The organism is Citrobacter sp. Cpo037 (assembly GCF_030332945.1).
In the GTDB taxonomy this organism is placed as follows: Bacteria; Pseudomonadota; Gammaproteobacteria; order Enterobacterales; family Enterobacteriaceae; genus Citrobacter; species Citrobacter portucalensis.
This window is the reverse complement of sequence record NZ_JAOWGW010000080.1, coordinates 99,042-155,386: the sequence shown is the minus strand read 5'-3', so window position 1 is coordinate 155,386 and position 56,345 is coordinate 99,042. Positions and strand designations below refer to the sequence as shown.

At 51.7% G+C, this 56,345-nt stretch carries 57 protein-coding genes, 2 tRNA genes and 1 pseudogene (2 of these 60 cut by a window edge); 37 read left to right on the top strand and 23 right to left on the bottom strand.

Going from position 1 to position 56,345, the window contains the following annotated elements:
- From ydiJ to OGX94_RS21765, 3 genes are all read left to right on the top strand, one after another.
- Window positions 1-24: the end of a D-2-hydroxyglutarate dehydrogenase YdiJ gene (gene ydiJ / locus OGX94_RS21775; protein ID WP_257661674.1), read on the top strand. Its footprint begins 3,033 nt before the window's first position; only the last 24 of its 3,057 coding nucleotides appear in the window; its start codon lies beyond the left edge, outside the window; its stop codon occupies window positions 22-24.
- A complete protein-coding gene (gene menI, locus OGX94_RS21770) occupies window positions 21-431 on the top strand; it encodes a 1,4-dihydroxy-2-naphthoyl-CoA hydrolase (protein ID WP_003832637.1) in 411 nt (136 codons plus the stop codon). Before ydiJ ends, menI begins: the two co-directional genes overlap by 4 nt.
- 77 nt (window positions 432-508) lie before the next feature.
- Window positions 509-697, top strand: a complete 189-nt coding sequence (locus OGX94_RS21765) for a YdiH family protein (protein ID WP_003030540.1) — start codon at window positions 509-511, stop codon at window positions 695-697.
- A 67-nt stretch (window positions 698-764) separates the two neighbouring features.
- On the opposite strand, the gene OGX94_RS21760 is transcribed toward OGX94_RS21765, so the two are convergent.
- Window positions 765-1,616, bottom strand: coding sequence for a Vmh family MBL fold metallo-hydrolase (locus tag OGX94_RS21760; protein WP_126956232.1), 852 nt, complete (start codon window positions 1,614-1,616; stop codon window positions 765-767).
- 122 nt (window positions 1,617-1,738) lie between these two features.
- Between OGX94_RS21760 and OGX94_RS21755 the strand changes: the two genes are divergently transcribed.
- The 8 genes from OGX94_RS21755 to ldtE all read left to right on the top strand — a co-directional run bounded on the left by OGX94_RS21755 (window position 1,739) and on the right by ldtE (window position 9,750).
- Window positions 1,739-2,614, top strand: coding sequence for a LysR family transcriptional regulator (locus OGX94_RS21755; RefSeq protein ID WP_126318289.1), 876 nt, complete (start codon window positions 1,739-1,741; stop codon window positions 2,612-2,614).
- Window positions 2,615-3,102: 488 nt separating this feature from the next.
- Window positions 3,103-3,471 (top strand): Fe-S cluster assembly scaffold SufA, encoded by a 369-nt coding sequence (gene sufA, locus OGX94_RS21750; protein WP_003832645.1) that lies wholly within the window; start codon window positions 3,103-3,105, stop codon window positions 3,469-3,471.
- An 8-nt stretch (window positions 3,472-3,479) separates the two neighbouring features.
- Window positions 3,480-4,967 carry a Fe-S cluster assembly protein SufB gene (gene sufB / locus OGX94_RS21745; protein ID WP_003832647.1) on the top strand — a complete coding sequence of 496 codons (1,488 nt, stop codon included), beginning with the start codon at window positions 3,480-3,482 and terminating at the stop codon, window positions 4,965-4,967.
- Between the two features lie 16 nt (window positions 4,968-4,983).
- On the top strand, window positions 4,984-5,730 hold the full coding sequence (sufC, locus tag OGX94_RS21740; RefSeq protein ID WP_003832649.1) for a Fe-S cluster assembly ATPase SufC: 747 nt from the start codon (window positions 4,984-4,986) through the stop codon (window positions 5,728-5,730).
- Window positions 5,705-6,976, top strand: coding sequence for a Fe-S cluster assembly protein SufD (gene sufD / locus OGX94_RS21735; protein WP_003832650.1), 1,272 nt, complete (start codon window positions 5,705-5,707; stop codon window positions 6,974-6,976). Before sufC ends, sufD begins: the two co-directional genes overlap by 26 nt.
- Window positions 6,973-8,193: a cysteine desulfurase SufS gene (gene sufS, locus OGX94_RS21730; protein ID WP_008784609.1), complete on the top strand. Its 1,221-nt coding sequence runs from the start codon at window positions 6,973-6,975 to the stop codon at window positions 8,191-8,193. The genes sufD and sufS overlap by 4 nt, the downstream gene beginning before the upstream one ends.
- Before the next feature lie 12 nt (window positions 8,194-8,205).
- On the top strand, window positions 8,206-8,622 hold the full coding sequence (gene sufE, locus OGX94_RS21725) for a cysteine desulfuration protein SufE (protein ID WP_003832654.1): 417 nt from the start codon (window positions 8,206-8,208) through the stop codon (window positions 8,620-8,622).
- A 123-nt stretch (window positions 8,623-8,745) separates the two neighbouring features.
- Window positions 8,746-9,750: a L,D-transpeptidase LdtE gene (gene ldtE, locus OGX94_RS21720; RefSeq protein ID WP_003832656.1), complete on the top strand. Its 1,005-nt coding sequence runs from the start codon at window positions 8,746-8,748 to the stop codon at window positions 9,748-9,750.
- Between the two features lie 68 nt (window positions 9,751-9,818).
- Here ldtE and lpp read toward each other — a convergent pair whose 3' ends face one another.
- The 3 genes from lpp to ynhH form a co-directional block, all read right to left on the bottom strand.
- The gene (gene lpp, locus OGX94_RS21715; protein WP_003029373.1) at window positions 9,819-10,055 is read right to left on the bottom strand and encodes a murein lipoprotein Lpp; all 237 of its coding nucleotides are present in this window, start codon (window positions 10,053-10,055) and stop codon (window positions 9,819-9,821) included.
- A 309-nt stretch (window positions 10,056-10,364) separates the two neighbouring features.
- Window positions 10,365-11,777, bottom strand: coding sequence for a pyruvate kinase PykF (pykF, locus tag OGX94_RS21710; protein WP_003029366.1), 1,413 nt, complete (start codon window positions 11,775-11,777; stop codon window positions 10,365-10,367).
- 7 nt (window positions 11,778-11,784) lie between these two features.
- Entirely contained in the window at window positions 11,785-11,979 is a 195-nt protein-coding gene (gene ynhH / locus OGX94_RS21705; RefSeq protein ID WP_242637968.1) for a protein YnhH, read from the bottom strand.
- Between the two features lie 375 nt (window positions 11,980-12,354).
- Here ynhH and OGX94_RS21700 point away from each other — a divergent pair, with 375 nt between their 5' ends.
- From OGX94_RS21700 to OGX94_RS21690, 3 genes are read left to right on the top strand one after another with little or no spacing between them, the layout of a single operon-like run.
- Complete coding sequence (locus tag OGX94_RS21700; protein WP_257661675.1) at window positions 12,355-13,377, top strand: methionine ABC transporter ATP-binding protein; 1,023 nt, start codon at window positions 12,355-12,357, stop codon at window positions 13,375-13,377.
- Window positions 13,370-14,038, top strand: a complete 669-nt coding sequence (locus tag OGX94_RS21695) for a methionine ABC transporter permease (protein WP_048214308.1) — start codon at window positions 13,370-13,372, stop codon at window positions 14,036-14,038. The genes OGX94_RS21700 and OGX94_RS21695 overlap by 8 nt, the downstream gene beginning before the upstream one ends.
- Window positions 14,039-14,059: 21 nt before the next feature.
- Window positions 14,060-14,872 (top strand): MetQ/NlpA family ABC transporter substrate-binding protein, encoded by an 813-nt coding sequence (locus tag OGX94_RS21690; RefSeq protein WP_003029358.1) that lies wholly within the window; start codon window positions 14,060-14,062, stop codon window positions 14,870-14,872.
- Between the two features lie 94 nt (window positions 14,873-14,966).
- On the opposite strand, the gene ttrA is transcribed toward OGX94_RS21690, so the two are convergent.
- Genes ttrA through ttrB form a run of 3 tightly spaced genes read right to left on the bottom strand, consistent with a single transcriptional unit; the run spans window position 14,967 to window position 19,782 of the window.
- On the bottom strand, window positions 14,967-18,032 hold the full coding sequence (gene ttrA / locus OGX94_RS21685) for a tetrathionate reductase subunit TtrA (protein ID WP_286569940.1): 3,066 nt from the start codon (window positions 18,030-18,032) through the stop codon (window positions 14,967-14,969).
- A complete protein-coding gene (gene ttrC, locus OGX94_RS21680; RefSeq protein ID WP_063941518.1) occupies window positions 18,025-19,047 on the bottom strand; it encodes a tetrathionate reductase subunit TtrC in 1,023 nt (340 codons plus the stop codon). The genes ttrA and ttrC overlap by 8 nt, the downstream gene beginning before the upstream one ends.
- Window positions 19,048-19,782 carry a tetrathionate reductase subunit TtrB gene (ttrB, locus tag OGX94_RS21675; protein WP_226804182.1) on the bottom strand — a complete coding sequence of 245 codons (735 nt, stop codon included), beginning with the start codon at window positions 19,780-19,782 and terminating at the stop codon, window positions 19,048-19,050.
- Window positions 19,783-19,961: 179 nt separating this feature from the next.
- Here ttrB and ttrS point away from each other — a divergent pair, with 179 nt between their 5' ends.
- The 9 genes from ttrS (at window position 19,962) to ydhT (ending at window position 28,951) form a co-directional block, all read left to right on the top strand.
- Entirely contained in the window at window positions 19,962-21,743 is a 1,782-nt protein-coding gene (gene ttrS / locus OGX94_RS21670; RefSeq protein ID WP_286569938.1) for a tetrathionate respiration histidine kinase TtrS, read from the top strand.
- Complete coding sequence (ttrR, locus tag OGX94_RS21665; RefSeq protein WP_003832672.1) at window positions 21,718-22,302, top strand: tetrathionate respiration response regulator TtrR; 585 nt, start codon at window positions 21,718-21,720, stop codon at window positions 22,300-22,302. Before ttrS ends, ttrR begins: the two co-directional genes overlap by 26 nt.
- 92 nt (window positions 22,303-22,394) lie before the next feature.
- Window positions 22,395-22,604, top strand: a complete 210-nt coding sequence (fumD, locus tag OGX94_RS21660; protein WP_003029345.1) for a fumarate hydratase FumD — start codon at window positions 22,395-22,397, stop codon at window positions 22,602-22,604.
- Window positions 22,605-23,094: 490 nt separating this feature from the next.
- Window positions 23,095-23,721: a ferredoxin-like protein gene (locus tag OGX94_RS21655; protein WP_003029338.1), complete on the top strand. Its 627-nt coding sequence runs from the start codon at window positions 23,095-23,097 to the stop codon at window positions 23,719-23,721.
- Between the two features lie 120 nt (window positions 23,722-23,841).
- The gene (locus OGX94_RS21650) at window positions 23,842-25,944 is read left to right on the top strand and encodes an aldehyde ferredoxin oxidoreductase (protein WP_286569980.1); all 2,103 of its coding nucleotides are present in this window, start codon (window positions 23,842-23,844) and stop codon (window positions 25,942-25,944) included.
- A gap of 10 nt (window positions 25,945-25,954) precedes the next feature.
- Window positions 25,955-26,620 carry a YdhW family putative oxidoreductase system protein gene (locus OGX94_RS21645; RefSeq protein WP_149335765.1) on the top strand — a complete coding sequence of 222 codons (666 nt, stop codon included), beginning with the start codon at window positions 25,955-25,957 and terminating at the stop codon, window positions 26,618-26,620.
- 64 nt (window positions 26,621-26,684) lie between these two features.
- Complete coding sequence (locus OGX94_RS21640; protein ID WP_063941522.1) at window positions 26,685-27,353, top strand: 4Fe-4S dicluster domain-containing protein; 669 nt, start codon at window positions 26,685-26,687, stop codon at window positions 27,351-27,353.
- Window positions 27,350-28,135: a thiosulfate reductase cytochrome B subunit gene (phsC, locus tag OGX94_RS21635; RefSeq protein WP_257661678.1), complete on the top strand. Its 786-nt coding sequence runs from the start codon at window positions 27,350-27,352 to the stop codon at window positions 28,133-28,135. The genes OGX94_RS21640 and phsC overlap by 4 nt, the downstream gene beginning before the upstream one ends.
- 3 nt (window positions 28,136-28,138) lie before the next feature.
- A complete protein-coding gene (ydhT, locus tag OGX94_RS21630) occupies window positions 28,139-28,951 on the top strand; it encodes a protein YdhT (RefSeq protein ID WP_003832684.1) in 813 nt (270 codons plus the stop codon).
- A gap of 9 nt (window positions 28,952-28,960) precedes the next feature.
- On the opposite strand, the gene OGX94_RS21625 is transcribed toward ydhT, so the two are convergent.
- The 4 genes from OGX94_RS21625 to OGX94_RS21610 are packed head-to-tail and all read right to left on the bottom strand — an operon-like array spanning window position 28,961 to window position 32,066.
- Window positions 28,961-29,638 carry an amino acid ABC transporter permease gene (locus tag OGX94_RS21625; RefSeq protein WP_257661679.1) on the bottom strand — a complete coding sequence of 226 codons (678 nt, stop codon included), beginning with the start codon at window positions 29,636-29,638 and terminating at the stop codon, window positions 28,961-28,963.
- Window positions 29,628-30,413 carry an amino acid ABC transporter permease gene (locus OGX94_RS21620; RefSeq protein ID WP_193133954.1) on the bottom strand — a complete coding sequence of 262 codons (786 nt, stop codon included), beginning with the start codon at window positions 30,411-30,413 and terminating at the stop codon, window positions 29,628-29,630. The genes OGX94_RS21625 and OGX94_RS21620 overlap by 11 nt, the downstream gene beginning before the upstream one ends.
- Complete coding sequence (locus OGX94_RS21615; RefSeq protein ID WP_003832690.1) at window positions 30,413-31,231, bottom strand: amino acid ABC transporter ATP-binding protein; 819 nt, start codon at window positions 31,229-31,231, stop codon at window positions 30,413-30,415. Before OGX94_RS21615 ends, OGX94_RS21620 begins: the two co-directional genes overlap by 1 nt.
- Before the next feature lies 1 nt (window position 31,232).
- Window positions 31,233-32,066, bottom strand: coding sequence for an ABC transporter substrate-binding protein (locus OGX94_RS21610; protein WP_063941523.1), 834 nt, complete (start codon window positions 32,064-32,066; stop codon window positions 31,233-31,235).
- A gap of 305 nt (window positions 32,067-32,371) precedes the next feature.
- Between OGX94_RS21610 and OGX94_RS21605 the strand changes: the two genes are divergently transcribed.
- Window positions 32,372-33,265, top strand: coding sequence for a LysR family transcriptional regulator (locus OGX94_RS21605; protein WP_286569935.1), 894 nt, complete (start codon window positions 32,372-32,374; stop codon window positions 33,263-33,265).
- A 51-nt stretch (window positions 33,266-33,316) separates the two neighbouring features.
- Here OGX94_RS21605 and OGX94_RS21600 read toward each other — a convergent pair whose 3' ends face one another.
- On the bottom strand, window positions 33,317-33,457 hold the full coding sequence (locus OGX94_RS21600; protein WP_003832695.1) for a hypothetical protein: 141 nt from the start codon (window positions 33,455-33,457) through the stop codon (window positions 33,317-33,319).
- A gap of 332 nt (window positions 33,458-33,789) precedes the next feature.
- Here OGX94_RS21600 and OGX94_RS21595 point away from each other — a divergent pair, with 332 nt between their 5' ends.
- A complete protein-coding gene (locus tag OGX94_RS21595; protein ID WP_003832697.1) occupies window positions 33,790-35,271 on the top strand; it encodes an APC family permease in 1,482 nt (493 codons plus the stop codon).
- A gap of 21 nt (window positions 35,272-35,292) precedes the next feature.
- On the opposite strand, the gene OGX94_RS21590 is transcribed toward OGX94_RS21595, so the two are convergent.
- Window positions 35,293-35,991, bottom strand: coding sequence for a cache domain-containing protein (locus OGX94_RS21590; RefSeq protein WP_003832700.1), 699 nt, complete (start codon window positions 35,989-35,991; stop codon window positions 35,293-35,295).
- Window positions 35,992-36,015: 24 nt separating this feature from the next.
- A complete protein-coding gene (locus OGX94_RS21585) occupies window positions 36,016-36,741 on the bottom strand; it encodes a FadR/GntR family transcriptional regulator (RefSeq protein WP_003832701.1) in 726 nt (241 codons plus the stop codon).
- Between the two features lie 315 nt (window positions 36,742-37,056).
- On the opposite strand from OGX94_RS21585, the gene OGX94_RS21580 reads away from it, so the two are divergent.
- The 4 genes from OGX94_RS21580 to OGX94_RS21565 all read left to right on the top strand — a co-directional run bounded on the left by OGX94_RS21580 (window position 37,057) and on the right by OGX94_RS21565 (window position 42,162).
- On the top strand, window positions 37,057-38,484 hold the full coding sequence (locus OGX94_RS21580) for a gamma-aminobutyraldehyde dehydrogenase (RefSeq protein ID WP_149335762.1): 1,428 nt from the start codon (window positions 37,057-37,059) through the stop codon (window positions 38,482-38,484).
- A gap of 11 nt (window positions 38,485-38,495) precedes the next feature.
- A complete protein-coding gene (locus OGX94_RS21575) occupies window positions 38,496-38,969 on the top strand; it encodes an ester cyclase (protein WP_126956257.1) in 474 nt (157 codons plus the stop codon).
- A gap of 88 nt (window positions 38,970-39,057) precedes the next feature.
- Window positions 39,058-40,950 (top strand): NAD(P)-binding protein, encoded by a 1,893-nt coding sequence (locus OGX94_RS21570; protein ID WP_063941525.1) that lies wholly within the window; start codon window positions 39,058-39,060, stop codon window positions 40,948-40,950.
- Between the two features lie 3 nt (window positions 40,951-40,953).
- Window positions 40,954-42,162 carry a c-type cytochrome gene (locus OGX94_RS21565; RefSeq protein ID WP_257661680.1) on the top strand — a complete coding sequence of 403 codons (1,209 nt, stop codon included), beginning with the start codon at window positions 40,954-40,956 and terminating at the stop codon, window positions 42,160-42,162.
- A 43-nt stretch (window positions 42,163-42,205) separates the two neighbouring features.
- Here OGX94_RS21565 and pdxR read toward each other — a convergent pair whose 3' ends face one another.
- Window positions 42,206-43,681: a MocR-like pyridoxine biosynthesis transcription factor PdxR gene (gene pdxR / locus OGX94_RS21560; RefSeq protein WP_149335759.1), complete on the bottom strand. Its 1,476-nt coding sequence runs from the start codon at window positions 43,679-43,681 to the stop codon at window positions 42,206-42,208.
- A 106-nt stretch (window positions 43,682-43,787) separates the two neighbouring features.
- Between pdxR and puuE the strand changes: the two genes are divergently transcribed.
- From puuE to OGX94_RS21530, 6 genes are all read left to right on the top strand, one after another.
- Window positions 43,788-45,050, top strand: a complete 1,263-nt coding sequence (gene puuE, locus OGX94_RS21555; protein ID WP_003832711.1) for a 4-aminobutyrate transaminase — start codon at window positions 43,788-43,790, stop codon at window positions 45,048-45,050.
- 213 nt (window positions 45,051-45,263) lie between these two features.
- On the top strand, window positions 45,264-47,396 hold the full coding sequence (locus tag OGX94_RS21550) for a TonB-dependent receptor (protein WP_149335758.1): 2,133 nt from the start codon (window positions 45,264-45,266) through the stop codon (window positions 47,394-47,396).
- A 9-nt stretch (window positions 47,397-47,405) separates the two neighbouring features.
- Window positions 47,406-48,416 (top strand): ABC transporter substrate-binding protein, encoded by a 1,011-nt coding sequence (locus OGX94_RS21545; protein ID WP_149335757.1) that lies wholly within the window; start codon window positions 47,406-47,408, stop codon window positions 48,414-48,416.
- Window positions 48,417-48,573: 157 nt separating this feature from the next.
- Complete coding sequence (locus tag OGX94_RS21540; protein WP_257661681.1) at window positions 48,574-49,629, top strand: ABC transporter substrate-binding protein; 1,056 nt, start codon at window positions 48,574-48,576, stop codon at window positions 49,627-49,629.
- Window positions 49,616-50,620 carry a FecCD family ABC transporter permease gene (locus tag OGX94_RS21535; protein ID WP_149335756.1) on the top strand — a complete coding sequence of 335 codons (1,005 nt, stop codon included), beginning with the start codon at window positions 49,616-49,618 and terminating at the stop codon, window positions 50,618-50,620. Before OGX94_RS21540 ends, OGX94_RS21535 begins: the two co-directional genes overlap by 14 nt.
- Window positions 50,617-51,369, top strand: coding sequence for an ABC transporter ATP-binding protein (locus OGX94_RS21530; RefSeq protein ID WP_257661683.1), 753 nt, complete (start codon window positions 50,617-50,619; stop codon window positions 51,367-51,369). The genes OGX94_RS21535 and OGX94_RS21530 overlap by 4 nt, the downstream gene beginning before the upstream one ends.
- Here OGX94_RS21530 and OGX94_RS21525 read toward each other — a convergent pair.
- The 4 genes from OGX94_RS21525 to OGX94_RS21510 all read right to left on the bottom strand — a co-directional run bounded on the left by OGX94_RS21525 (window position 51,356) and on the right by OGX94_RS21510 (window position 53,104).
- Complete coding sequence (locus OGX94_RS21525; protein WP_257661684.1) at window positions 51,356-52,078, bottom strand: substrate-binding domain-containing protein; 723 nt, start codon at window positions 52,076-52,078, stop codon at window positions 51,356-51,358. The two genes, OGX94_RS21530 and OGX94_RS21525, sit on opposite strands and share 14 nt — an antisense overlap.
- Before the next feature lie 186 nt (window positions 52,079-52,264).
- A tRNA-Val gene (locus OGX94_RS21520) sits at window positions 52,265-52,341 on the bottom strand.
- Between the two features lie 4 nt (window positions 52,342-52,345).
- Window positions 52,346-52,422: transfer RNA gene (locus OGX94_RS21515), tRNA-Val, on the bottom strand.
- A 199-nt stretch (window positions 52,423-52,621) separates the two neighbouring features.
- Complete coding sequence (locus tag OGX94_RS21510) at window positions 52,622-53,104, bottom strand: glutathione peroxidase (RefSeq protein ID WP_257661685.1); 483 nt, start codon at window positions 53,102-53,104, stop codon at window positions 52,622-52,624.
- A 125-nt stretch (window positions 53,105-53,229) separates the two neighbouring features.
- Here OGX94_RS21510 and OGX94_RS21505 point away from each other — a divergent pair.
- Window positions 53,230-53,375, top strand: a pseudogene (locus OGX94_RS21505) (MarR family transcriptional regulator); the annotation flags it as partial.
- On the opposite strand, the gene OGX94_RS21500 reads toward OGX94_RS21505, so the two are convergent.
- The 3 genes from OGX94_RS21500 to OGX94_RS21490 form a co-directional block, all read right to left on the bottom strand.
- Window positions 53,373-53,927 carry a GNAT family N-acetyltransferase gene (locus tag OGX94_RS21500; protein ID WP_148362030.1) on the bottom strand — a complete coding sequence of 185 codons (555 nt, stop codon included), beginning with the start codon at window positions 53,925-53,927 and terminating at the stop codon, window positions 53,373-53,375. The pseudogene OGX94_RS21505 and the gene OGX94_RS21500 overlap by 3 nt on opposite strands.
- Before the next feature lie 33 nt (window positions 53,928-53,960).
- Window positions 53,961-54,293, bottom strand: a complete 333-nt coding sequence (locus OGX94_RS21495) for an EmrE family multidrug efflux SMR transporter (protein WP_126318254.1) — start codon at window positions 54,291-54,293, stop codon at window positions 53,961-53,963.
- 161 nt (window positions 54,294-54,454) lie between these two features.
- The gene (locus OGX94_RS21490; RefSeq protein ID WP_257661686.1) at window positions 54,455-54,931 is read right to left on the bottom strand and encodes a GNAT family N-acetyltransferase; all 477 of its coding nucleotides are present in this window, start codon (window positions 54,929-54,931) and stop codon (window positions 54,455-54,457) included.
- Between the two features lie 202 nt (window positions 54,932-55,133).
- On the opposite strand from OGX94_RS21490, the gene OGX94_RS21485 reads away from it, so the two are divergent.
- A complete protein-coding gene (locus OGX94_RS21485) occupies window positions 55,134-55,769 on the top strand; it encodes a GNAT family N-acetyltransferase (RefSeq protein WP_257661687.1) in 636 nt (211 codons plus the stop codon).
- A 387-nt stretch (window positions 55,770-56,156) separates the two neighbouring features.
- On the opposite strand, the gene OGX94_RS21480 is transcribed toward OGX94_RS21485, so the two are convergent.
- Window positions 56,157-56,345 carry the end of a LysR family transcriptional regulator gene (locus OGX94_RS21480; protein ID WP_257661688.1) on the bottom strand. 726 nt of this gene lie beyond the right edge of the window, so the window shows 189 of its 915 coding nt (coding positions 727-915); the start codon falls outside the window, past its right edge; the stop codon is at window positions 56,157-56,159.

Here is a 56,345-nt window from a genome sequence, read left to right as displayed (position 1 = left end):
GCACTGCTGGAGATTATAGGATGATCTGGAAACGTGAAGTCACACTCGAGGCGCTTAATGCCATGGGTCAAGGAAATATGGTTGGGTTGCTCGATATTCGTTTTGTGCACATTGGCGACGATACGCTGGAAGCGACGATGCCGGTGGACCATCGCACCAAACAACCCTTTGGTTTGTTGCACGGCGGCGCATCCGTGGTGCTGGCGGAAAGTATTGGTTCGGTAGCGGGATACCTTTGTACTCAGGGTGAGCAGAAAGTGGTGGGCCTGGAGATCAACGCCAACCATATCCGTTCTGCACGGGAAGGGCACGTCAGGGGCGTATGTCGCGCGTTACATACTGGTTCTCGTCACCAGGTGTGGCAAATAGAAATATTCGATGAGCAGGGACGATTGTGCTGCACGTCGCGTCTGACGACCGCAATTTTGTGATGCATATTGCTTTTGGTCATTATCTGCACAGGGAATGGTGTTATACTGTGCAGGTTTTGAACACAAGCGAGGATGATATGTCTACCCAATTAGACCCGGCCCAACTGGCAATAGAGTTTTTACGTCGTGATAAAACCGATCTTTCACCGGCTCAGTACCTGAAAAGGCTGAAACAGCTTGAGCTGGAGTTTGCAGATCTGTTAGCACTCTCTTCAACTGAACTGAAAGAAGAGATCTATTTTGCCTGGCGCATGGGCGTTCATTGATTCCGGTATGCTTATCGTAACGAAACCCCGACATGCGTTCGGGGTTATTTTTTGCCTTAAATCTTCATTACCACTTCATCTCGCCACTGTTAACCTTCGCACTTAGTTCCAGCGAGCTTACGTCCGCCAGATCTGGCCATGCTGCCGTCATGGTTTTAATCACATAGTCCGATCCTTTCTTCGCCCCTAGCGCCTGCTCAAACGACTGCAAATAGTCCTGAGTGAAGCGGATCGCTTTATCGCCGGTTGGGCGTTCACCAATGTAATGACCCGGGACCACCTGAGTGGGCTGTAAGCTCTGCATTTCGCTCAGCACGCTACGCCATGCACTACGTTGTTGTTCAGACTGTGTATCCGCCGTCCAGACGTGAATACCTGAAGCCACGCCTGTGCCGCCAATAATGGCTCGATTCGCCGGGATCCAGATATACGCTGCATATTCGTTGGAGTGACGCAGTTCCAGCGTTTCGCCATCAACCGTGAACTGTGTTTGCGTAGTCGCCTGCGGAACGGTGAGCGATGTTGGCGCGCCGTCCTTCATTTGTGGGCCCCAGAATTGCAGCTTGGCCTCTTTGGTGGCGCGGATATGGTCTACCACCTGCGGCGTTGCCAGGACTTTTACCTGTGGGAAGGCTTTGACGATGGGTTGCAGACCAAAATAGAAATCCGGATCGCCGGAAGTGATCACGATAGCCTTCAGCGTTTTACCGCTGGCGCGAATCATCTGAACCAACTGTTCGCCATCTTTGGTGCTGAACTGGGCGTCAAACAAAATCGCCTCTTTTGGGCCAGACACCAGCGTCGAAGAAACCGGGAAAATAGCCTTATCCTGTGGATTATAGACGTCCAGCTGTAGCGGCGCGGCGAAAGCTGAAGACGCAAACAGAGGTAACAGCAGAGCCAGAGTTTTAATTTTCATACCAGGTAACCTTGTGCAGGAAATTGTCTTTTGATAGTTCCCGTATTTTAAGGCAATTCGGATCTGTTAGAATTCCCTCATTAGGACATGCTGAGTTTCATAAAACGATCGGATGGGATGCAATGGACAGAGTGATGGCGGCAACGGTATTCAACCATATCTGTGATTTGGGCAGTCTGAGCGCTGCCGCGCGTGCGCTGGGGCTTTCCCGTCCGATGGTCAGTCGTTACCTCGACGAGATGGAAAAATGGGCAGGTGCAAGGCTTATCCATCGCTCATCGCGTCGCTTGACGATCACGCCAGCGGGTGAAGAGGCATTACTGAAGACGCGTTCTCTGGCGCAACTTTCGCTGGACATAGGTGCCGCCAGTGGAGCGCAAATTCCCTCCGGCACGCTACGTGTGGCCTGCGCCCATTTTACTGCCATGCATATTCTTGCTCCGGTTCTGCCGTCGTTTATGGAGCAATATCCGCAATTACGTATTGAGGTGGAGATCAATAATCAACCGGTAAGCCTTGTGGGGGAACGCATCGATGTGGCGATCCGCATAACGGAAAATCCCGAGCCAGGAACCATCGCCCGTCGGTTGGGCGACTGTAAATCGGTACTTTGCGCGTCCGCAGATTATTTGCATCAACATGGCACGCCTGAGACAATCGACGATCTCACACGGCACAATTGCCTTTACTACAGCGGTTTTGCCGGACAATCCTGGCACTTTGTGGATGCTCAGGGGCAGTCTGTCTCCGTTGCAATCAAAGGGAATTTGAGTGCAGGGATCTCTTCGCTGCTCTGCGAGTCGGCGGTGTCAGGAATGGGGATCGCGTTGGTGCCAGAGCTGGAGGCGCAGGAAGGGCTGGCGCAGGGAAAGCTAATTCGATTACTGCCAGAACTTCAACCTAAATGCCTGCCGATTTATGGTTTATACCTTTCACGTGAACATCAACCCGCAGGGCTACGCCTGCTGCTGGACACGCTCAGTGAGGCACAGTGTTAAATATGTGATTGAACGCGTTTATAAAAGAGTCAAACCGCAATTAGTGTTAAAAAAAACTAATCAGTGTATGAGATTCTTCTTATCGCCCCTTCAAGAGCTAAGCCAATATGAGTGCCGGAGATAAGCGCCGGATGGGGCCGGAACCCTTAAGCCTGCCAACAAGCAGACTTAAGGGTTTTTTGTTGCTTGTTTATTATTTGAATTGTTTTTCCCTACCTTCATCCCCACCTATCCCTTAAATAGACATTTTCTATACATCTTTTGTCATTTGACCTGACTGAACGATTGGATTTCCATAATCCATTATTAATCAATGCATTGAACAAAATAATCCATCCCTGTAAACCCTCGCTGCAGGGTCTATGCTTAGTAAAAGTAGCCAAAAAGGGCGATTAACCCGAATGCCCCTGCTGTTGAGGGGTTGAAGTGATAATCATTATCACTAACATGATGTTATAGCTTTAAAGCTAGTGACTCGAGGTAACCCTATGGAATTGCATTCAGGAACATTTAACCCGGACGATTTTGCCTGGCGTGGACTGACGTTAACGCCAGCGGCTGCGGCGCATATCCGTGAGCTGGTGGCAAAGCAACCTGACATGTTGGGCGTACGGTTAGGCGTGAAGCAAACAGGGTGCGCGGGATTCGGCTACGTGCTGGATACCGTCCGCCAACCTGAAAAAGACGATCTGCTGTTTGAAACGGAGGGCGCCAGACTTTATGTGCCGTTGCAGGCGATGCCGTTCATTGACGGCACAGAAGTCGATTTCGTTCGCGAAGGATTAAACCAGTTATTTAAATTTCATAACCCGAAAGCCCAGAACGAATGCGGCTGTGGCGAAAGTTTTGGGGTATAGGCGGTACTATGTCTCGTAATACTGAAGCAACTGACGATGTCAACACCTGGGCTGGCGGGCACCTTAATTACAAAGAGGGCTTCTTCACCCAACTGCAAACCGATGAGCTGGCAAAAGGGATCAATGAAGATGTCGTGCGCGCGATTTCGGCAAAACGAAATGAACCCGACTGGATGCTGGAATTTCGCCTGAATGCCTTTAAAGCGTGGCTGACCATGGAAGAACCACACTGGCTTAAAGCGCATTACGACAAACTGAATTATCAGGAGTACAGCTATTACTCCGCACCTTCCTGCGGTAACTGCGATGAAACCTGTGCTTCTGAACCGGGAGCGGTACAGCAAACGGGCGCGAATGCATTTTTAAGCAAAGAGGTTGAGGACGCATTCGAACAGCTTGGCGTGCCGGTACGTGAAGGCAAAGAAGTGGCGGTTGATGCTATTTTCGACTCGGTATCGGTAGCGACCACCTATCGCGACAAACTGGCGGAGCAGGGCATTATTTTCTGTTCGTTCGGTGAGGCCATTCACGATCATCCTGAGCTGGTAAAACAGTACCTGGGCACGGTTGTCCCCGGCAATGACAATTTCTTTGCCGCGCTGAATGCGGCGGTGGCATCTGACGGCACGTTTATTTATGTACCGAAAGGCGTGCGTTGCCCAATGGAGCTGTCGACCTATTTCCGTATCAATGCGGAAAAAACCGGGCAGTTTGAACGCACCATTCTGGTTGCGGATGAGGGCAGCTACGTCAGCTATATCGAAGGTTGTTCAGCCCCGGTGCGCGACAGTTACCAACTACACGCGGCGGTGGTGGAAGTCATCATCCACAAAGATGCCGAAGTGAAATACTCCACGGTGCAAAACTGGTTTCCCGGCGATGGCAATACGGGCGGTATTTTGAATTTCGTCACCAAGCGCGCACTCTGCGAAGGCGAAAACAGCAAAATGTCGTGGACGCAGTCGGAGACCGGCTCGGCCATTACCTGGAAATACCCAAGCTGCATTTTGCGTGGCGACAACTCGATCGGCGAATTCTACTCAGTCGCGCTGACCAGTGGACATCAGCAGGCCGATACCGGCACCAAAATGATCCACATTGGCAAAAACACCAAATCGACCATTATCTCGAAAGGGATCTCCGCCGGACACAGTCAGAACAGTTATCGCGGCTTAGTGAAAATCATGCCGACCGCTACTAACGCCCGCAACTTTACCCAATGCGACTCGATGTTGATCGGTGCGGATTGCGGGGCACACACCTTCCCGTATGTGGAGTGTCGTAACAATAGCGCCCAGCTTGAACATGAAGCCACCACGTCGCGTATTGGTGAAGACCAGTTGTTTTACTGCCTGCAGCGCGGCATCAGTGAAGAGGATGCCATTTCTATGATCGTGAATGGTTTCTGTAAAGACGTGTTCTCTGAACTGCCGCTGGAGTTTGCCGTGGAAGCGCAAAAACTTCTCGCCATAAGTCTTGAGCACAGCGTCGGTTAAATTTTAAGGAAAGCACATGTTAAGCATCAAAGATTTACAGGTCAGTGTGGAAGATAAGGCGATCCTGCGTGGGTTGAGCCTTGAGGTTCGCCCCGGAGAAGTCCACGCCATTATGGGACCAAACGGTTCAGGGAAAAGTACGCTTTCTGCAACTCTCGCTGGACGGGAAGACTACGACGTCACTGGCGGAACGGTAGAGTTCAATGGCAAAGATTTACTGGAACTGTCGCCGGAAGACCGGGCCGGTGAAGGGATCTTCATGGCATTCCAGTATCCGGTGGAAATCCCTGGCGTCAGTAACCAGTTTTTCCTGCAAACGGCGCTGAATGCGGTGCGAAGTTACCGTGGCGAAGAGTCGCTGGACAGGTTCGACTTCCAGGACCTGATGGAAGAGAAAATTGCGCTGCTGAAGATGCCGGAAGATTTGCTCACGCGCTCGGTAAACGTCGGTTTCTCCGGCGGTGAGAAAAAACGTAATGACATTCTGCAAATGGCCGTACTGGAGCCTCAGTTGTGCATTCTTGATGAGTCAGATTCCGGCCTGGATATTGATGCGCTGAAAATCGTTGCGGATGGCGTGAACTCGCTGCGTGACGGGAAACGCTCATTCATTATCGTCACTCACTATCAGCGCATCCTGGACTATATCAAACCCGATTTTGTTCACGTTCTCTACCAGGGGCGAATTGTGAAGTCCGGCGATTTTACGCTGGTCAAACAACTGGAGGAGCAAGGTTATGGCTGGCTTAGCGAACAGCAGTAACGTGCTGCAACAGTGGCACCATCTGTTTGAGACGCAAGGGGAGACACGCTCACACCATGCGCAGCAGCACTTGCAACAGATGCTGCGTCTGGGGCTGCCAACGCGTAAACATGAGGACTGGAAATACACGCCGCTGGAGGGATTAACCAACAGCCAGTTTGTCAGTCATGTCGCTGAGATAACGTCAGCCCAATGTGCAGCGTTGTCGCCGACAATTGATGCTGTACGACTGGTGTTTGTTGACGGGCAATTCTTTCCAACGCTCAGCGACAGCACAGACGGTAGCGGTTTTGACATTACCATTGACGATGCGCGCCAGGCGCTGCCAGCGGCTATCCAACCGGAAGTGTTTTTGCACCTTACCGAAAGCCTGTCCCGTAGCGTAACGCACATTCAGGTGAAGCGTAACCAGCGCCCCGCGAAACCGCTGCTGCTGCTGCATATAACCCAGGGGCTGGCGGGCGACGAGGTGAATACGGCGCACTATCGCCACCATCTGGAGCTAGCGGAAGGCGCAGAAGCCACCGTCATTGAACACTATGCCAGCCTCAGCGAGCGTCGCCATTTCACTGGCGCACGCTTAACGATGAACGTCGCGGCAAACGCCCATTTGCGCCATATCAAACTGGCGTTCGAAAATCCCCTCAGCCACCACTTCGCGCATAATGACATTCAATTGGGCGCGGATGCTACTGCCGTTAGCCACAGTTTCTTGCTTGGTGATGCGGTATTGCGCCATAACACCAGTACGCAGCTTAACGGCGAAAACACCACGCTTCGGCTGAACAGTCTGGCGATGCCGGTGAAAAATGAAGTCTGTGATACACGGACCTGGCTTGAGCACAATAAAGGGTATTGCAACAGTCGCCAGCTGCATAAAACGATTGTCAGCGATAAGGGGCGGGCGGTATTCAATGGTCTGATCAACGTCGCCCAGCACGCTATCAAAACCGACGGTCAGATGACCAACAATAATCTGTTGCTCGGAAAGCTGGCGGAGGTGGATACCAAGCCACAGCTCGAAATCTACGCCGACGACGTGAAATGCAGCCACGGGGCGACGGTAGGACGGATCGACGACGAGCAGATGTTCTATCTGCGTTCACGCGGAATCGGTCAGCAGGATGCTCAACACATGATTCTCTATGCGTTTGCCGCTGAGCTGACGGAAGCCCTGGGCGATGAAACGCTGAAACAACAGGTACTGGCGCGGATCGCCCAACGCTTGCCGGGAGGCGCAGCATGACATTTCCCATTGAAAAAGTACGGGCAGACTTTCCGGTCCTGACGCGTGAAGTGAACGGTTTACCGTTGGCGTATCTGGACAGCGCTGCCAGCGCGCAAAAACCCAATCAGGTGATTGATGCCGAGGCCGAGTTTTATCGTCACGGCTATGCGGCGGTCCACCGCGGTATTCATACGCTGAGCGCCCAGGCCACGGAAAAAATGGAAAATGTGCGCAAGCTTGCCTCGTTGTTTATTAACGCCCGCTCAGCGGAAGAGCTGGTGTTTGTTCGTGGTACGACGGAAGGCATCAATCTGGTGGCGAACAGCTGGGGCAGCAGCAATGTGCGAGCGGGCGATAACATTATCATCAGCGAAATGGAGCACCACGCCAATATTGTGCCCTGGCAGATGCTGTGTGCCCGCGTAGGGGCAGAGCTGCGTGTTATTCCGCTCAATGCCGATGGTACGTTGCAGCTGGAGACGCTGCCGACGCTGTTTGACGATCGTACGCAACTGCTGGCGATTACCCACGTTTCTAACGTGTTGGGTACCGAGAACCCGTTATCGGAAATGATTGAGCTAGCGCATCAATACGGCGCAAAAGTGTTGGTGGATGGCGCGCAGGCGGTGATGCATCATCAGGTGGATGTCCAGGCACTGGATTGCGATTTTTATGTTTTCTCCGGGCATAAACTTTATGGACCAACCGGTATTGGCGTTCTGTATGCCAGAGAGTCGCTGTTGCAGGAGATGCCACCCTGGGAAGGCGGTGGTTCAATGATTGCGACGGTGAGTTTGAGTCAGGGAACAACGTGGGCCAAAGCCCCCTGGCGTTTTGAAGCCGGAACGCCAAACACCGGAGGTATTATCGGACTCGGCGCGGCTATTGAGTATGTTTCAGCACTGGGGCTTACTGAAATCAGCGAATATGAACAGTTCATGATGCGCTATGCATTGGAGCAGCTGGCAGATGTACCTGATTTGACGCTCTACGGGCCGGATAACCGCCTGGGTGTGATTGCATTTAACCTTGGTAAACATCACGCCTTTGACGTCGGCAGTTTTCTTGATAACTATGGAATAGCCGTGCGGACGGGACATCACTGCGCTATGCCGCTGATGGCCTACTATAACGTTCCTGCTATGTGCCGGGCGTCGATTGCAATGTACAACACCCATGAAGAAGTGGATCGCCTGGTAACGGGCCTCAAGCGTATTCATCATTTACTGGGCTAACAGGGAGGCGTTATGGCTGCGCTACCGGATAAAGAAAAGTTGTTGCGTAATTTTCTGCGTTGCGCTAATTGGGAAGAGAAATACCTGTACATTATTGAGCTGGGTCAGCGTTTGCCGGAATTAAACGACGACCTACGCTGCCCGGAAAATAGCATCCAGGGATGTCAAAGTCAGGTATGGATTGTTATGAACCAGAATGGCGAAGGGATTATTGAATTACAGGGCGACAGTGATGCGGCAATTGTTAAAGGACTTATTGCCGTGGTATTCATTTTGTATGATCGCATGACGGCCCAGGATATTGTGAATTTTGATGTGCGTCCGTGGTTTGAAAAAATGGCGCTCGCACAGCACCTCACACCGTCTCGTTCACAAGGGCTGGAGGCGATGATTCGGGCTATTCGCGCCAAAGCCGCAACTCTTAGCTAAACTGATAAAACACGTTAACTTTCAGACCGACTTGAAAGCGTTCGTGTAAGGCAACGCAGTGACTCGTAAGCCGGATTGGGCGCTCGCCGCGGTCCGGCAAGAACGCCAGGGGGGTGAGTGAGTATGAAACGCGCGTCTGTTATTACGTTAATGCTAATCGGCGCTTACAGCGCTATTCAGGCCGCATGGGCGGTCGATTATCCTTTGCCCCAGGCGAATAGCCGCCTTGTTGGGCAAAACCAAACCTACACCGTGCAGGAAGGCGATAAAAACCTACAGGCGATAGCCCGTAAGTTTGATACCGCTGCCATGCTGATCCTTGAAGCCAACAATACTATTGCCCCCGTACCTAAACCCGGAACCCTGATTACTATTCCCTCACAATTACTGCTGCCGGATGCACCACGCGAAGGCATTATTGTGAATCTGGCGGAACTGCGTCTGTATTACTTCCCGCCGGGAGAGAATATTGTTCAGGTATTCCCAATTGGTATCGGTTTGCAGGGGCTGGAAACGCCGGTAATGGAAACCCGGGTTGGGCAGAAAATCCCGAATCCTACCTGGACCCCTACACCAGGCATCCGTAAACGCTCTCTGGAGCGCGGCATCACATTACCGCCTGTTGTACCTGCCGGGCCAAATAACCCGTTAGGACGCTTTGCACTGCGTCTGGCGCATGGAAACGGTGAGTATCTGATCCATGGCACCAGCGCGCCGGACAGCGTGGGCCTGCGTGTGAGTTCTGGTTGTATTCGCATGAACGCGCCGGACATTAAAGCACTGTTTGCTCAGGTCCGCACAGGCACGCCGGTCAGGGTGATTAATGAGCCGATAAAATATTCGATTGAGCCAAACGGCATGAGGTATGTCGAAGTGCATCGACCGCTGTCGCCGGAAGAGGAACAAAACGTCCAGACCATGCCGTATGTGCTGCCAGCCGGATTTACCCAGTTTAAAGACAATAAAGCGGTGGATAACAATCTGGTGGAAAGGGCGTTGTATCGTCGCGCAGGTTATCCAGTCACCGTCACTGCCGGGCAAGCATCGGTCGCGAGTAATGGGCCAGAAGTGAAGTCTGCGCAAAATGGCGTGCCGGGAGGAGATGCTGAGGTACGCGCTACGCAATAACAGGGAAGGGGAATTCAGAGCAAAAAAAATGGCGCACAAAGTGCGCCATTTTTATTACACAGATACTATTACTTGCGGTATTTAGTAGCTGCGTTGTCCAGACGCTGGTTAGCGCGAGCTGCGTCATCTTTAGCAGCCTGAACGTCGGAACGCATTGCGTTCACGTCGTTGCTCAGCTGGTCAACTTTAGCGTTCAGAGTCTGAACGTCAGAAGACAGCTGATCGATTTTAGCGTTGCTGGAGCAACCTGCCAGCAGAGTAGAACCCAGGATTACCGCGCCCAGTACCAGTTTAGTACGATTCATTATTAATACCCTCTAGATTGAGTTAATCTCCATGTAGCGTTACAAGTATTACACAAACTTTTTTATGTTGAGAATATTTTTTTGATGGGAATGCACTTATTTTTGATCGTTCGCTCAAAGAAGCATCGAATTGTGCAAAAACGGCTAAAAACCCGAGTGAAAACAGAAAGCTTCCATCGGATTCATCTTAGATAATCACGGATTAGATAGTGAAATCCGATTTGATTTTTTATTAATTGTAGCTATCGATAAAATAAAAAAAGCGCCACCAGGGCGCTTTTTTAAGCAAATTAATTCGCGATGGAATTATTACAGCACGTGAACGGATGCGGTGTTGGTGGTGCCGCTCGGAACCAGTGCACCAGAAACCATAACCACAACGTCACCTTTTTGAGCCAGACCGCTTTCCAGAGCGACTTCTTTACCCAGACGATAGAAATCATCGGTAGAGCTGATTTCTTTAACCACCTGTGCAACAACGCCTTTGCTCAGCACCAGTTGACGCGCGGTAGTTTCGTTGGTGGTCAGCGCCAGGATGGTGGCATCCGGGAAGTATTTACGTACTGCGCGAGCAGATTTACCACCCTGGGTTGCGACGACGATCAGCGGCGCGTCCAGTTTTTCAGCAGTTTCAACCGCGCCACGGCAAACGGCTTCGGTGATGCGCAGTTTGCGGCTGTCGTTGTTGAAGTCCAGACGGCTGGTCATCACACGGTCAGTACGCTCACAGATGGTCGCCATGATGGTAACGGCTTCCAGCGGATATTTACCTTTTGCAGACTCGCCAGACAGCATTACTGCGTCGGTACCGTCGAGGATGGCGTTCGCTACGTCACCGGCTTCAGCGCGGGTCGGACGCGGGTTTTTGATCATGGAGTCCAGCATCTGGGTCGCAGTGATAACGACTTTACGTGCACGGATACATTTTTCGATGATCATCTTCTGCGCGAAGATAACTTCTTCAACCGGGATCTCAACGCCCATATCGCCACGCGCAACCATGATGCCGTCAGACGCTTCGAGGATTTCGTCGAAGTTGTTCAGGCCTTCCTGGTTTTCGATTTTGGAGATGATCTGGATGTTTTCGCCGCCGTGCGCTTTCAGGTGCTCACGGATTTCAACGACGTCAGAACGTTTACGGATAAAGGACGCTGCAACGAAGTCAACGCCTTGCTCGCAACCGAAGATCAGGTCTTGTTTGTCTTTTTCAGCCAGTGCTGGCAGCGCGATGGAAACGCCCGGCAGGTTAACGCCTTTGTTTTCGCCCAGGTCGCCGTTGTTCAGCACTTTACAGATAACTTTGTTACCTTCGATAGCGGTAACTTCCATGCCGATCAGACCATCGTCAACCAGAACGGTGTTGCCGACGGACAGATCTTTAGTGAAGCCTTCATAAGTAACAGCAACGATTTCGTTGTTGCCTACGACAGATTTGTCGGTGGTGAAGGTGAAGGTCTGGCCCGCTTTCAGGGAAACGTCGTTACCGCCTTCCAGTTTGATGGTACGGATTTCCGGACCTTTGGTGTCGAGCAGGATTGCGGCTTTCTTGCCGGTTTTGCTCATGACGTTGCGCAAGTTCTTGATGCGCTGACCGTGTTCTGCGTAGTCGCCGTGGGAGAAGTTCAGACGCATGACGTTCATGCCCGCGTCCAGCATTTTGGTTAACATCTCTTCGGATTCGGTTTTCGGACCGATGGTGCAAACAATTTTCGTCTTTTTCATGACAGTCTTAGTCTTTAAGTTGAGAAGGATATGGAAATCTGGCTCCCGCCGCGCACGGACGGGAAGCTAAACCTGAGTTACGAAAGTTGTGATGCCTCGCTCTAAGGATAGGTGACATCGAAAGAGCGTGCAGAGGAATGTGTGCTTGTGTTTCAGCCCAACGGGATGGTGAGTTTTGTAGTCGTTGAGTTTTACAGGTCAATGTGCTGAAACCATTCAAGAGACAATTGGCGCGCATTATACGCTGAAAATTATCAAAAAGGAAAATGGAAACAGCGTTTCAAAACACTTCTGTGCAGTTTTACAATAAATATTCATTAATTTGTTCATCGGTATGGATAAAGAGGTTATCGGGCGTTGCGTTCTGTTGCGCAACAAACTGCATTTAACATCCTGATGACTATGTTTTATACGGTTGACGTTGATCTTGTAATATATTTCTAAAAGTTATATCAAATTCGTTTTAATTCATTCTAAAAGCCAATTCCACTGATTACACTCGTTTGGACATCCATACTGCTAAACAGCTAAAAGCGATAGCAGAAGAACAATAAGCAGCAGCGGATACCCAAACGACATGATTGTCCTGAAAAATATTTCGAAAGTGTTTACGCCAGGCAGGCTTGCCATCACCGCTGTCGATAACGTCAATCTGACGGTTGAACAGGGGCAGATTTACGGAATTATTGGTTACAGCGGGGCAGGTAAAAGCACCTTAATTCGTTTGCTCAATGGTCTCGAAAAACCGACCTCCGGCAGCGTGACGATTAACGGCCACGATATCTCTGCCGCCAGTGGGGAATCGTTACGCCAGGCGCGACTGAAAATCAGCATGGTGTTTCAACACTTCAATTTGCTGTGGTCGCGGACCGTTAGCGAAAATATTGCTTTCTCTATGCAAATCGCCGGTGCGTCCAAAGCGTCCATCAAAGCGCGGGTTGCTGAACTGATTACGCTGGTTGGGCTGAGCGGTCGTGAAAATGCGTATCCTTCCCAGCTCAGCGGTGGGCAAAAGCAGCGTGTAGGAATTGCCCGCGCGCTGGCGAACAATCCGGATGTCCTGCTGTGTGACGAAGCCACCTCGGCGCTGGATCCGCAAACTACCGATCAGATCCTCGATTTACTCCTCGATATTAACCGTCGATTCAAATTGACCATTGTGCTGATCACTCATGAAATGCACGTAGTACGCAAAATCTGCGACCGCGTCGCGGTAATGGAAAACGGCAAGGTCGTTGAGGAAGGTGATGTGCTCAACGTCTTTACCCATCCTCAGCAGCCTATTACCCGACAATTTGTTCGTCAGGTGAGCCAGTACACCGAAGAAGACGAGTTTAATCCGCAACTGGCAAGCGAGTTGGGTGGGGTGGTTATCAAATTAACCTTTACCGGGCAACGTACCCATCGGCCTGTGGTTGGGGAATTGACCCTGCGCTATGGCCTGCCGTTCAACATCTTGCACGGCAAGATGACGCAAACCGCACACGGCGTGTTTGGTCAACTTTGGGTGCACGTGGTGGCCTCTGAGGAACAATTGAACAATATTTTGGCCGACCTGCGCCAGAGCGACATTGAAGGCGAGGTGATTCAACATGGCTGAAGAACTGTTTCCCCATCTGAAGTGGGATCAACTGTTAGCGGCAACCCAGGAAACGCTGTATATGACAGCTCTTTCGGGGGCGGCGACCTTTATCCTGGGCATCGCGCTTGGCCTGGCGTTGTTCCTGACAGCGCGCGGCGGATTATTCCCTAATCGCGCGGTATATAGCGCTATTTCACTGGTGGTGAATATCTTTCGTTCGATCCCATTCATCATTTTGATCGTGCTGCTTATCCCGTTTACCAAAGCGATGGTAGGCACCATTCTCGGCGCCAATGCCGCGTTGCCTGCGCTGATCGTGGGGGCCGCGCCGTTTTATGCGCGTCTGGTCGAAATCGCTCTGCGTGAAGTGGATAAAGGCGTTATTGAAGCGACGCGTTCGATGGGCGCACGGCTGAGCACGCTTATTTTTCGAGTTTTACTGCCGGAATCCTCTCCTGCTCTGGTGTCCGGGATCACCGTGACGCTAATTGCGCTGGTGAGCTACAGCGCGATGGCAGGGGTAATTGGTGCCGGTGGTTTAGGGAATTTGGCCTATCTGGAAGGATTCCAGCGCAACCACAGCGACGTCACGCTGGTGGCGACGGTGACGATTTTGCTCATTGTCTTCATCATCCAGCTTTGCGGCGATGTGATCACCTCTCTGTTAGATAAACGCTAATAAAATACGGAAACCATTATCATGAAAAAATCACTGACGTTACTCGCTGCAGCAACCTTAAGCGCCCTGAGCTTTGCCTCCTGGGCTGATACTCTGACCGTTGGCGCGTCTAACGTGCCGCATGCGGAGATCCTTGAACAGGCCAAACCGATTCTGGCGAAGCAGGGGATCGATCTGGAGATTAAACCGTTCCAGGATTACATTCTGCCGAACACTGCGCTGGCTGGCCGTGAGATTGACGCCAACTACTTCCAGCATATTCCGTACCTGAACAGCGTGATTAAAGATCATGCAGGCGATAAAACGTATGACTTCGTCAGCGCCGGAGCGATTCACATTGAGCCGATTGGTATCTATTCGAAAAAAGTGAAATCGCTTAAAGATCTACCGGAAGGCGGCAAAGTCATCATGCGTGATGCGGTATCTGAGGAAGGCCGAATTCTGTCGATTTTCGAAAAAGAGGGAGTGATCAAGCTGAAGCCGGGCGTGGATAAAGTAACCGCGCGCATTAGCGATATCGTCGAAAACCCGAAAAAGCTGAAGTTCCTGCCAAACGTGGAAGCCGCGCTGTTACCGCAGATGTATAACAACGACGAAGGTGATGCGGTGGTGATTAACGCCAACTACGCCATCGACGCCGGGCTGGATCCAGTGAAAGATCCTATTGCCGTTGAAAGTGGTGAAAACAACCCGTATGCCAACATCATTACCGTGCATCGTGGCGACGAGAAGAAAAAGGATATCGTAGCGCTGGTTGATGTCCTGCATTCAAAAGAGATCCAGGACTGGATCCGTACTAAATATAAAGGTGCGGTGATCCCGGTAAACAACTAATCCGCTTTTTGCCGGGTGGCGGCAGTGCTTTACCCGGCCTACGATGTCCTGTAGGCCGGGTAAAACGCGTTCGCAATGCCATGCGGCACCAGAGCTACACTCGCTCAATTCTCGCGGGCAACCCCTGACGCACCGACGCACCCGACACCCAGTCAAGCCAGGTATTGGCTACCTGTCGGGTTGGGTCCGCAAAACCCAACTCGTTGAGATTAATCCCCGACTTAATCTGCTCATCAAACGCCATCGGCTCACCGTCGAGGGTATGCCGTGCCGCGCCCATTTCTTTATGTCCGTAACCATGTTCAATGGCGATAACACCCGGCATGACGCCATGCAGCAGGCTTATCTGCGCTTGCGCCTGACCGCCTGGGGTAGTGATACGCACGATATCGCCGTGTGCTAAGCCATACCGCTGACCATCCTGTGGATTGAGCGCCACCAGATTAACCGGCTTCAGATGATGAAGGCGTGGGATCACCGCCGTGGCGCTGGACATGGTATTGGATTTAAAGGAAATCAGTTTCAACGGCCACTCTTGTTCCGGGAACAACTCCTCGACCGCACGTCCATCTGACAGACGTGAAGGATACCAGGCCGGGCAGCCGCTGAAGCGCTCGCCGGTAATCGCATGGCGGTGCGCGGCGACGTTCGCATTCCAGATTTGGAGCGGTTTTTCCCAGGCATTGCCGACGCGGTTATCAACTCGCCCGCTGTTGTCCGGCGCAAAGCGCCCGCCGCGGGAGTAGATAAACGCCACTCGGCTGATTTCATCGGTTTTCAACGTTTGGGTCATCACAGGCATGATCCGCTGGACCCCGGTCAGCGCTATGTCTTCCGGCTGTGCTTCAGCAACCGGAGCTTTGCCCATAAACGCAATATTGGCCGCGAGACGCAGGTAGTAATCTTCCGCACGGTTTAACGGATAGTGATTACCTTGCGGATCGGTAATTGCATTGTCGCCGAATCCAGGTAGCCCGATGCGCTTTGCCACTGCGATACAGAAAGACTCCATCGAGGCCGGTTGACCGTCAGCCGTGAGGCTGGTCGCCGATCTGACAACTGGCCAACGCGCGGTGGTGGCTTTGCTGGCCACGCCCGCCCACGGAGCGCTGAATCCCCAGCTTTCGAAGTTGTGGGTATCCGGCACGATGTAATCTGCCAGCGCCGTGGTTTCGTTCATAAAGGCGTCAATGGCAATAAACAGCGGCAGACGAGCAGGATCCTTGAGCTTTTCTTCCGCCACGCCGCGTAACCCCGCAATGCCGTAAAACGGGTTGGTCATGTTGGAGATCCAGGCTTTCAGCGGATAAGGGTAACCTTCAAGCGCCGAGACGAGGAGTTCGGTAAGCTGACCGGCGACAAACGGATACCACGGCGCTTTAGCCGGGAAGGGCGATTGCCCGGCAGCTACCTTATTGCGGTACTCTTCCGAAGACTCATAAGCGGTTTTACTGCGCGCGATGCTTAACCCTTTCGGTTTTACCTTCCCGGCGAAGCTGTCCATGTTGTAGCGCGGACCGTCGGTGGCGCCATTAAACTTGCCGCCGCCGACGAACACGCCGCCTTCAAGGCTGAGGTTACCAATAAGCGCATTGAGCATCATCACCGACCAGGCGTTATAAAATCCATTGCCTGCCATCATTCCGCCGTGCGTGATCACAGCCGCTTTACGCCCGTGGCGGGTGAATGCGTCGGCCAGAGCGGCAATGTCTGCTTCTGACACCCCACACTGCTGGTTGTACTGCGTTAGCGACAGTTTTTCTGCGGACTCACGCAGACACTGGAAGCTGCTTTTTACCGTTACTGTCTGCCCGTCGGCCAGCGTCACTTCACGGGTAACAAACAGCTGAGCGCGCGGGCAACTGCTGGCGACGACAATCTCACCGGCCTCGTTGACGACCATCGGCTCCTGGGCAGCGTTTGCACTCAGATGGGCGAGGGTCAGGTGTTGTCCGGCAAGCGTTGGAATTTCATCGGTAATCACCAGATGCGTTGCATTAGTCCAGCTTTTTTCTCCTGCCTGCTGCATGGCCTGCACGCCGGGAATGGCGAGATAATCAGCGTTATAGCGTTGTTTATCGATAATCCAGCTTATCATCCCCATAGCCAGCGCGGAGTCGCTTCCCGGTCGTACGGGTTGCCAGTGGCCGCGATCGTCAGCCAGCACCGTGGTTAATGGCAGGGCTGGCGCCACCACAACATAGCGGAAGTCGTCACGTAAACGGGCGCTGGCCAGCTGGCGGGCCTGGCGCTTAAACGGGTTGCCGGATTGCGCCGGAGAGGTGCCCATAAACAGCGCGAATTCGACGTTATCCCAGTCGGGTTTCACGTGGGTATTTTTATCCAGATCGCCCATTAACGCGCCGGAACCGGCCCGATAGGCCAGGCCGCAGTAAGCGCCATGAGCACCGAAGTTTTTACTGCCGAAACTGTTCAGTGCGAAGCGACGTAAAAAGGTATCACGTCCTTCATCGCTGGTATTGGTGACCAGCAGTTGATTGGATTTTGGGCCAAAGCCGGGATGTTTCGCATCAAGCGGTGTAGTGGGATCGTGGATAGCTCTCAGACCATCAACGTGGCCTTCACCAAACAAATCGCCACCTTCCACCACCTCTTTGATCAGCTGTTCGAAGCTGATGCGCTGCCATTTTCCCTCACCGCGTTTACCGACACGCTTCATAGGCTCCAGAATACGTAGCGGGCTGTACAGACCTTCGAGTAAGGTTGCGCCACGGGCGCAGGCGGTGGAACGTGCGTCAAGACCTGACTCCCCGGCCAGCTGTTCCAATGCCGTGGTAAAGGGGACAGAGGCGTCTATATGATGCTCGTGCGACAGCGGATGATAAGGGTTGCCCGCAATGCGCAGCACTTTGCCTTGCTCAGTGTCAACGCGAACCCGTACGCCACACTGCGTCCAGCAACCAAAGCACTGCGTCATCGAGATCACCTGCTGCGGGTTTTGCTGCCAGTGAGGCCGGGCGTTGGCTTCGGGGATGAGCGCGTTGGCAAAAATGCGGTCACGGGTAATTTTGCCCGAGGTTCCGTCCAACAAACCGTCTATTGCGCGCTTTGCCACATCCCGATAACTCAGGCCAAAAGTCACCATGCCACCTACGGCAAGGCCCACTTTAAGCCACTGACGACGGGTTAAATTAGCCATGTTGCATTCTCCTTGCGATCGCGTTCAGGGCTTCACGAACAATAATAATCAGTGCTATCCACAGGCCGAAGGTACCCACAATAGCCAGCCAGCCATCGGTGCCGCCGGGCAGGGTATAGGGATTAAACTGCGCGTTAAATTTCGGTAAGGTCTGCACCTGGATGAGTAACGTCCAGCGCATTAGCCAGCACAGCGCCATAGCGCTAAAAGCGAGTAATATGCGCAGCGGTAGCGACAAGGGGTAACGTACAACCAACCCGCAAAGAGCAAGCGAAACAAGCCATAGCGCAACCCAACCGATAGCGTAGTGTTGTGCTGAAGAGGCAACATCCAGCCACTGACGGATAGCCGAACCGGAAAGCGTATTACCACTCGCCCAGATCACTACCACGATAGCCAGCGCGATCAACGTGACCATTTGCCCCCACGCTAGCTTACGCGGTAGTGCGTCCTTGCTATTTGTCGTGGCAATAAGCAGGGCAAGAAATGTTTGCAGCGCGCTGAGGAACATCGCAACCGGAAAGGCGTAACTGAACCAAATGGGACGCGCCTGTACCACCGACACTTCACGGCCGGTGTAAACCAGCAATCCGATGGCGGACAGCGCGCTACCAAGTGCTAACCATTTTGTGACGCTGTAACTTTTTAGCGTTAGTCGTTTCACATGCTGCGCCAGAAACCACAGACCTAAAAAACCGGTAAACAGCGGTAAAAACAGCGCGCCCCACGGCATCCAGGACCATGGCGTCGGATACGCATAGAAGTGCCAGACGCGGGCGGTTTGGTGTAGATCAGCGGTCAGCGCCAGCGGCGCGGTAATCGCACAGGTCAGGGCGATTAACAGCGTCAGATTCTCCAGGTTTGCCGTTTCTTTTTTGCGCCAGTGGAGAACGCAGGCGAACAGCGCGGCGCAGGCGGCAATGCCGATGAAAAAGAAATATTGTACGGCCCAGGGTAACCAGCTTACGTCCTGGGGATGGGCCAGAACCTCGTCGATAATCAGTGAATGGCTCATTTAAACCTCCTGCCAGAGAGCGGGTTGAGCTCGTCCCATCAATGGGGTGACAAACGCCTCATCCAGTCCCAGATAGAACACGTGAGGAGACGTACCGCTTTCCGGCTTCAGGACTTTGATGGCGTCATGGTGTTCATGCAGCATTTGTGAAATGCGGCTGTGCGGATCTTTAATATCGCCAATGATGCGCGCGCCGCCGACGCAGGATTCCACACAGGCCGGGAGCAGCCCTGCTTCTAGGCGGTGAACGCAAAAGGTACATTTATCGGCGGTTTGCGTTTCATGATTGATGAATCGCGCATCATAAGGGCAGGCCTGCACGCAATAGGCGCAGCCCACGCAGCGTGTGTTGTCGACCACCACAATGCCGTCTTCGCGTTGGAAAGTGGCCTGCACCGGGCAAACGGGCACGCAAGGGGGATTATCACAATGGTTGCACAGTCGCGGCAGCAGGACGTTGGTGACGCTTTGCTGACCTTCAATCTGTACTTGATACTGGTTGACGAGGGTACGAAATTCGCCCTGTGGCGTTTGGTTTTCAATGGCGCAACTGACGGTACAGGCCTGGCAGCCGATACAGCGTCGCAGGTCAACCAGCATGGCGTAGCGATGCTGTTGTGAGCCTTCCCGGCGTTCAGGCGAATAGGGAAATTGCGCCTGAGCCAGCGGAACCAGTGATGCCCCAGCGGTCAGGACGCCCAGTTGCTGGAGAAACTGCCGTTTACTGCTGTCCATATTTTCTCCCGTCACGATGCAACAACGAAACATTGGTCACGCCGTTGATTTGCGTGTGATGAATAAAGAATCTCAATGATTTACAGTGTAAAAATCGTGACGGGGTATACTCTATTGTGGTTAACCACATACCCGGCTTGTTGTTGATCTAAAACAACATAATTGACAGGGATAATTGAGTGGGACGTAACGTAGTAAGATGTCTGACGGTGCTGGTGTCGCTGTGGGTGCTAAGCGGCGCGGTCAGGGCGCAGACATGGAACATTGGCGTTTTGGCGATGCGCGGGGAGGTTTCAACACGCAATCACTGGCAGCCGCTGGAAACCTTGTTGAATCAGCAAATCCCCGGTGAGCAGTTTCATATTCAACCGCTGGACCTGCGACAGATGCAGGAGGCGGTGAATCGTGGAACGGTACACTTTGTTGTCACCAATCCGGCGCAGTTTGTCCAGCTTAACAGCCGCTCAGCGCTACGCTGGCTGGCGTCGTTACGCTCCACCCGTGGTGGGAAAGCCACCAGTAACGTGATTGGCAGCGCCATTCTCGTCAGGCGCGACAGCGGTATAACCTCCGCACACGATCTGATCGGCAAAACGGTTGGTGCCATTGATGCACAGGCGTTTGGCGGCTATTTGCTGGGATATAAAGCGCTCAGCGATGCCGGTCTGCGCCCGGAGCGCGATTTGCGTCTGACGTTCACCGGATTTCCCGCCGATGCCTTACTCTATTTATTACGTGAAAAAGCCGTGCAGGCGGTGATCGTGCCGGTGTGCCTGCTGGAAAAAATGGATGAAGAAGGCCTCATCCGTAAAACCGATTTTATGACCGTGTTGAATCATCCGACTTCAATTCCCTGTTTAACCAGTACGCCGCTCTATCCGGACTGGTCATTTGCCGCACTACCAGCAGTGAGTGACGAGCTGGCCGATCGCGTCACGCGGGTACTGTTCAATGCACCGCAAAACGCGGCGTTTCGCTGGGGCGCGCCCGCCTCGACCCGTGAAGTAGAAGCGTTGCTGCGCGACGTCCGCCAGCATCCGCAGCAGCGTCAGCTGTGGCTGGATGTCAAAAGCTGGTTTATTCAACACCGACTGGCGATGGGGGGCGTGGCCATCGTGTTGCTGTTGCTTACGCTCAATTACATCTGGGTGATGCTGTTGGTTCGCCGACGTGGCAGGCAGCTGGAGCGGAACAACGTGTTGTTGCACAAACAGGAACAGGCGCTGGAGACTGCCCGCCAAATGAGTGTGCTGGGGGAGATGACCTCCGGTTTTGCCCATGAGCTCAATCAGCCGTTGTCTGCTATCCGCCATTATGCCCAAGGCTGTCTGATTCGCCTGCGTGGTCAGGATGAGCAGCATCCGTTGTTGCCCGCGCTTGAGCACATAGACACCCAGGCACAACGGGGAGCCGATACGCTGCGCAATCTCCGGCAGTGGGTCAGCCAGGCACAGGGCAATCCGGTACTCACCGATGACTGGCAAGCCATCAACGTTCACGATGCTATCCATCACGTCTGGCAATTACTGCGCATGCCCCAGCAATTCCCGGCGATAGCGCTGCACACGCAGGTTAGTAAGGCGTTAACGTTGATGCTGCCAAGCGTTCTTCTTGAGCAGGTGCTGGCTAATCTGGTACTCAATGCCGCCCAAGCAGGCGCTACGACAGTATGGTTTAGCGCCCTGCACAAGGATGGTGGCGTGCGTATTCAGGTGCAGGATAATGCCGGAGGCATTGACGAGGCTCAGTTGTATCAGGCGTTTCAGCCGTTTATGACCACCCGCAAAGAAGGTATGGGACTAGGACTGGCCATTTGTCAGCGATTGGTGCGCTACGCAAACGGGGATATTGAGATCAAAAATCAGCAGGCTCCGGACGGCAAAGCGGGGGCGAGAGTGACATTGTATTTTAAACCAAATCAGGAAGGAGGCCGTAGTGGCGATAATTCATCTGCTGGATGACGACATTGCCGTCACGCAGGCCTGTGCGTTTTTATTGGAAAGTCTGGGATATGAGGTGTCTTGCTGGGAGCAAGGCGAGAAATTCCTCGCCGAGGCAAATCTGCACCAGGTGGGCGTACTACTGCTGGATATGCGTATGCCGGTACTGGATGGGCACGCTGTGCATGAAATCATGCGTCAGAAAGCAAGCACGCTGGCGGTGGTCTTTCTCACCGGGCACGGCGACGTGCCGATGGCGGTTGAGCAAATGAAACGTGGCGCGGTCGATTTTTTGCAAAAACCCGTGTCAGCCGTGCCGCTGCAGGCGGCATTAGAACATGCATTGCAGGTCTCGGCAGCGGCGTTCTCGCGACAAGAGATCATCTGTTGCTATCAACAACTTACGCCAAAAGAACGGGAACTGGCGCATCTGGTAGCAAAAGGGTTAATGAATCGGGAAATTGCTGATGCCATGAATATTGCCGTGCGTACGGTTGAAGTGCACCGGGCGCGGGTGATGGAAAAAATGCAGGCAGGAAGTCTTGCTGAGCTCGTTAATCGACTTCAGAGAATTCAGTAGAATGATGACATTTATTTGATTTTCATTGAATTTTGTCTAAATCGTCAGAGTGATATATGCTGTTGGTTTGGGTTAATGACGAGCGGGCAAAAATGGGAAATCAGACGAAAGACGACGAGTTGTACCGTGAAATGTGCAGAGTAGTCGGTAAAGTAGTGCTGGAAATGCGCGATCTGGGACAAGAACCTAAGCATATCGTCATTGCGGGAGTACTGAGAACCACCCTTGCTAACCAGCGCGTGAAGCGCAGTGAGTTAGAAAAACAGGCTATTGAGACCGTAATTAAAGCATTGGCCGGTTAATTCATAAAAAGAGGACCGCAGAAATTTTTTGCCGTCCTCTTATTCTCGATACGTTAATCTATCAATCTATATAATTTATCTTCGTTAATAAATTCTTGTAGAGAATTATAAATCGATATTTATTTATATATCGATGGCCGTGCAGTATTATATTTGTGAGAGGCTTCACAAATATTTGTAATTTAAATGGGCTGCTATTACACTCCATTTCTTAATGATAATAAATCTCACTCCGCATTAATTATATCCCTTCCGTTTTTTAATTGATGACGATCAAGACTATGCATGCTGAATAACCACATTATTTCTACGCCTAACCCTAAAGGATTAGATTTATTCAGTTTAACCACCGTCATTTACGCGATCAGGTTAGGGCAAAAATTTACGTGTTGTTGGCAACATTAACCGCCCGATATGGCTTGAGCTGCGCTGGTTTAAATTAGCCTGGATGTGTTGCTACCACAGCATTTGCGAAGAGGATGCGAAATAAATGAACCAGGTTGATCGTCCATTTTTAGATTGTGGTTTAACGCGACTAGAATTCCTGCGGATATCAGGGAAAGGACTGGCGGGATTAACGATTGCCCCCGCGCTGTTATCCCTATTTGGTTGTAAGCAGGAAGATGTCGATAGTGGGACCGTGGGGCTTATCAATACGCCGAAAGGGGTTCTGGTGACCCAGCGAGCCCGCTGTACGGGCTGTCACCGCTGTGAAATATCCTGTACCAATTATAACGATGGTGCCGTAGGGACCTTCTTTTCCCGGATAAAAATCCATCGCAATTTCTTCTTTGGCGATGATGGCGTCGGGTCCGGTGGTGGGCTGTATGGCGATTTAAACTATACCGCTGATACCTGCCGGCAATGCAAAGATCCGCAGTGCATGAAGGTCTGCCCAATTGGTGCAATTACCTGGAAACAGGAAGACGGTTGTATTGCGGTGGACCACAAACGCTGTATTGGCTGTAGCGCGTGTACCACAGCCTGCCCGTGGATGATGGCGACCGTAAATACCGAAACGAAAAAGTCCTCAAAATGTGTGTTATGCGGGGAATGCGCCAATGCTTGTCCGACTGGAGCATTAAAAATTATCGAGTGGAAAGATATTACTGTTTGATAGATAACAGGCATGCCTGATTCGCGCCATTAATTGCCAAAAATACTGCAGTTTTGGATAAAAAAGCTGCCTGAAGAATGGCGGGTATATCTATTAAACCTTCTTGCAAAGGAAAACATGATGGCTAATGGTTGGACAGGTAATATTTTACGGGTCAATCTCACTACGGGTAATATCACCCTTGAAGATTCCAGTAAATTTAAAAAATTTGTCGGTGGGATGGGCTTTGGTTATAAAATTATGTACGACGAAGTCCCGCCAGGCACCATGCCTTTTGATGAAGGGAATAAACTGGTTTTTGCCACCGGACCATTGACGGGGTCTGGCGCTCCCTGTAGCTCCCGCGTCAATATCACCTCCTTATCGACGTTTACCAAAGGTAACTTAGTCGTAGATGCCCATATGGGCGGTTTCTTTGCTGCACAAATGAAATTCGCCGGTTACGACGCCATTATTATTGAAGGCAAGTCCGCATCACCGGTCTGGATCAACATCAAAGACGATAAAGTCAGTATCGAAAAAGCCGATTTCTTGTGGGGCAAGGGGACTCGCGCCACAACCGAAGAGATTTGCCGGATTACCAGCCCGGAAACCTGCGTTGCCGCTATTGGGCAGGCGGGTGAGAATCTGGTTCCACTGTCCTGCATGATCAACAGCCGCAACCACAGCGGCGGCGCCGGTACGGGTGCGGTGATGGGTTCGAAAAACCTGAAGGCCATTGCGGTAGAAGGGACTAAAGGCGTCAACATAGCCGATCGTAAAGAGATGAAGCGTCTCAATGACTACATGATGACCGAGCTTATCGGCGCCAACAACAACCACGTTGTGCCAAGCACCCCGCAGGCCTGGGCAGAATACTCTTCGCCAAACTCGCGCTGGACAGCCCGTAAGGGACTTTTCTGGGGTGCGGCAGAAGGGGGGCCAATCGAAACCGGTGAAATCCCGCCGGGCAACCAAAATACGGTGGGTTTCCGTACCTATAAATCGGTGTTCGATCTGGGTCCAGCCGCAGAAAAATACGCGGTCAAAATGAGCGGCTGCCATTCATGCCCTATTCGTTGTATGTCGCAGCTCAATGTCCCGCGGGTGAAGGATTTTGGCGTGCCGAGTACCGGCGGCAACACCTGCGTGGCGAACTTTGTTCACACCACCATTTTCCCCAATGGCCCGAAAGATTTTGACGATAAAGACGATGGGCGAGTCGTAGGGAACCTGATCGGACTGAACCTGTTTGACGATTACGGTATCTGGTGTAACTACGGCCAGCTGCACCGTGACTTTACCTACTGCTATTCGAAAGGTGTCTTTAAACGCGTGCTGCCAACCGAAGAGTACGCGGAGATCCGTTGGGATCAACTGGAGGCGGGCGATCCTAACTTTATCAAAGATTTTTACTATCGACTGGCGCATCGCGTGGGGGAACTCAGTCATCTTGCAGACGGTTCGTATGCCATTGCTGAACGCTGGGATTTGGGCGAAGAGTACTGGGGTTATGCCAAAAATAAACTGTGGTCGCCGTTTGGTTTTCCGGTCCACCATGCAAACGAAGCCTCGGCGCAGGTGGGGGCGATCACCAACTGCATGTTTAACCGTGACTGCATGACGCACACCCATATCAACTTCATTGGTTCCGGTTTACCACTGAAATTACAGCGTGAAGTGGCGGGCGAGCTATTTGGTTCGCAGGATGCCTACGACGAAACCAAAAACTACACCCCGATCAATGCCGCCAAGATCAAATATGCCAAATGGACGCTGCTGAAAGTCTGTCTGCATAACGCGGTTACGTTGTGTAACTGGGTTTGGCCGATGACGGTTTCACCACTCAAGAGCCGCAACTATCGCGGAGATTTGGATCTGGAAGCGAAGTTCTTCCAGGCCGTCACCGGTGATGAAACCACGCAGGCGAGTCTGGACCTGGCTGCTGAACGCATCTTTACCCTGCATCGTGCCTATACGGTCAAACTGATGCAAACCAAAGATATGCGTAACGAGCACGATCTTATCTGCTCCTGGGTGTTTGATAAAGACCCAAAAATTCCGGTCTTCACCGAAGGCACCGACAAGATGGACAGGGAGGATATGCGTCAGTCACTGACGATGTTCTATCAGGAAATGGGCTGGGATCCCGAGTTGGGTTGCCCAACGCGCGAAACCCTGAACCGACTCGGACTTGAAGATGTGGCAGCCGATTTGGCTGCGCAGGATCTGTTGCCAGCGTAAGGAACGCGAGATGACTAACGTGAGCAACGTTCAGGCACCCGTTGAGGCGATTCCTGACGAGGTTGATAGCCAAAAGAGACACTGGCTACAGGCGTTTCACCCGCCGGTCGAGCAGGTGACTGCGCCGCAGGTTCAGGAAGCCGCCAGCCCGGAGTCGATTGTGGCAGATTTTATCCGCCAGCATTCGGCATCGGGGCACCTGGTAGCGCGCAGCGTGTTTCTGCAGCCACCTTATTCGGTCCCTGAAGCCGATCTCTCCGCGCTGCTGGATGTGCTGTGCCAGGACGCGAATAACGCGGATATCACCCGTGTGCAGGGGGCGGAAGATGTCTATTTCTACTCAACGCAAACCATGACGGCAAACTACGCCGACATGTGCGTGCAGGTGGTGGAAAACGACATCTGCCGTGCGATTGCCGAGGCTGTACGCTTCGACTGTCGAACGTATCCTCGCCCCTATAAGGTCGCCATGTTGACGCAACCGCCGTACAGCTTTGAGTCTCAACAGATTACAACGGCGCTCACGGCCATGGAAACGCATCCCGATTACGCGGATATACGTACTGTGGAATCGTCAAATGCGGAGCCTTATCTGTTTAGCGAACGTTTTATGAGTTATGGCAAAGCGTACGGCCTGTGTGAATGGCTTGAGGTTGAGCAGTATCAGAACCCCTGAATTATTCAGGTTGATGTCATGGAACGTGTGGACGACCACTGTCACAGTATTAGAGGATAACCCGATGTCCTTCACCCGACGAAAATTTGTCATTGGCATGGGGACGGTGATTTTTTTCACCGGTCCAGGTCAAAATCTGTTAGCGAGTACCAGGAGCCCTAAAGCCGTTCGTTACGTCATGATTCACGATGAATCACTGTGTAACGGATGTAATATCTGCGCCCGGGCTTGCAGGAAAACCAACCATGTTCCTGCCCAGGGCAGCCGTTTGTCGATAGCGCATATTCCAGTCTCGGACAACGACAACGAAACGCTGTATCACTACTTCCGTCAGTCCTGCCAGCATTGTGATGATGCGCCTTGCATTGAGGTGTGTCCGACCGGTGCCTCCTGGCGAGATGAGAACGGTATTGTGCGAGTAGATACGTCTTCCTGTATTGGCTGCAGTTACTGTATTGGCGCGTGTCCTTATCAGGTGCGCTATCTCAACCCGCAAACCAAAGTGGCTGATAAATGCGACTTCTGCGCAGAATCTCGGCTGGCGAAAGGTTTCCCTCCGATCTGTGTTAACGCTTGCCCGGAACATGCGCTGATTTTCGGTCGTGAAGATAGCCCGGAAATTCAGACCTGGTTGCGAGAAAACAAGTATTACGAATATCAACTTGCAGGCGCCGGGAAACCCCATCTGTATCGTCGGTTCGGTCAACATTTGATTAAAAAGGAAAATGTATGAACGCGTCGCAGAATGCCGAACAGTTTCACGCCCAGCTTGCACAGTATGTTCCCCTGTTTTCACCGGACTACTGGCCTGTGTGGTTAGTCGTTGCCGGGTTAATGCTGGTGGGAATGTGGCTGGTGCTGGCGCTTCACGCCATGCTGCGCTTTCGGGCGGCACATAAAGCGTCGGCAGGGCACGGTGAGAAGGTCTATTTATATTCGAAGGCTGTTCGTTTGTGGCACTGGTCGAATGCGCTGCTGTTTCTGCTACTTTTGGTCAGTGGCCTGGTCAATCACTTCTCTGCCGTCAGCGCACCGGTAATGAAAAGCCTGCTTACCGTTCATGAGGTTTGTGGCTTTTTGCTACTTGCCTGCTGGATTGGTTTTGTGCTGATCAACCTGATTGGCGGCAACGGACATCACTATATTATTCAACGTCAGGGCTGGATCGCACGCGCGCAAAGACAAACTCGTTTTTACCTGTTTGGCATTATGCAGGGCGAGTCACACCCATTTCCGGCCTCACCTCGCTCTAAGTTTAATCCGTTACAGCAGGCGGCCTATGTTGGCGTGATGTATGGTTTGTTGCCACTGCTACTGATCACTGGATTGTTATCGCTTTACCCGACGGCCGTCGGCGATCTGTTCCCCGGGGTGCGTTACTGGCTACTTCAGGCGCACTTTGCGCTGGCAATAGTCGGTCTGTTTTTCATTTTTGGGCATCTTTATCTCTGCACTACGGGTCGCACGCCGGGCGAAACCTTTAAGTGTATGGTGGATGGCTACCACCGGCATTAAGCGATGATGATTACGCGAAGTGACTTACGGGCCTGGCGTGTTGGGCCCGTCATGTACCGCTGGTTTCTACGCGCGTTTCCCGCAGGAGGAAGCTATGCCGATGTTCATCGCGCGCTCCAGCGGGAAGGGTATACCGATTGGGCAAATAGCCTGGTGGAATACGGCTGGTCAAAATGGCGGGAAGAGGCGAGTTTTGCTCAGCAGGATATTGACGCAATGGGGAATATTTCCTGTGAGCAAGCCGCGGGGGAAACCAGCCGTCCGTTGGCGAGTGCGGAAGATTATGCCCGGTTTAGCAGTGCGGGTGACAACGTTAAAATTGCCAGCGCCGGGTATGCTGCGCAGATCGCCTGTGCCGGTTACAGCGCACGGATTGGCAGTGTAGGCTATAACACGCATATCGGCAGTTCAGGTGATCGCGGGCGAATAGCGATTGCGGGAAACTCGGCGCGTATCAGCAGCGTGGGCGACGGAACGCGTATTGCCAGTACCGGCATGCGCGTACGTATCAGTTCGCTCGGCGACCGAAACCGGATTGCCAGTAGCGGTGATTTAACCCAGCTGGCCTGTTTTGGCGCAGAGGCGAAAATCGCTAACTGCGCGGACAATATCCACATTATTGCCAGCGGAGAGAACGCCGTTGTTGCCAGTACCGGTGCTGTCGACTCGATAATTCTTGGTCCCGGCGGATGTGCGGCGCTGGCTTATCACGATGGCGAAAGAATGCGTTTTGCGCTTGCCGTTGAAGGGGAAAATAACATTCGGGCAGGCGTGAAATATCGGCTCAACGAAGACCATCAGTTCGTGGAATGTTGAGCCGAGAGGTCATTTTAGTGCGAATCGGCGCAGGGTGATTTTTTCAAGGCTAAAGCACAGCAGGTAATAGACCAGCCCGGTAAAGATAAAAATGGCAGCGGGGTAGATCTGCACCCGGCTGTTAACCTGACCGGCAACCGTCGTGAGTTCCGGCACGTTAACAATAAACGCCAGTGACGTGTCCTTCAGTAGCCCAATAAAAATCCCTGTCAGCGACGGCAGTACGTTACGCAGCACCTGCGGCAGCAAGATAAGCCACAGGGCCTGATCCGGGCGAAAACCCTGAACAACTGCCGCTTCATATTGCCCGCCAGGCAGTGCGCTAATTCCAGCATACACCGAGTGCATCACCGAGGCGGCGGTGAACCATGCCAGCGCCAGTGTCACGGTAACGGCACCGGGCAGATCGCTTCCGGTCAGCATGGGTAGCAAATACCACATCCAGAAAATCACAAAGATGAGCGGAATGCCGCGAATAAATTCCGCCCAGATAAACAATCCGTTGCGAACCGCGCCCGGAAATCGCCAGGCACAACAGGCAAGAACGATCCCGCCAGGCAGCGCCAGCAAAGCCGCACCGATAGCCATCAGCAAAGTGAGCAGGACGCCGCCGGGTTGCCCCTCAGCTACACGTCCCCACAGGAGATAGTTAAGATTGTCGGTAATGACCGAAACATTAGCGATCATGCAGTATGCTCCTGACGCTGAAGATGCGCATTCTTATCTTTGACGATTTATCCGACGCAGACTGCGGGCCAAGACGGGTAAGCAGCATACCCAGAACGATGCCGGTAAACAGATAAAGTGCGGTGCCAACGGCAAAGGCTTCCAGCGCGTGCGCGTTGTAGCTCTCAATTTGCCGTACCTGGTAGGTGAGCTCAGCAAATCCAATACCGCTGGCAAGCGAGGAAAGCTTCATCAGGTTGAGATATTGCCCAACAATCGGTTGCCAGGCGTTTGCCAGCCCCTGAGGCAGCAGAATATGACGAAATATCGCCCAGGATGAAAACCCCTGCGCCACGGCAGCCTCGCGTTGTCCGGCAGAAACAGCTTGTAAACCAGAGGCGATCTCTTCAACCAAAAATGCTGAGGTAAATACGCCAAGCCCCCATGCTGAACAGATAAACTCCGGTGTTAACCACCAGACATCACCCGGCAAAATTGACCATGGATGATCGGCATTGATAAAGCTAATGACGTCACGGGGTAGCCAGTTCCAGGCGGCAAAATACCAGAACATCAGTTGCACCAGTAAAGGTGTATTACGAAACACCGAGACCCACACCCCGACCATCGCTTTAGCGAGACGATTGCCCGTCAGGCGCAGGCCGAGCAGTGAGATGGCAATGAGCGTGGCGAGCACGATACCTGCCAGCGTCACCCAGAGCGTGGTGAGAAAACCGGAAATTATCCATTGCAGGGGTTGCCCGCTCAGCACTCCCTGCCAGTCCATTGCATGCATTATGATGATGACTCCTGGTGTAACGGGTCGAGCACTTTTTTCAGGAAACGCTGGGTTCTTGGGTGCTGTGGTCGGACGAAAAAATCCTCCGGCGGGGCCACTTCAAGAATATCGCCACCATCGATGAAAACCACCCGATCGGCAATCTCGCGGGCAAAATGCATTTCGTGGGTCACGACGATCATGGTGATACCGCTGTGGGCCAAATTTTTCATCACCTGAAGTACCTCGCCGATCATTTCCGGATCCAGCGCGGAAGTGGGCTCATCAAACAGAATAATTTGCGGTGATGAAGCCAGTGCGCGGGCGATGGCCACGCGCTGCTGCTGCCCTCCGGACAACTGCGCGGCATAGGCGTTGGCTTTTTCCGCCAGTCCTACCTTTTCCAGTAACTCGAGTGCCCGACGTTCCGCTTCCGTCTTGTTCCAGCCGTGAACATATTCCAGCGCCAGCGCGATGTTCTGCAGCGCAGTCAGGTGCGAATAAAGATTGAATTGCTGAAATACGAAACCGATACGGCTACGTAGCTGGCGTAACGCCGCCCCACGCAACTGGCTAATCGGTTTACCATCAATGAAGATTTCGCCACCGCTGAGCGACTCAAGCTGGTTGATAAGACGTATAAGAGTGGACTTTCCTGAGCCGGAAGGCCCCAGAATGGTCACCACTTCACCGGGTTCAACCGCCAAACTAACGCCGTTAAGGACAGAATGAGCGTCATACTGTTTAATCACATTGCGCAGTTCGACGCTCGCCTGGCGCAAATGGGTAAAATCCGCAGCCGAAGCTGCGGAGCGATGAAAAAGGGCTGAGAGCATATTACTTGGCTTCTATTTTAAAGGCGCGGGGTTGCGGATTTTTGGTTTCAGGACCAAACCAGACATCATAAATTTTGGCCGCCTGCCCGGTAGATTCCAGCTTCAAAAGTTCATCGTTGACGGCTTTTAACAACGCTGGCTCACCTTTTTTCACCCCCACGCCGATCTCTTCTTTGCTCAGCAGGTCCGGCAGAATTTTGAAATCGGCTTTATCCGGCGCACCGCCTAATAAACCGGCCAGAATTGTACTGTCCTGGGTAATGGCCTGAACATTGCCGTTGCGTAGCGCGGTTAACGCCAGCGGGATGTCGTCGTAGGCCACCACGCGCGACTGCGGGAAGCGCTGATGCAGTGCCTGTTCACCAGTAGTGCCTTTTACCGCGCCGATGCGTGCCTTGCTGTATTCATCGAGCTTATCCGGAGATTTTGCTGGCACAAGGAACTGCTGGCCGGTAACAAAATAAGGGACGGAGAAATTTATTACCTGCGCCCGTTCAGGTGTAATCGTGATATCCGCGACGATTAAATCAGCTTTACCGGATTGTAATAACGGAATGCGGTTTGCCGGATTGGTCGCCACCAGTTCCAGTTTTACACCAAGGGATTTGGCCAGCGCTTCGGCAAAATCAACGTCGTAGCCGACAATCTTATGGGTTTTGGCATCGACGGAGCCAAACGGAGGATTCGCGTCAAATGTCGCGACTTTTACGACGCCTGCGGCTTTGATATCGGCCAGTTGGTCAGCCTGAACCTGCGAGACGGTAAGTCCTGAGGCCAGCAGCACGCCCAATGCCAGCAGTGTTTTTTTAGCGCGGTACGTTTTCGTTGCCATCATTGTATGAAATCCCTGTAGTTTTTGGTTTGTGCTTTTTACGCTCCCATAACTTACGGTTGGGACAAAATAAGAAAAAATTCTTATCTATATACAAAATGTTATTAGTGAAGGATGTGTTAATAGCGGGTGAAAATAATGCATGAGTGAAAGGTAAAATCGTGCATAAGCCTGGTAATAATTCGCATTTTGTTTTTGTGAGAGAGCACGCTTGAATAAGATTGAGTTGTGCTAATGTCCAGAAATGCTACTGGAATACCCTCCGGACCTGTACCATATGTCACAACAGGTCTGGAGTGGGGATAAGCATGCTGCGTGATAATTTTAACGATCTCTATTATCTCATTATCGTTGCCCGCGAGCGTAGTTTTACCCGGGCAGCGGCAAAACTTGGGGTTTCGCAATCCGCGCTAAGCCATGCGATTCGTGGGCTTGAAGAGAGGCTGGATGTACGGCTTCTGACCCGCACCACGCGCAGCGTTGCGCCGACCGAAGCCGGAGAACGGCTTATCAACAGTATCAGCCCGCGTTTTGATGACATTGAAACAGAGCTGCTGGCATTAACCGATGTCCGTCAGCGCGTGGCCGGTAACATTCGCCTGACGCTGGGCGAACATGCATTGCAATCTACCGTCTGGCCCGCGCTGGAGCCGTTTTTGCAGGCTTACCCTGATGTGAATGTGGAAATGACCATCGACAATAGTCTGACGGATATTGTGACTGGCCGCTATGACGCGGGTATTCGGCTCGGTGAGCAGGTGGCAAAAGACATGGTCGCCATAAGAATTGGCCCGGACTGGCGCATGGTAGTGGTGGGGTCACCGGCGTATTTTGCTCGTCATGGCAAACCGCAAACCCCTCACGACCTGCAAAATCACAGCTGTATTAACATGCGCATGCCGACGTTGGGCGGATTATACGCCTGGGAGTTTGCTAAAGACGGGCAAGATTTGCGCGTACGGGTGGAAGGGCAGCTTATTTTTAACAATCTACCTCCGCGAATTAGTGCAGCGATGGCGGGAATGGGGCTGGCTTTTGTGCCGGAAGACACCGTCGAACAGGCTGTTGCTGAGGGGGCATTGGAAAAAGTGTTAGAGGACTGGTGTGAACCTTTTCCTAGCTATTATATGTACTATCCCAGCCGAAAACAGCATACCGCCGCTTTTGCGCAACTGATTGAGGCGTTGCGGTATACGGGCTGAAACGGGTGGCTTAAACAGGCAATAAAAACCGGCATTACGCCGGTTTGGAAATCAGATTTTGCAGGCGTCGCCGCAGTCATTATCAGCAATAATTTCCTGCGCTTTCTTGTCTGCATCTTCCAGACGTTCAGCGTTACGCTCTTGCGCTTCTTCCAGTCCATCAAAGACCAGATTATCGAGATCAATTTCCATCATTCACCTGCTCAGGTTCAGCGTTTAACATCACGTTATTATATTGCAAAAATGTTGCTTAACAGCAGCGATTCTTGCTACTTAGCATCGAACGCAATCCGCTGTGCGTATTTATCCGCCAAAATAGCCTATGGTTCGCAATTGCTAAAGAATCGTTGGTTGTAAATACCGCAAAATTCTCGCTCTCTCTACCGTTTTATCTCCACTTTTTCATTAACGTGATGCGCGATCATTTTTAACAAATCTGCGACAAAATCACTATACATATAACTTAATATCTTTTATACATTAATCGTTCAACCCTGCGACTATTCCACAAAAGAGAAAGCTATATGGAACAGACACCTGATAAGAAAAACGATAATTTTCAAAAAGATGGCAAAGAACAGTTCAATAGATCGATAGGTCTTATTTCAAACTTTGCGTTGGGTTTTACCTACCTGTCGCCGCTTACTGCCGTCTATTCGCTGTTTGCGCTGGCCGTAACGCTGGCGGGGCCGCCCGCAGTATGGTGGATTTTAATCGTCGCATGTGGGCAACTTTTGGTGGCATTGGTGTTTGGTGAGGTTGCTTCCCAGTATCCGATAACCGGCGGGCTTTACCCCTGGGCCAGAAGGTTGTGGGGCAAGAAGTATGCGTGGATCGCCGCCTGGATCTACCTGTGGGCGCTGGTGGTCACCATTACGTCGATCGCGGAATATACATCAACGTTTGTTGAATCACTCTTCCACTATGGTCAGACGCCGGCCACGATGTTGGTGACTTCTGTCCTGCTGCTGCTGTTGATGATGGCCGTTAATATGTCCGGGACTAAAAATCTGGCCCGGGTGGCAAAAATTGGTTTCTGGTGTGAAATTGTCAGCGTGATCGCGCTGGGGATTTATCTGCTGATTTTCCACCGTTCGCAGCCGTTCTCTGTGATTTTTGACTCGATGGGCGTGCTGGCGCATGACGGCAGCTACTCCACCGCATTTATGTCCGCTGCGCTGATGGGGCTGTTTATGTTCTTTGGCTTTGAGGCCTGCGGTAACGTTGCGGAAGAGGTGCAGAATCCGAGTAAAAAGATCCCGGTGGCGATGATTTTAAGCATCGTATTCGGCGCGATTTCCGCCATTATTTCTGTTATGGGTTATTTGCTGGCTTCACCGAATCTGGTCAGCATCGTGAATGGCAAAACGTCCGATCCTATCCCTGCAATCCTTAATGAAGCTCTGGGCGAAACTGGCGCAACTGTCTTTATCGTCGTCGCAATTATCGCCATGTTGTCGTGCATTTTGTCTCTGCAGGCTGCGTTAAGCCGTCTTATCTTTTCTTTCTCCCGCGACAGAATGCTGCCGGGAAGTGAATGGATGGCCAAAATCTCTAAAAATGGTGTTCCGGATAATGCCATGGTCGTCAGTTGCCTGCTGCCAGTGATTATCTGCGTTTGGGTTTATTTCCAGCCAGATAACCTGTCGCGTATCACCGCGTTTGCTGTAATCGGGATATACATCTCGTTCCAGATGGTTGTGCTGGCCGCGCTGCGTCAGCGTCTGAAAGGCTGGAAACCGGCGGGGGAGTGGACTATTGGCGGTTGGGGCGTAATCGTGAATGTGCTGGCGTTAGCTTACGGATTGTGCGGGATCTGGTTACTGGCGCAACCGGCAGACAGCAGCGACTTCATCGACCGTTGGACGGTCCTGTTTGGCCTGGCGATTGTTGTTGGCTCGGGGCTTATTTATATGTTCCTGACCCGTCCGTTTGGTCGTTCAGCGGCGCCGGAAAACGACGCCATTGCCTACGCCAATAAGCTCAATATGGGGCAGGATAACTAAAAACTCAGGGCCTTCGGGCCCTTAGTTTTGATAGTGATAAAGGATAAAGTAGTCGCTCTGATACACCACTGTACTGTTTGCAGGTGACAGCAATTCACCCACGCGAAAACGTGGCCAACTGGAGAAAATGATCCTGTTTTCCAGATTAGTCAGAATCACATAGTCAGGATGGGCACAGGAAAGCAGTTCGGCTTCTATCTGACTGACCAGCAGATCGACCGCGGCAACACCGAGAAACTGATCGTTGTAGTAGACCGGGACGGCTGACGTCAGGGTATAGGAGATATTGCAAATATAGTCGACGTAGGGACCGTGGATATAGGCTTTGCCAGCCGGAGGAGAATGCTTAAACCACTCAAAGGTTCTGAAGTCCAGTCGTTGTTGCGTGGCCTGATCCAAATCCAGATGCGCCTGGCTCAAACCATTATCTTTCTTATACCACCACTCCAGCAACCAATACTCTTTTGTGGTTGCGGTGCTCTCAATATGGCTGGCGAATCCCGCCCCTGAGCAGTAATGGTTGTTATTGAGCGTGCGCTTGATGTGCTGTTGAACGGTGGATCTGACTGAGGGGTCGAGAACGACCTCGGCTGAGGCCTTTTGTACCCCTGAAATCGCCTCATGGATGCTCCTCGCCAGCGCAACGGTAGAATCTACGGTAGAAACAGTAATGTCATCAATTTTACGAATTAATGCGCTTAGGGATGTCGAAGAGCTCATTGTCTGTCCTGCCTTCACTGATTGTCAGTTCGAGTTATATTTCAGCTTTTTTTCAATAAGGTAGTAGGTAAACGTGTCGATGATCCGCGTGGCAAACTGTACTGACTCTGCCTCGTTGTGAGCAGCCAGCGCATCGGCCAGCGCCGAATAAAGCGCGGTAATTTCTGCATGAATACTGTCTGTGCGATAAAGTATCGCCACCAGCGATGCCCATTCAGCCTGAACCTGCAGCTCCTGATTGGCCAGTCGCGCTGAATGCGAACTTGCGGCAATCGCCAGCAGACAACGCATATCGGCCTGGGTCATCAACTCAGGTGAGTTTGCCTTTCTGAGCACCTCGACAAACTCGCGAAATTTGGCGATATCCGCACCGGTCATCCGTCGGGAAGCCAGCCGCGCGCTATGGCTAATAATGGCGCAATGCATTTCACCCAGATCAGACAGATAATCCGTACTGATCGCCTTGAACGGATGTAGGGCGCTATTTTTGCCATCAATATTTTCGCAAACGAAACTCCCGCCATTACGACCACGAACCGTATGGATAAGATTATTAGCCCGAAGCGTGTTTAGCGCTTCTCTGATAGTGATATGTGAGACACCCATCATCTTTGCCAAATCAGTTTCGTTGGGGAGCTGTTCTTTTGGCTCCAGCAACCCCGTGATAATGGCATTTGAAAGGCGTTGGACTATCTGGTCTGAACGACTGACCTGCCCGATAGGCGCAAATATGACCGCGTGAGTAATCATAATCTTTTCTGTACTCAATTCCCTGAAACAACGACCATTTTTAACACATGCCCGTCGGGCAAGGAAGGTAAGAATGGCCGAGTTATTTTACATGCCTGGGCGCAACGTCACTGCACAAGCGGATGTGTGTCCCGATAACCTTATGATGAGCTGGGCGTAACGCGTCAGCTGGCAATAAAAAGCCTCATCCTGAAAATGTAAAAATTAAGTTAAAAATGCGAGGCTTATCATAGTGTCAATGTTGCGCATTTGAAAAAATTTTACAATATATATATTACATAAGATTCTTTATGTATTAATTGGCAGGAGACAAACATGAAAACCCTGAAGCATTTTATTAATGGGCACTATGTAGCAGGCAGTAGCGAAGATAGCTTCGAACTGGTGAGTCCGGTTGACGGTGAAACGTACGCAATATCTCCCAACGCTAACGAGGCGGAGGTAGAGCAGGCTTACTCAGCAGCGGAGGCGGCGTTTAGCATCTGGAGAAAATCGACGCCGGCACAGCGGCAAAAAGCATTGTTGCGGCTGGCCGATGAGATTGAACGTAACGTTGAGCGACTGGTAACCGCGCAGAGTCAGGAAACCGGTCAGCTTCGCCATTTTATTGAGAAAGAGGAGATCGCGGCATCTTGCGATGCCATCCGCTTTTTTGCTGGTGCGGCGCGCTGTCTTGAAGGAAAGGCGGCTGGAGAATATTCCGCAGGATTTACTTCAACCATTCGTCGTGAACCGCTGGGTATTGTTGGGCAAGTGACGCCGTGGAACTACCCGTTCATGATGGCGGTGTGGAAGATTGCACCAGCGCTGGCGGCAGGCAACACTGTGGTGTTAAAACCAAGCGACACCACGCCAGTTAGTACGCTGCTGTTGGCTGAACTGGCCGCACCGTTGTTCCCGAGAGGGGCATTTAACGTTGTGTTGGGCAAAGCCAGCACTGGTTCGCTGGTGGTTTCAAACCCGAAGGCTTCATTGGTTTCTATTACCGGTTCGGTCCGTGCGGGTTTGCAGGTTGCGGCTTCGGCGGCGGCAAACCTGACCCGAGCACACCTGGAATTGGGCGGGAAAGCGCCCGCAATCGTGTTCGCCGATGCGGATATAGACAAGGCGATTGCGACGATCACCACGGCAGGCTTTTTCAATGCCGGGCAGGATTGCACAGCGGCTACGCGGATTCTGGTAGAACAATCTATCTACTCTGAGTTTCTGGAAAAACTGATCCAGAAAACAAAAAGAATCAAATTTGGGCCGCCAGAAGATCAAAATGCACTGTACGGTGCATTGAATAGCCGGAATCAGCTGGAGCAGGTGAAAGGCTTTATTGAGCGTTTACCGGCACATGCGAAAATTGAAACCGGTGGGCGCGTCGGGCCTGGTCCAGGCTTCTATTTTGAGCCGACGATCGTCTCCGGAGTGCATCAAAATGATGAAGCTATTCAACATGAAGTATTTGGCCCAGTGATGACTATTCAGTCGTTTACTACTGACGAAGAGGTACTACACAAAGCGAATGATGTGGAGTATGGTCTTGCCGCCAGCGTCTGGACCAGTAATCATGGTCGCGCCCAACGCTTCAGCATTGACCTCGATTTTGGCACGGTGTGGATTAACAATCACATTCCTCTGTGCGCCGAAATGCCGCACGGCGGGTTCAAAAAATCGGGTTATGGCAAAGATCTCTCATCTTATTCGCTCGAGGAATACACTCGGGTGAAACATATCATGTGCGACATTTCTGAATAGAGAGGATTACGATGAAAACATTAAAACTCGCGGTGCTTTCATTAGTGATGTTCTCGGGCTATAGCCTGGCAGAAAGTACATCGCTGAATACCGTAAAAGAGTATATGGCGGCGTGGAATGCGCATGATGCTTCGCGAGCCGCTCAATTTCTTGCTGATGATGCGGTCTATTATGATGCCGCCGCGGGAGAACCGATAAACGGCAGGGAAAAAGCAGAAAAAGAGGTTATCGGCGCTTTTATTAAGGCGGTTCCAGATCTTAGCTGGAAAATGGTCGGCAAGCCCGTCTACGACGAAGACACCGTGGCCTTTCGTTGGGAATTTTTAGGTAAAAATAGTGGTGAATGGGCAGGGAGTCCGCCGACAAATAATCCGATCAAATTTGAAGGCGTCAGCTATATTCATGTTAAAGCAGGAAAAATCACCTGGCAGGGTGATTATTATGATTCTAAAAAACTGGATGAAGAGTTAAAGCCAGTGAAGTAGTCGGTTGTACCCCTTTATAAATAAGAAGGGGTATCTCTCTTATTTGTGTCGTATTAAAGGCAGTGTGTAGCAATAAGGAAAAAAGTTAATGGCAATTACCAGACGTGATTTTCTCAACGGCGTCGCGGTGACTATTGCGGCGGGACTTACCCCGCTGGAGTGGGTCAGGGCGGCAGGAAAGGGAAACGCATTTATAGATGGAAATTATTATCCTCCTGCGCTGACGGGGCTGCGGGGCAATCATCCTGGATCGTTTGAAATGGCGCATGCGCTAGGTCGCGAGCATAAACATTTTGATTTAAACGCTCTGCCCGTTGAGGAAGAGTACGATCTGGTGATTGTGGGTGGCGGTATTAGCGGGTTAGCTGCCGGTTGTTTTTGGCGTCAAGTTGCCGGGCAAAATAGCCGGATCCTGATCCTCGATAACCATGACGACTTTGGTGGACACGCCAAACGCAATGAATTTACCAGCTCGGGTAAGAAATTACTCGGTTATGGTGGCAGCGAAGCATTCCAGTCCCCTGCGCATAATTTCAGCCCTGAAGTACAAAAGTTGATGGAAACCGTGGGCGTCAGCGTGACGCGGTTGAAAGAGAGTTTTGACGTAAACTTCTACCCCGACTGGCAGCTCAGTCGCGGCGTTTTCTTCGATAAGAAGAATTTTGGCGAAACAAAAATCGTCAGCGGCGATCCGGGCCGCGCGGTATCTGATGATATTCCGCCGGACAGGCTCAATGGGCGTAAAATTGAAGACTTTATCAATGATTTTCCGCTAAGTGAGAATGACAGAAAAGCGCTGATCGACCTGCACGTCCGGCCCGGTGATTACCTGCCGGGAATGACGGTCGATGAGAAAATGGAATGGCTGGATACCCACAGCTACAGTGAATTTTTGGCAACAAAAGTCGGTTTGAGCAAAATGGCGCTGCTCTATTTCCAGCAGCGTTCCAACGACTTCTTTGCTATTGGTATTGAAGGTATTTCTTGTAGTGATGCCAGGGCGTGCGCCTTACCCGGCATGGAAGGGATGGGGTTACCGCCGCTGGACGGAGAGTCGCTGGCCGACCTCGAAGAGCCGTATGTTTACCACTTCCCGGACGGTAACGCCGGGTTAGCCCGCCTGTTAGTCAGATATATGCTGCCGGATGCGCTACCGGGCAACACGATGGAAGACTCTGTCCTCGCCAGACTACATTACGAAAAGCTGGATCTGCCGGAAAACACTACGCGCCTGCGCCTGAACAGCACGGTGATTAATGCGGCCAACGTGCAGGATGGCGTGGCGGTGACCTATCTGCGTGACGGTAAAATGCACCGTGTGCGCGGTAAGAACACCATCATGGCAGGCTATAACATGATGATCCCGTATCTGGTGCCTGAGATGCCGGAACAGCAGCAGGCGGATCTTAAACTGAACGTGAAGGCACCGCTGGTGTACACCAACGTGGTGGTCAAAAACTGGCAGGCGTTCAAACAGCTTGGCGTGCATGAGTTTTATTCTCCGGCGGCACCTTATAGCAGGGTCAAGCTCGACTATCCGGTCAGTATTGGTGGGTATCAACATCCGGCCTCCCCGGACGACCCGATGGTCATTCATATGGTCTATGTGCCGACCTATCCGGGCAGTAACCTGTCGGCCAGAGAGCAGTTCCGTCTGGGACGAGCCTATTTGCTGGGGACCACCTTTGCGGCGCATGAGGAGATGATTCGCTCCCAGTTGCAGGAGATGTTTGGCTCAACAGGCTTTGATAATCAACGCGATATTTCCGCCATTACGGTTAACCGCTGGGCGCATGGCTATGCGTACTACGCCAACTCGCTGTTCGATGATATGGATAAGATGCCAGAAATTATCGAGCGGGCGCGTCAGCCAGTCGGTCGCATTGCCATCGCTAACTCCGATTCTGACTGGAGTGCTTATGCCCATACGGCAATCGATCAGGCATGGCGTGCGGTTAATGAACTCAAGGATATGGGGTGATCTATGCGTAACGTAACCATTCTCGCCGCCTGTTTATTTACCGCTTCGGTAAGCGCTGCTGAATCTAACGGTGAATACATCGCGCGAATTTCAGACTGTGTCGCCTGTCATACCGCTGAAGGTGGTGCAGCGATGGCGGGGGGCAAAAAGTTTCCTACTCCGGTAGGGGATATTTATTCGACCAACATTACCCCGGACAAGACGCAGGGTATTGGTAACTATTCTTACGAGGATTTTGAGAAGGCCGTACGGCAGGGGATTGCCAAAGATGGTCATCCGCTCTATCCGGCGATGCCTTATCCCTCGTATGCAAAACTTTCTGACGAGGATGTTAAGGCGCTGTATAGCTATTTTATGCATGACGTCACGCCGTCAGCACAGCCCAATAAAGAGAATGCCATTCCGTGGCTACTCTCCGCCCGCTGGCCGCTGCATATCTGGAACTGGCTATTTACCGATGCGCCAGTGATGGCTGTAGAGGGCGCGAAAACGGATGATAATGCTGCCCTGGTAAAACGAGGCGCTTATCTGGTGGAAGGCCCCGGACACTGCGGTTCATGCCATACCCCGAGAGGCATGGCGATGAACGAAAAAGCGTATACTAATGCTGATGCCGAATACCTGAGCGGCGCGATGATTGACGGCTGGTATGCACCGTCGCTGCGCGGCACCGGTATGTCTGAGCAGGAGTTAAAATCGCTGTTGCTGACCGGTAAAAGCAAGCATGCCGCGGTTTCAGGTTCGATGGCTGAAGTCGTCACGCAGAGTACACAGTATCTGACCGACGAAGATGCCACGGCGATCGCCCAATATCTGTTGAGCCTGAAAAGTGGGAAGCCTGAAACGGTACGTGCTGCGGTGACTACAGCATCCTGGTCGAATTCACCTGAGGTGGGCAAAGTGACCTATAACCGCTACTGTTCAACTTGTCACGGTCTGGAAGGGAAAGGTACGGATGATAACGCGCCTTCTTTAGTGAACAATCCACTGGTGATGGTTGATGACCCGACACCGCTGTTCAGAGTGATTGCCCACGGCGCAGAAACACCGACAACGCGTGGCAGCGTCTCCTTTAAGATGCCTGCCTACGGTGGCTTGTTAAGCGACAACGAAATGCGCGACGTGATCAACTACGTGCGTAAGAGCTGGGGTGAAGGGAATAGCGAAGTAAGCCAGGAAGACCTGGCTGGCGTTAAAAAAGCGTCACATTAAATCGTATGCCGGGTAAGGTGCTTGCACCGCCATCCGGCAATGCTTACACGGTGTTTACTCTGATAATATCCGCGAGTCGGGTAAACGCCGCCGTCATTTCATGCTCTTCAATGCTGGCAAACCCCAGCAACAGGCCGCTGCGTTTCTCTTCATTCACGTAGTAGCGTGACAGTGGGCGCACCAGCAACCCTTGCGCATTCGCCTGTTGGGCAATGACCGCATCATCACTCCCGGCGGGTAACTGTAAGATCATATGCAGCCCGGCGTTGCTGCTGAAAGAACCAAGAAAATGTTCACCAAGTTGGCGGCTGATAAGCTCTACCAGCATCTGGCGACGACGACTGTATAGCTGACGCATTTTCCGAATGTGTGCCGCGTAATAACCCTCGCGAATAAACTCCGCAAGTGCGGCCTGAATCAACAGATGTCCACCACGATAAAGGTCGTTATGAACCTTTTTCAGCGGAGCGGTTAGCGATTTAGGTAGCACGACATACCCGAGTCGCAGTGCGGGATAGAGGGTCTTACTGAATGTCCCGATGTAAATGACCGGTGTCTCTTCTTCCAGCCCCTGCAAAGAGGGAATCGGCTGGCCGGAAAAGCGGAACTCACTGTCGTAATCATCTTCCACTATCCAACTTCGCGTTTCACGTGCGCGAAAGAGAAGTTGCCGGCGGCGACTCAGACTCATTACCGAACCGAGTGGGTATTGATGTGACGGTGTCACAAAAATAAGTTTTGGCGGTGTTTCACCTGCATCCGGCGGGACCATGCCTTGTTCATCAACCGGAATAGCAGAAAAATTAACGGCATTGATGCGAAGAATATTTTTGATTCCCCAGTAACCCGGCTCCTCAATCCAGGCGTGATCGCCGGGGTTGCATAAAGTCCGGGTCACCAGATCCAAGGCCTGGTGAATACCTTCAGTAATCAGAATTTGCTCCGGTGAGCACCGTACGCCGCGAGCGGTGCGCAGATAGTCTGCCAGAGCTTCTTTCAACTCATTCATGCCGCCTGCTGCATCGTAAGTGAGAAACTCCGGGCGCAGTCGTCTTGCCAGCCTGTCCTGAATTTTCTTGAGCACCCGGTGCGGGAAATGCTCTACATCAGGTACGCCTGGAATAAATGCCCCCCACTGACGGGGACTGGCGCTGGCATTACCTAACAGCTCAAGGCAGCGGGCGGATAAACGGGTGTGATCTTCCTGAGCGGCAGTAACAGGCTCTTTGTCAGGACGCAGGTCGAGATTGTCCAGCACGCTGTCGGTCACAAATGTGCCGCTGCTGGTGCGCGCGGAAATATACCCTTCAGCTTGCAACTGTTCGTACACCCGCAGGACGGTATTGCGCGATAGCGTCAGCTCTCCTGCCAGGTCACGCGACGGAGGCATTCGGGTAGCCGGTTTCAGGCTACCTTCGAGGATGCAACTACAAATGGCGGCATACAGGCGGCGATGTAGTTTTTCGTCAGTCTGCTGATTAAATGCATGCTTGATCACATCTCCGGCAAGTGAACGCATTTGGATCCTTAAAATAAAACGATTTGGCTCTCGATTAAAGTACCAGACGGCGTCTAAATTTAAAGGGTAATTCAACCGAAATGTATTAATGGACAAGGTGTAGAGAATGAACAATAAAAACCTGCAACAACGTCGTCTGGATGCCACCCCGCGTGGCGTGGGTGTGATGTGTGATTTTTATGCCCAGTCGGCAGAAAACAGCACAATTACCGATATCGAAGGCAATCAGTACATCGATTTTGCCGCCGGGATCGCCGTGCTGAACACCGGACACCGCCATCCTCGCCTGGTGCAGGCAGTCGAAGCGCAACTTCAGGCTTTTACCCATACGGCTTATCAGATTGTCCCGTACGAAAGCTATGTGTCTTTGGCTGAGAAAATCAACGCCGTTGCGCCAATCGACGGCAAGCGTAAAACCACATTCTTCACTACCGGGGCTGAAGCGGTAGAAAACGCGGTGAAAATTGCGCGCGCGCATACCGGCCGTCCTGGCGTTATCGCATTTGGCGGTGGTTTTCATGGGCGAACTTACATGACGATGGCGTTAACCGGCAAGGTGGCACCCTATAAAAAAGGGTTCGGCCCGTTCCCAGGCTCTGTTTACCATGCGCCGTATCCTTCTGAATTGCAGGGCATTTCCACGGCGGATTCCCTAAAAGCGATTGAGCGCCTGTTTAAAGCCGATATCGATCCAACCCAGGTTGCGGCGATTATCTTCGAACCCGTCCAGGGAGAAGGGGGCTTCGTGGTGGCACCGCCAGAGTTTGTGGCTGCCATCCGCCGTATTTGCGACGAGCATGGCATCGTGATGATAGCTGATGAAGTACAAAGCGGGTTTGCCCGTACGGGTCAGCTGTTTGCGATGGATCATTACGCCGATAAAGCGGACCTGATGACCATGGCGAAAAGCCTTGCGGGCGGCATGCCGCTGTCAGGCGTCGTGGGCAAAGCCGAAATTATGGATGCGCCTGCGCCGGGTGGTCTGGGGGGAACCTACGCTGGAAACCCGCTGTCGATTGCAGCGGCCCATGCGGTGCTGGATATCATTCGTGATGAGCAGCTATGCCAGCGTGCGGCGGCTCTCGGTGAACAGCTACGCGCTGCTCTGACAGACGCACAAGCAGGGTGTCCTGAACTGGCCGAAGTGCGTGGCTTAGGCTCTATGATCGCCGCTGAATTCTGTGATGCAGCGACAGGAGAACCCAACGCCGCAGCCGCGCAACGCGTGCAGAAGAAAGCCCTTGAGCAAGGATTACTGCTGCTGACCTGCGGTCAGTATGGCAACGTTATTCGTTTCCTTTACCCGCTGACAATTCCGCAGGATCAGTTCGCCAAAGCGCTCGATATTATCAAAGCAGCAACCAAGTAATTCGTTAATTGTCATTTACCCAAAGCCGACGGTCGTCATCACCGTCGGCTTTTTTGTTGTCGTGGATTTATCAACAACACGTCGTTATATATTTACATATATATCGATTGGGTCTATCCTATTCATCATGCAAATATAATAACTGTACTCTTCAAGAGAAGGCGCTTGCGTTAGCGGCCTCCAGTCTTTCTATCTAACGAATTGAATTAACGAATGTTAAATAACAAATTTACCCCAGTGGCCTCTGGGTTGTTAACCTTTGCCTGTTTTTCTACTGCCGTCACGGCTCATGCTGAAGATACCGTCATCGTTTCGGCGCCAGCCACGTCACAATCCTCGTTATCGGAACATGAACCTCCGGCGAGCGAAAAAAAAGCAACGTTAGGTAGCCTCGGCGAGCGAGAGTTGATAGACGTTCCCTGGTCGGTGCAGACGTTGTCGAAAAAAGTGCTGGATCAGCAACAAATCAAAGATGTGAAAGACGCCTATCGCTACCTACCGTCCGTTCAGGGGGACGGCGTCCGCCCGCAAACCCGGGGTATGCAGGGGAGTGTGGTACAAAACCATATGATTGATGGCCTGAACGCCGTCTCCACGACTGAATATTCGACCGAACAGTTCCAGAACATTGAAGTGTTGAGCGGCATCGCTGGGTCGCTGTATGGCCCCGCCAATCCAGCAGGGATGTTTAATCTGGTGTCTAAACGACCTGTCGATACGCCGTTACACCGCGTCACCGTGGGGCAAGGTACAGGGTCGGGTACGCTGACGTCGATGGATTTCAGTGGCCCAATCGATGCGGAAGACCGGGTGAAATATCGTCTCAACTTGCTGAATGATGAGGGACATAGCTACACCACCGATAGCCATGTCCGTCGACAGTACGCTGGCTTGGGGCTGGACTTTCAACTGACAGATCAAACGGTGCTGGAGAGTAATTTCAGCTATTACCATTATTACGAAAAAGGTATGCCGGGGAGTTTTGCTCTGGCGAAAGGCGTTCACTTCCCCGCGGCATTTGATCCTACGGACAATAAGTATGGCCAGTCTTATGCGGGTCATGATGACGAAACGACCACCGCCGATATGCATATTAAGCATGATTTTGACGGCAACTGGATGCTGGATCTGGGGGCGCTGCACCAGGTTGCAGACCGAGAATCGACGGCAGTGACCAATACTCTGACGAATAATCAGGGAGATTACACCACTACAACCGCCAATTCGGCGGCCAGTCGCTTTACTATCAACAGCTATTTAGCGAACCTGACCGGTAGCGTTGACACCGGCTGGCTGACGCAGGACATTGCTACCGGAATGCGTGGATTTGTGTGGAAAAACTATAATCCACGAAACGGTGGCACTTTCACTCTGGGGCATTCTTCTCTCAATCAACATCCCGACTATCCACGACCACCGTATCCAGATTTTAACGATCGCTATCATTCGGCGACCACCACTCAGCATGCATTTTTGCTAAGCGATACGTTGCATTTTTCCCCGCAGTGGAGCTTGCTGCTTTCCGGCAGCGAGAACCTGTTTACCGTCAGTAACTACAACAAAGCTGGGCATGAAAGCAGCCGTCAAAAAGACAATGGCATGAGCGGTTCCAGCAGCCTGATGTATAAACCGGTGGAGAACGTCACGCTGTATACCACCTGGGCGGACAGTTTGCAGCAGGGCGACACCGCACCCGCCGGGGCGCACAATGCCGGGCAGGTGTTAGATCCCTACCGCAGTCGTCAGATCGAAGTGGGCGCAAAATATGCGCCTGTAAAAGATCTGTTGCTAACCGCTGCGCTGTTTGAAGCCAAACGTCCCTTTGCCTATACCAACGACAACGGCGATTTTGCTCAGGACGGTACGCAGAAAAACCGTGGGCTGGAGCTGATGGCTGATGGGCATATTACTCAAAATTTGCGCGTGTTAGGCGGTGGAGCCTGGCTTGATCCAACACTTCATAATACCGCGGCCAGCAATGCGGATGGTAAGCAAGTAGTTGGTTTGCCGCGCTTCGCCTCGAATATCCTCGCAATCTACACCATCGAACGGGTTCCGGGACTGGATGTCGACACGAACGTGCATTACGTCGGACGTCGGGCTACCGATAATGCCAACGACAGCTGGGTCGGGAGTTACACCACGGTGGACATCGGTACGCGTTATGCCACCAGACTGTGGAACACGCCAACCACTTTCCGGTTTGATATCACCAATCTCACCGACCGTCACTATTGGACCAATATTGTTCCGGGCGCATTGACTGGTTACACGGGGGCAGGGGCTGCCAGCGCTCAACTTGGCGCACCGCGCCAGGCTCAGTTTTCTGTTCAGGTTGATTTTTAGGGGGTGCTTATGAAAACGTGCCACACATGGCTGCTTTGTGTGTGGCTGGCGTTTCCTGCCCTGGCAACACGCCAGGTTGTGGATGATGCTGGTCACACAGTTACCGTTCCCACGCATGTTGAACGTATTGCGGATGGCTGGTTTGCACATCATTCGGTGCTGATGACGCTGGGCGCAGGTCGTAACATTGTTGCGACGGTCAACCATGAGGAAAACCAGCCATGGATGTTTAAAATCAATCCTTCTCTGAGGCAAGCTTTACAGATACGGGGAACATCATTTAATAGTGAGGATTTGCTGGCCCGGCACGTCGACGTGGTGTTTGTGGCAAAAGGAAAAGGGGATGCTCAAAGCTACAGTCAGGCGGGTATTCCGGTCCTTGAAATGGCATTTACTGACTATGCTTCGATGGAAAAATCGGTCACAACGACCGCAGAGGTTCTGGGTACCGAGCAGGCTCGCGTCCGGGCAACGGCTTACAATCAGTATCTCAACCGTGTGCTCGCGGATGTGCAGGCTAAAACTGCGGAGCTGACGGAAAATCAGCGCCCTCGGGTACTTCATATTCAATCGCTAAATCCGCTTAAAGTCGACGGCAGGAACACGTTGATCGATACCTGGATTACGCTGGCGGGTGGACGGAATGCGGCAGGTGAAGTTGACGGCAACATGAAAGAGGTGTCGCCCGAGAGGGTGCTTTACTGGCAACCGCAGGTCATTATTCTCGGTGCGGGGTGCGGTGATATCGCCAGTTCGCCATATGCGGCATTGTTCAAAGAACTTAACGCAGTGAAACAGGGTAACGTCTGGCGCAATCCGGCGGGCGTGTTCCCCTGGGACCGTTACGGCACTGAAAGCGCGTTGCAGCTGCAGTGGGCCGCATCAAAACTGCATCCTGCGCTGTTTAGCGGCCTGGATATGGTCAGCGTAACGCGAGATTTTTATCGCCAGTTCTTCGATTATTCGCTCACTCAGGAGCAGGCGATGCGAGTTTTAAACACGTTACCCCCACAGGAGTAGCGCTCACGTATAAAGACAGGCGTGATGAGGATTGCACGCCATTTTTTCCTCTCTGAAATGTGGGGTTTGGTGCGCTCATGATGAAAATGGTTTGCCAGGCCTCTCGTTATATAATTTAATGCATATCGTTTTTACTCCTCTATTCAGATGGTATCCCATGTTAACTTTCCGCTCTTTTGTGCTGGTTTGCGCCAGCATGTTGTTTGCGTTTTCTGCTCAGGCCGACCGAACGATCACCGATCAGCTTGGTCGACAGGTCACGATTCCTGACCACGTGGACAAAGTGGTCGTGCTGCAACACCAGACGTTGAATATTCTGGTTCAGCTCAATACCCAGCAGGACATTGTTGGTGTGATGTCGAGCTGGAAAAAGCAGCTCGGGCCTGAATTTGCGCGCTTTATGCCGACGATTACTACACTGCCGACGCCAGGCGATCTCACCAGCGTGAACATCGAAAGCCTGTTGGCGATTCATCCGCAGGTGGTTTTTGTCGCCAACTATGCGCCCGCGGAGATGATCCAGCAGATTCAGAACGCCGGTATTCCGGTCGTGGCTATCTCGTTACGTAAGGATGCCACCGGGCAACAGAATAAAATGAACCCGACCATGGCCGATGAAGAGCAGGTCTACAACGAAGGGTTGAAGCAGGGTATTCGCCTGATCGCTGACGTGGTTGGGCGCAAACCGCAGGCCGAAACGTTAATCGACTACGTTTTTGCCGCGCGGGCAAAATTCAATGCGCCGGTTGCAACAATCCCGGATGCGCAAAAAGTCCGTATTTATATGGCTAACCCCGACCTGATGACCTACGGCTCCGGGAAGTACACGGGACTGATGATGCAGCACGCGGGGGGATTAAACGTGGCGGCTGCCAGTGTGAAAGGTGCCCGTCAGGTTGCGCTGGAGCAGGTATTAGCGTGGAACCCGCAGGTGATTTTTGTCCAGGATCGCTATCCGCAGGTGGTAACTCAGATCCAAAACGATCCAAACTGGCAGGGGATTGATGCGGTGAAAAATCATCGCGTCTGGTTGATGCCTGAATATGCCAAAGCCTGGGGCTATCCGATGCCGGAAGCGTTGGCGATCGGTGAACTTTGGATGGCCAAAAAACTGTATCCGGATGCCTATAAAAACGTGGACGTTGATGCGCAGGCCCAGGACTACTATCAACGTTTTTATCGTGTGAACTGGCAGCCTGATGCCGCTAAGTAACCGTATTTTGCCCCAGCAACCGCTCTTAATCGTTGTGGTTCTGTTGCTGGGCGTCAGTTCGCTATGCCTCGGACAGTATCCGCTGTCGTTAAGCGAAGTGTTTTATCACCTGACGCACTATAGCGACGCTGAGGGAATAGGCAGCCAGGTTATCTGGACAGTCAGGCTACCGCGTATTCTGATGGCACTGCTGGCGGGGGGCGCGCTTGGGTTATGCGGCGCGACGCTGCAAGGGGTATTTCATAACCCTCTGGTCGACCCGCATATTATCGGCGTGACGTCGGGGGCGGCCTTTGGTGGAACACTGGCCATTCTGCTCGGTCTTTCGCCCTGGCTGATGATGGGATCAACGTTTTTCTTTGGTCTGACAGCGTTGATCCTGGTGTATGCCATTGCTGCGTTACAGGGGCTGGAGAATACGCTGGTATTGATCCTGTCGGGTATCATTTTGAGCGGATTTTTTGCCGCGCTGGTGAGCCTGATCCAGTATCAGGCAGATACCGAAGAGACGTTACCTAATATTGTGTTCTGGCTGCTGGGCAGCTTCGCGACGGCCAACTGGCATAAAGTGCTGCTGTTGGCGGTTCCGGTCGGTATCGCCGCGACGGTTTTGTACCAGCTACGCTGGCGGATAAACCTGTTGTCGCTCAATGACAAAGATGCCAGAGCACTGGGGGTGGCGGTGGTTCCTCTGCGACGCAGCGTTTTGGTATGTTGCGCATTTTTGGTCGCTGCTCAGGTGGCGGTCAGCGGCAGTATTGGTTGGGTTGGATTAGTGATTCCTCATCTGGCGCGTTTGCTGGTGGGGGTTGATCATCGTCGTTTACTACCGTGCGCCTTCTGGTTGGGGGGCGGTTTTATGATTGTGGTGGATGATATTGCCCGTACCCTGATGCACGCGGAGATACCGTTGGGGATCATTACCGCATTGTTCGGCGCGCCGTTGTTTGCTTTCTTACTCATTCGTACCAGCCGTCGGGAGAAATCATGATACCTGCCGCACTGCGTGTACATCAGCTTACTTATGGGTATCGCGCGCCGTTATTTGAGCCGCTAACGTTTTGTTGCCAGAAAGGTGAGATCTGGGCCGTGCTGGGACGCAACGGCCTGGGTAAAAGTACACTGCTCGATACGTTAACCGGCACGCTGCCTGCTATAGGCGGGAGTATTGAAAATAACGGTGGGATAGGGATTGTGGCACAGCATAGCCATCTGCCGTTTCCGTACACGGTCAGCGACGTGGTGTTGATGGGGCGAGCACAGCACGTGAAGCTTTTTGCGCAACCCAGTCCGCAGGATCAAAAAAGAGCAATGCAGGCGTTAGAGCAGTTGAATATCACGCATCTCGCCTCCAGCTCATTTGGCTCACTTTCTGGCGGGCAGCAACAGTTGGTGATGATTGCCCGGGCTCTGGTGACGGAGTGTCAAACGCTGTTACTGGATGAACCGTGTTCCGCGCTGGATCTCGCCAATCAGCAGGTGGTGCTGCAGCTCATCAGCGATCTGGCCCATCAACAGGGATGCAGTATTCTCTTTTCGACTCACGATCCGCTTCATGCGTTACAGGTTGCTTCCCATACTTTGCTGCTACTCCCTGAAGGAAAATGGCGGGCAGGGCCCACGAACAGCATTGTGACGGAGGAGAATTTATTTCTGGCTTATGGCTTAACGCTGCGAAAACTCAGCGTGGAGAACTATCAGACGCCGTTTATCGCACCGTTGTTTTCTATTCGTCGTTAAGCGGTAAGAATCCTGCGGCGCTAAGAAATTCCTGTCCGCCGCGGGAGAGTATGAATTCAACCAGCGCCATGACTTCATTGGAAGCATCAAGCACCGCCAGTTGGTATTCGCAGCGAATATTGTGCTCATCGGGAATAGCCACGTAATGTACGTCGGGCATCGCGCGCAGCGCGTGTGCGTAATGCGCGTAACCGATAAACAGATCGGCCAGTCCCTGGCGCAGGATCCAGGTACTCGCCAGTTCTCCTTGCGGGATTTTTACCGTATCACGACCACCCACCAGTGGGATTGCGCGCGTCCGAAGCTGTTGCCCGAGTCCTGGTTCCAGTACATCCATATTGTCGAAAAATGCCCAGGTATAGTCTCCGGAAGGATCGCAGCCGGGCGTTGATGTACCTGGTCGCAGCGTTGGGTCGCGGAGTAAATCCAGCCAGACACCGGTTCGGTTGCTGACAAGGCTCAGTTTGTTCCAGCAAAAAGTGTGCGTAGAGACGGCTTTATTACATGCTAACAGGTTTTGCGGATGGTCCCTGTTGGCCGAGGCAAAGAGCGCACACGGTTCTCCCGCTTCAATACGCTCACGCAATAAACCGGCCGGACCATATTCAACCTTGACGTCTATTCCACTCATGTGCGTGAACTGGCTTATCAGTGGCGTAAATGCAGGGCGCAAACTGCCTGCGGCGAACAGGAGGATGGAAGAGGGCATAGTATCCTGGCTCTGACGAAAGACATTATACGAAGAAGATGAATGATACGCGTTGAGCATGGAATTTAGAATGATTTAGCGCAGTGCTATTGAATCATCAAGGGAAATGACAAAACTGACGGATACAAACTGAAGATAAATAGATAGTTTTGAAGTGAAATAGCACCAAATCAAAGGGATATGATTTGGTGCGTCCGAGTGGACTCGAACCACCGACCCCCACCATGTCAAGGTGGTGCTCTAACCAACTGAGCTACGGACGCAAGATGGTGCGTTCAATTGGACTCGAACCAACGACCCCCACCATGTCAAGGTGGTGCTCTAACCAACTGAGCTATGAACGCAACGTTGTAGGTGACAACGGGGACGAATATTAGCGGCACAGACCGAATGAGGCAAGAGGGAAATAGCATTTTTCTTCCCGATCTCACGCGATTGCAGAGTAATTAAGCAAGTTGATTATATTTTGTTGATTTTGCAGCGTGTTTTTTATTCAGACAGCGAACTGGGGCATACCAGGGACGGTTTGAATTACAGAGGCGCTCAGACTTTAAGCACTGTAAGGATGGCGGTTTCTATTTTCTCTGGGGTAGTGAAGGGTGCAAATCGCTTAAGCGGCTTGCCGTCACGCCCGATCAGGAACTTAGTAAAATTCCACTTGATCCGCCCACCCAGCACGCCGGGTAATTCGTCTTTCAGGTAACGAAATACCGGGTGCGTAGCAGCACCGTTGACTTCCACTTTCTCAAACATCGGGAAGCTCACACCGTAGTTGATGTGGCAGGTTTGCGCGATTTCGTCGGCTCCACCGGGCTCCTGGTTACCGAACTGGTTGCAGGGAAAACCAAGCACCACCAGACCCTGCGCGGCGTACTTCTTGTAGAGCGCTTCGAGGCCTGCATATTGTGGAGTGAAACCACAATGGCTGGCGGTATTAACCACCAGAACCAGTTTGCCTGCGTAGTCGGCCATACAGATGGGCTGGCCATGCAAGCTGGTGGCAGTCAGTTGATGAAAGGGGGCCATGCCAGAATCCTCAAAAAAGATAGCATTACTCATGTTGCCCGCGAGTGACAGGCTTCGCGGCGTATCTATTTATTATGATCGCCACTGCAGTTTTAATAAACTTGCCATTGGTGCAGGGCAAAATGAATGAAGCACATTTGCGCTGGTTTATACTCGATGATGGCTGTCGCGGCGGTGGATTGGATTGGGCAGAAAACTGATTCAAGAGGTGATGAACTTTCGCGAAGAACAGAAATTCTCTGCGGTTCGGTTATGGACATTCCATAATTTATTTTAACCAACGCTGACGAGCGTTCCATTCGTCGCGCGTGATTTCCCAAAGTTCAGAATCCAGCAAACCGCTGACATACTCTTTCTTTTCCGTTTTGATAAGCCGCATTCCGCTACTGTCTGAAATACGTCTGGAACGGATATTGAGAGAGGCTTTCGGCGCACGCAATACTGTCTTATTTAACGTATTAAACCAGTAATCCGTAGCGACATTACTGGCTTCACGCATAAAACCCTGCCCCTGATATTCCGGAGCTAACCAAAATCCACGGTTATTATCCTCAACGTCATAAAGGCAAATTAAACCTATGAGAGCGTCAGGGGCCTCACGGAGTCTGATAGTCCAGATCCACGCAATCCCTTTTTCCATATCAGGCAGGGCAACGTTGTTGACGTAATTCTCCGCACCGTTATCAGGATAGGGCCAGGGTACTGAGGAGACCATATAGCGAACTATCTCCCAGCGGGGATAAAGCACCTGAATCTGCGAGGCATCTTCGGCTTCTAATGGTTTTAACAGCAAGCGTTCTGTATGGAGTATTGGTATTTTCATATGCACTTTTCCTGCTCGATCAAGATAAGAGGATCAATGTGGGGAGGATTTTGAAAAAATATTAATAACCAGAACCCCAGCACAAATAAGAAGCATACCTGCGATCGCCGGAAAATCTAGTTTTTGCCCGCTTATTAACCAGCCCAAAAGGCTGATTAATACGATTCCAGCACCTGACCAAATTGCGTATGCGATACCCGTTGGAATGGTCGACAGAGTTTGGGAGAGAAGATAAAAGGCTGCACAGTAGCACACAATAGTTGCTACAGATGGCCATAGGCGTGTGAATCCGTCAGAGAACTTCATCAGGGTTGTACCTACGACTTCAGCTACGATGGCCCCGGCAAGGAAAATGTATGAATTCAAAATCTGACCCCATGTGACAATTTAAAGCGAATATCGTATCACAAAGGGTTGGGTGAGTTTGAACACAGGAGTTATCAGCCCAAGACTTCGAAGCTGCCGTACTGAATTCGTAGCGATTAGATTTCCGTTGGTAAGTTCTCTTGCCAAGAGTAAAAGAAAACTCAGGCTGATAATACGATGGACATATCCATACAACGCAGATCTGCTTGGGCAAGTCTTGATGGGGATGTCGTTTCCTTGATAAACATAAAACCATGCTTTTCGTAGAAAGTTTGCGCGTTTGGTGTTGAGGTCAAGGTTAACTGTTTCAGCCCTCTTTTAATCGCCTCATCTTTAATCGTTTCAATAATCAGGCTAGCAAAACCTTTACCAAAATAATCCGGCAATGTAAAAACAGCTTCTACGCTACCTTGGGTAAGATCCAGATATCCTGTTGCTACCAATCCTGCATCAGCCAGGTCTACAACAAAGATAGGATTTTCCGTAATAACCTCCCTGTAATGTTCAGGCATAGCTTCAGGCGTCCAGGCCTCAAGCACCTTGGCACAATAACTTGGCTTACATCCTTCCAGGATAGAAAGATCCCTTATATTCCAGCACGTTGCAGCCTCTTCAGGTACTGCAAGTCTGATTTTCATTTGTTCTTCCTTTTCGTCTTATTACATTTATAGATTTATCATGAAACGGTTTCGTTTCAACATCGTTGTTTAACAAAAGAGGGAAGTCCATTACTGGCAGGGAGTGGACAAGCTACCATCATGAGCAATGAGCAGATAATCGCCTCTTTATGAGTCGATTATTCAATGCAAACGGGGCATAGTAATTCATTCAGAACAGGTTATGCAGCCCAATCCATCGGCACAAAATAATTGTGAGGTCACAAATATGACGCCTACATTGCAAGGATTTCTTGTCACGCTCCGTCCTCTGCTTGAGACAGATGCTCAGCTATTGATTGATGCGGCAGCGGATGGGGAACTCTGGTCCCTGCCATTTACGGTGGTTCCGTCTGCTGACACCGCAGATTCGTACATTCAGAAAGCCCTCAAGGGGCAGATCGAAGGCACTGTCATGCCGTTTGCTGTAACGCTCTCATCCGATCAACGTGTCATTGGGTCAACGCGTTTCTGGAAGATTGATAGAGAAAACCGAAAACTCGAAATTGGTCATACCTGGTATTCACAAAGCTGGCAAAAAACAACTGCAAATACCGAGAGTAAACTGTTACTGCTGCGATACGCCTTTGAGCAACTTAAGTGTGTCCGCGTTCAGTTTACGACTGATGTATTGAATGAGCGCTCTCAGGCAGCCATTCTCCGTATTGGCGCGGTCCAGGAAAGCATCATTAGAAATGAACGAATTATGCCTGATGGACGAAAGCGTACTTCCATACGGTACAGCATAATTGATGATGAGTGGCCGCAGGTTCGGACCAACCTTGAGCGCCGCCTCTCCAGTTACAGGAAAGAAAAATAACTCGAGGTGTTGCGTCCATCAGTTGAACTCACAGCACTGAGCAGTCGTATGAGGAGGTACTGTTTTTCACGTGAAATTTGAATAGTTGAAGGCCATAAGTACGGATGATGAGAGGCTTGAACAACCTGTGTGGTTTTGGAGTGGTTTTACCCCACTTGAAGCGTGATTTTAGGGGCATCTTTTGGAGCAGGGACATAAAAAGGGACACATTAATAGCTGCTATAACCCGTTATTAACTGTCCCTGAAATTGTTTATTATACTGATTTATATTTATTTTTTTAGTTTTGAAATGATTGTTTTTTGTTAATTTTGCAGAATGCTATTTACTCAGGCTGTGCGTCGGGCGAGTCACACCCGATTGTTAAACTGCGTGATGTTTTGCATTCCTACGTGCTGGAATCACTTAAATAATTACACAGTAACTTCCATAAGTAATGCGCCGCCGGTGTAAAACGATGATCGGAGCTGCGCAATACATGCCACTGACACTCTCTGGCAATATGATGATCAATCGGTATTGCCGTTAATTCCCCAGGGTAAGAATTAGCATTAGCTGTTTGTTCTGTCATAAAAGC

Excerpts from the sequence above, each read along its gene's own strand:
- menI (WP_003832637.1), top strand. The coding sequence starts at position 21 with ATGATCTGGAAACGTGAAGTCACACTCGAGGCGCTTAATGCCATGGGT.
- OGX94_RS21765 (WP_003030540.1), top strand. The coding sequence starts at position 509 with ATGTCTACCCAATTAGACCCGGCCCAACTGGCAATAGAGTTTTTACGT.
- OGX94_RS21760 (WP_126956232.1), bottom strand. The coding sequence starts at position 1,616 with ATGAAAATTAAAACTCTGGCTCTGCTGTTACCTCTGTTTGCGTCTTCA.
- OGX94_RS21755 (WP_126318289.1), top strand. The coding sequence starts at position 1,739 with ATGGACAGAGTGATGGCGGCAACGGTATTCAACCATATCTGTGATTTG.
- sufA (WP_003832645.1), top strand. The coding sequence starts at position 3,103 with ATGGAATTGCATTCAGGAACATTTAACCCGGACGATTTTGCCTGGCGT.
- sufB (WP_003832647.1), top strand. The coding sequence starts at position 3,480 with ATGTCTCGTAATACTGAAGCAACTGACGATGTCAACACCTGGGCTGGC.
- sufC (WP_003832649.1), top strand. The coding sequence starts at position 4,984 with ATGTTAAGCATCAAAGATTTACAGGTCAGTGTGGAAGATAAGGCGATC.
- sufD (WP_003832650.1), top strand. The coding sequence starts at position 5,705 with ATGGCTGGCTTAGCGAACAGCAGTAACGTGCTGCAACAGTGGCACCAT.
- sufS (WP_008784609.1), top strand. The coding sequence starts at position 6,973 with ATGACATTTCCCATTGAAAAAGTACGGGCAGACTTTCCGGTCCTGACG.
- sufE (WP_003832654.1), top strand. The coding sequence starts at position 8,206 with ATGGCTGCGCTACCGGATAAAGAAAAGTTGTTGCGTAATTTTCTGCGT.
- ldtE (WP_003832656.1), top strand. The coding sequence starts at position 8,746 with ATGAAACGCGCGTCTGTTATTACGTTAATGCTAATCGGCGCTTACAGC.
- lpp (WP_003029373.1), bottom strand. The coding sequence starts at position 10,055 with ATGAATCGTACTAAACTGGTACTGGGCGCGGTAATCCTGGGTTCTACT.
- pykF (WP_003029366.1), bottom strand. The coding sequence starts at position 11,777 with ATGAAAAAGACGAAAATTGTTTGCACCATCGGTCCGAAAACCGAATCC.
- OGX94_RS21700 (WP_257661675.1), top strand. The coding sequence starts at position 12,355 with ATGATTGTCCTGAAAAATATTTCGAAAGTGTTTACGCCAGGCAGGCTT.
- OGX94_RS21695 (WP_048214308.1), top strand. The coding sequence starts at position 13,370 with ATGGCTGAAGAACTGTTTCCCCATCTGAAGTGGGATCAACTGTTAGCG.
- OGX94_RS21690 (WP_003029358.1), top strand. The coding sequence starts at position 14,060 with ATGAAAAAATCACTGACGTTACTCGCTGCAGCAACCTTAAGCGCCCTG.
- ttrA (WP_286569940.1), bottom strand. The coding sequence starts at position 18,032 with ATGGCTAATTTAACCCGTCGTCAGTGGCTTAAAGTGGGCCTTGCCGTA.
- ttrC (WP_063941518.1), bottom strand. The coding sequence starts at position 19,047 with ATGAGCCATTCACTGATTATCGACGAGGTTCTGGCCCATCCCCAGGAC.
- ttrB (WP_226804182.1), bottom strand. The coding sequence starts at position 19,782 with ATGGACAGCAGTAAACGGCAGTTTCTCCAGCAACTGGGCGTCCTGACC.
- fumD (WP_003029345.1), top strand. The coding sequence starts at position 22,395 with ATGGGAAATCAGACGAAAGACGACGAGTTGTACCGTGAAATGTGCAGA.
- OGX94_RS21655 (WP_003029338.1), top strand. The coding sequence starts at position 23,095 with ATGAACCAGGTTGATCGTCCATTTTTAGATTGTGGTTTAACGCGACTA.
- OGX94_RS21650 (WP_286569980.1), top strand. The coding sequence starts at position 23,842 with ATGGCTAATGGTTGGACAGGTAATATTTTACGGGTCAATCTCACTACG.
- OGX94_RS21645 (WP_149335765.1), top strand. The coding sequence starts at position 25,955 with ATGACTAACGTGAGCAACGTTCAGGCACCCGTTGAGGCGATTCCTGAC.
- OGX94_RS21640 (WP_063941522.1), top strand. The coding sequence starts at position 26,685 with ATGTCCTTCACCCGACGAAAATTTGTCATTGGCATGGGGACGGTGATT.
- phsC (WP_257661678.1), top strand. The coding sequence starts at position 27,350 with ATGAACGCGTCGCAGAATGCCGAACAGTTTCACGCCCAGCTTGCACAG.
- ydhT (WP_003832684.1), top strand. The coding sequence starts at position 28,139 with ATGATGATTACGCGAAGTGACTTACGGGCCTGGCGTGTTGGGCCCGTC.
- OGX94_RS21625 (WP_257661679.1), bottom strand. The coding sequence starts at position 29,638 with ATGATCGCTAATGTTTCGGTCATTACCGACAATCTTAACTATCTCCTG.
- OGX94_RS21620 (WP_193133954.1), bottom strand. The coding sequence starts at position 30,413 with ATGCATGCAATGGACTGGCAGGGAGTGCTGAGCGGGCAACCCCTGCAA.
- OGX94_RS21615 (WP_003832690.1), bottom strand. The coding sequence starts at position 31,231 with ATGCTCTCAGCCCTTTTTCATCGCTCCGCAGCTTCGGCTGCGGATTTT.
- OGX94_RS21610 (WP_063941523.1), bottom strand. The coding sequence starts at position 32,066 with ATGATGGCAACGAAAACGTACCGCGCTAAAAAAACACTGCTGGCATTG.
- OGX94_RS21605 (WP_286569935.1), top strand. The coding sequence starts at position 32,372 with ATGCTGCGTGATAATTTTAACGATCTCTATTATCTCATTATCGTTGCC.
- OGX94_RS21600 (WP_003832695.1), bottom strand. The coding sequence starts at position 33,457 with ATGGAAATTGATCTCGATAATCTGGTCTTTGATGGACTGGAAGAAGCG.
- OGX94_RS21595 (WP_003832697.1), top strand. The coding sequence starts at position 33,790 with ATGGAACAGACACCTGATAAGAAAAACGATAATTTTCAAAAAGATGGC.
- OGX94_RS21590 (WP_003832700.1), bottom strand. The coding sequence starts at position 35,991 with ATGAGCTCTTCGACATCCCTAAGCGCATTAATTCGTAAAATTGATGAC.
- OGX94_RS21585 (WP_003832701.1), bottom strand. The coding sequence starts at position 36,741 with ATGATTACTCACGCGGTCATATTTGCGCCTATCGGGCAGGTCAGTCGT.
- OGX94_RS21580 (WP_149335762.1), top strand. The coding sequence starts at position 37,057 with ATGAAAACCCTGAAGCATTTTATTAATGGGCACTATGTAGCAGGCAGT.
- OGX94_RS21575 (WP_126956257.1), top strand. The coding sequence starts at position 38,496 with ATGAAAACATTAAAACTCGCGGTGCTTTCATTAGTGATGTTCTCGGGC.
- OGX94_RS21570 (WP_063941525.1), top strand. The coding sequence starts at position 39,058 with ATGGCAATTACCAGACGTGATTTTCTCAACGGCGTCGCGGTGACTATT.
- OGX94_RS21565 (WP_257661680.1), top strand. The coding sequence starts at position 40,954 with ATGCGTAACGTAACCATTCTCGCCGCCTGTTTATTTACCGCTTCGGTA.
- pdxR (WP_149335759.1), bottom strand. The coding sequence starts at position 43,681 with ATGCGTTCACTTGCCGGAGATGTGATCAAGCATGCATTTAATCAGCAG.
- puuE (WP_003832711.1), top strand. The coding sequence starts at position 43,788 with ATGAACAATAAAAACCTGCAACAACGTCGTCTGGATGCCACCCCGCGT.
- OGX94_RS21550 (WP_149335758.1), top strand. The coding sequence starts at position 45,264 with ATGTTAAATAACAAATTTACCCCAGTGGCCTCTGGGTTGTTAACCTTT.
- OGX94_RS21545 (WP_149335757.1), top strand. The coding sequence starts at position 47,406 with ATGAAAACGTGCCACACATGGCTGCTTTGTGTGTGGCTGGCGTTTCCT.
- OGX94_RS21540 (WP_257661681.1), top strand. The coding sequence starts at position 48,574 with ATGTTAACTTTCCGCTCTTTTGTGCTGGTTTGCGCCAGCATGTTGTTT.
- OGX94_RS21535 (WP_149335756.1), top strand. The coding sequence starts at position 49,616 with ATGCCGCTAAGTAACCGTATTTTGCCCCAGCAACCGCTCTTAATCGTT.
- OGX94_RS21530 (WP_257661683.1), top strand. The coding sequence starts at position 50,617 with ATGATACCTGCCGCACTGCGTGTACATCAGCTTACTTATGGGTATCGC.
- OGX94_RS21525 (WP_257661684.1), bottom strand. The coding sequence starts at position 52,078 with ATGCCCTCTTCCATCCTCCTGTTCGCCGCAGGCAGTTTGCGCCCTGCA.
- OGX94_RS21510 (WP_257661685.1), bottom strand. The coding sequence starts at position 53,104 with ATGGCCCCCTTTCATCAACTGACTGCCACCAGCTTGCATGGCCAGCCC.
- OGX94_RS21500 (WP_148362030.1), bottom strand. The coding sequence starts at position 53,927 with ATGAAAATACCAATACTCCATACAGAACGCTTGCTGTTAAAACCATTA.
- OGX94_RS21490 (WP_257661686.1), bottom strand. The coding sequence starts at position 54,931 with ATGAAAATCAGACTTGCAGTACCTGAAGAGGCTGCAACGTGCTGGAAT.
- OGX94_RS21485 (WP_257661687.1), top strand. The coding sequence starts at position 55,134 with ATGCAGCCCAATCCATCGGCACAAAATAATTGTGAGGTCACAAATATG.